This window comes from Larkinella humicola, assembly GCF_008727875.1.
In the GTDB taxonomy this organism is placed as follows: domain Bacteria; phylum Bacteroidota; class Bacteroidia; order Cytophagales; family Spirosomataceae; genus Larkinella; species Larkinella humicola.
In genome coordinates this window covers 1-57,671 of record NZ_VTWS01000008.1, presented here as the reverse complement: position 1 = coordinate 57,671, position 57,671 = coordinate 1, and the positions used below count along the sequence as shown (strand labels likewise).

The window sequence follows — 57,671 nt, the reverse complement described above, 5'->3', positions numbered from 1 at the left end:
CTGATGAAAAATAAATTTCTTTTATCCGGGGTGCTTTTTCTGGGTCTGATGGCAGGCTGTCAGGAAAGTGATTTGGACAAACTGAACCCGAACGGTGTTACCGTCGACACCTTCTATAAAAACGGCGCGGAACTGAGCAGCGCGGTCAATGCCGTGTATGCCATGGCGAAGGCCAATGCGCTCACCTCGCGGGAGTGGTTTTTCCTCCAGGACTTGCGCAGCGACGACGTGGCAGCCGGTGGTGGACAACTCGAAACGCCCCGCAACCAGTTGTTGCTCGGGAGCCACGATACCGGCAATTCCGTCATGGGAGCGGTTTGGCAGGGATTTTACCGGCTGATTCACCGGGCCAACGTCGTGCTGGATTTGTCGGAAAAAGTAGCCGACATCCCGGCGGCCGACAAAGCCCGGCTGCTGGCCGAAGCTCGCTTTCTGCGTGCCTGGTCGTATTTTGATCTCGTCACGATGTGGGGTGGTGTGCCGTTGTACAAATCCTACGTTACATCCGTAGAAGGCTCCCTGCCCCGGGCAACCGAAAAAGAGGTGTATGATTTTATCGTTGCCGACCTGAAAGCAGCCGCTGAAGCCCTGCCGGCCACCTATAACGCCGACAACCTGGGCCGGGCTACCAAAGGAGCCGCTCAGATGTTGCTGGCCCGGGTGTATCTGCAACAGGCTGATTATACGAACGCGAAGGTCGAACTTCAAAAAGTGATCACATCGGGTACCTACAGCCTGGTGGATGAGTATTCGGATAATTTTATCGAAGAAACGGAGTTCAATAAAGAGTCCATCTTTGAAATTAATTTCTTCCCGGCGGGGGGCAACTACAACTGGGATGGTGACGGAAACGGCGCAACGGCTGGCACGGAAACCGTTCGGACGCAGGAATATTCGGCCATCGGCTGGCGGAACGTGATTCCTTCCAACAGCCTGTTGAATGAGTTTGAGAAAACCGCCACCGGCACCGATCCGCGTTTTGCCAAGTCGTTTTACGTGACAGGCGATAAGTACAACCTGGATAAAAACGTGCTGACGGATGCGGCCCAAAACGGCAACTCGTCGGTGGTCGACGGCAAAACGATGAAGGTAAGCTGGCGCAAATTCTCGCTGATGTATAAAACCGATCAGACGTTTCTGACCGGCGGCATCAACCAGCGGATCATGCGCTATGCCGAAACCCTGCTGGCGATGGCCGAAGTCGAAAACGAAATCGGTTCCATCACGGAAGCTGTCAAATACCTGAATATGGTTCGGGCGCGCAAGAGTGTCGCCCTGCCGGCCTATCCGACGGCCGCCTATCCGGTGGGTACGAAAGATCAGGTTTTTGCGGCCATCATGCACGAACGACGCGTGGAGCTGAGTGGCGAACAAATCCGCAACCGCGACATTCTGCGCTGGCGGAAAGCGGGTAAACTGAAAACCGAGCCGTTTGCGTATTTCCAGAAAAACAAGCACGAGTTGTTGCCCATTCCGCAGCAGGAAGTGGACAATAATCCAAAAATTGAGCCGACTAACCAGAACCCGGGCTATTGATTTTCCCGGATTGACAAATGATGAAATAGGAAAGTAAGCGAGGGGCAACGGTAAATAACCGCTTGCTCCTCGCTTTATTCGCTTTCAGCCAGTCGTTATTGCCCGCGAAATCCATGCGTTTTTCCACTTTGCCATCCCGTATTTTTCTTCTCTTGATTGTTGGAGGTGCTGCCTGCCGGCAGTCGGAGCCAACGCTTTTTGAGCAGATGCCCGCCCGCCAAACCGGGATTGCCTTTGCCAACACCCTCGAACCCACCGATTCGCTGAACGCGTTTTCGTTCACCAATTTCTACAACGGCGGTGGCGTCGGCGTTGGCGATGTCGATAACGACGGCAAACCGGATGTGTTCTTCGGCGGCAATCAGGTCAGTTGCAGGCTGTATCTCAACCGCATCGATTCCACGACGCACGACTGGAAGTTCGAGGATGTCACCGAAGCCGCCGGGTTGACTACCAACCGCTGGTGCACCGGGATTTCCATGGCGGACGTCAATGACGATGGCTGGTTGGATATCTACGTCAGTGTGGCCAAACACCCGGCCATGCCCCACTCGGAAAACCTGCTGTTCATCAATCAGGGCGTTCAAAAAGGCAAGCCGGTTTTTAAGGAAATGGCCGCAGCCTATGGTCTGGCGGATGCCAACTTTACGACCCAAACCGCCTTTTTTGATTATGACCTCGACGGCGATCTCGATGCCTATCTGCTCAATACCGGTCCCGATCTGCAAAATCCGAACTACCTCCGCGCTACGATCAACGACGGTTCGTATCCCAGCACCGGTAAATTGTACCGCAACGACGGTGTTGGTCCGCAGGGCCACCCGGTTTTTAAGGATATTTCTCGGCAAGCCGGTATTATCTATGAAGGCCTGGGGTTGGGCCTGGCCATCAGCGATCTCAACAAAGATGGTTATCCCGACATTTACTGTTCGAATGACTTCATCAGCAGCGACATTCTGTATCTGAATACCGGAAAAACCGCCCCCCGGAATCCCATGTTTACCAATGTGATTCGACAGGCCACGGCGCACACGAGCCTGTATGGCATGGGCGTCGATGTGGCCGATTTTAACAACGACGGTTTACCCGATATTTTCCAGCTCGACATGTTGCCGGAAGAAAACGCGCGGCAGAAAAAGATGCTCGCCGGACAGGATTACGACCGCAAGGAACTGAGCATTTCGGAACCGTATCGCTACCAGATGCAGTACATGCGCAATTCGCTGCAACTGAATCTGGGGGTTCATAAAGGAACGGACGAGAAACATACGGTGCCGGTTTTCAGTGAAATCGGACTGCTGGCGGGGGTTGCCAAAACCGACTGGAGTTGGGCCGCGCTGCTGGCTGATTACGACAACGACGGTCGCAAGGACCTCTACATTACCAATGGCTACCGTCGGGATGTGACCGACCGCGATTTTATTCAGTTCACCGAGGAGTTTTCCGGTTTCGGTACGGCCGAATTTCAGAAGGACAAACGCGAGGAGTTGATCCGGAAAGTGCCGGAGGTGAAAGTGCCGAATTACGCCTACCAGAACGCCGGTGATCTGGCGTTTACGGACGTCTCGAAGGCCTGGGGGCTGGCCGATCTGTCGTATTCCAACGGCGCTGCTTATGCTGATCTGGACGGCGATGGCGATCTGGATCTGGTCGTCAACACCATCGATTCCGAAGCGCTGGTGTACCAAAACCGGGTGCAGCAGCAAAAACCGGCGCCGTATGTGTCCATCAAACTGGAGGGCCAGGCAGGAAACCGGCAGGGCATTGGTGCGAAAGTTACACTCTGGGCGGGCGGACAACAGCAATACGCCGAACTCTCGGTGGTGCGCGGGTTTCAGTCGTCGGTTGAGCCGCTTCTGTATTTTGGACTCGGAAAATCAACGGGAATCGATTCGTTGCTGGTGGAATGGCCGGGCGGTTTGTCCGAAAAGCAATATCGGATTCCGGCAAACCAACGCCTGACGCTTCGGTTCAGTCAGGCCGGAAAGAACGAACTCAAAGCGAATCCGGTAACCGCCAAACCGCTGTTTGCAAATGTGACGGACGAAATTCCGCTGGATTTTCAGCACCGCTCTTCGGGTTTTGTGGATTTTAAACAAACAGCAGCTTTGCACAAAATGCTGTCGCGTACCGGTTTTGCGCTGGCATCCGGCGACATCAACGGCGATGGTCTGGACGATTGCTTCGTGGGCGGAACCTACCGGGGCAGCGAAGCCTGTTTTCTGATCCGGACGATAACCGGTGGGTTTACCAAAAAACCGTTCCCGATTCACTCCAACCACGACGATACGGCTGCCCTGTTGTTCGACGCTGACGGCGATAGAGACCTGGATCTGTACGTGGTCGGCGGGGGAGCCGAACGGCCTGCGTCCGACCAATCTTTTTACCAGGACCGGCTGTACGTGAACGACGGAAAGGGTAATTTCAGCCCGGCTCCGGCGAAGGCTTTGCCGGACGTGTCGGGCAGCGGTTCCTGCGTGGTGGCGGCTGATTACGACCGTGACGGAGACCTCGATCTGTTCGTCGGAGGACGGCAGATTCCCGGTCAGTACCCGCTTCCGGCCCGGAGTTATCTGCTCCGCAACGACACCAAAAACGGTTCCGGCACGTTTACGGACGTCACCGCCCAGCTTTGCCCCGATTTACTGAAAGCCGGTTTGGTCTGCACCGCCCTCTGGACCGACACCAACAACGACCAGTGGCCCGACCTGCTAATAGCCGGCGAATGGATGCCTTTAACCCTCATAAAAAATGAATCCGGTAGGCAATTCACTCATTCACTCATTCACTCATCACCGCTCCGGCGGCCCGGTCATTGTACCGGTTGGTGGAATTCCCTCGCCCAGGGCGATTTCGACAACGACGGTGATCTGGACTACATCGCCGGCAATGAAGGGCTGAATACGCTCTACCGGGCGTCGGAGAAAGAGCCGATCAAGATGATCGCAAAAGATTTTAACAAAGACGGCACGTTCGATCCGCTGATGGGGTATTTTATCAAGGGCGTTCAATATCCGGCCATCCCCCGCGATGCGCTGAACCAGCAGGTGATTCAGTTCCGGCGTAAATACCAGCGGTATGCCGATTACGCAAAGGTGACATTTGACGAGCTACTGACCCGCGACGACCTCGACGGAGCCTATCAGGTTGAGGCCACGTACCTGGAAAGTGCCTACCTCGAAAATCGGGGCAATGGTGAATTTAAAGTAACGCCCTTGCCGCGCCTGGCGCAGCAGTCACCGGTTTTTGAAATTATTCCGCAGGATGTAAACCACGATGGCAAGATGGATGCGGTGTTGACCGGCAATTTTTATCCGAACGAAGTCAACATGGGGCGTCAGGATGCGTCGTTCGGGCTGGTGTTGCTGGGCGACGGTCGTGGCCATTTCAAACCGCTCATGCCCCGCGAAAGTGGCCTGTTCATTACCGGCGATGCCCGGAAGTCGCTGGTGGTTTCCGGCAAAGGGCTGGACCCAGTACTGGTCACGGCAGTGTATGGGCAGGGGCTGCAGTTCAACCGGTATGTGCCATAGGTCCACGGTTCATTTGGTTTCAGGAGATCCCTTTGATGGCATTCGATTGGTCATCCCGGAGGAATGACCAATCGAATTTGTGATTACATCGATCCTGCGTTGGTACCGGCTGCGTACCAAAGGGTGGCTACGGCTTTCTGGTATTTGGCCCGTAATTCTTCCAGTTTGATCTGTAAATCAATCAGTTTAGTTTCTCGGCTGTTGATCAGAAAGAGCGAACTTTCACCGATGTCGAACTTCTGCTGTTCGGCCCGCACCAGCGTTTGCTGGTTGGCAACCGTCTGTTGCTGAACGGAAATCAGACCTTCCAGCGTCTTCAGTTCGTTCCAGGCGGCCTGTACGTCGTTGGCAATATCGCGGCCGGTTTGCTGCCGTTCGAGGTTCAACTGCTGGCTTTTGATCTGCACCTGCCGAAGCTTGCCGCGCTCTTTGCGCAGGAAGAGCGGAAACGTCAAATCCAGACCAATTTTGTGGTTCTCGGGCCGAAACGCGTAGTAGCTGGGGCCATCGTATCCCAGCCCCGTCAAGGGCGTGCGGCTCAACAAACTGGCATTCAGCGTGATCTGGGGTTGCAGCAACGACCGCCGAAACCGTTCTTCCACCGCCAGTTGTTGTCCTTTGGCCGCCAGGCTCAGTAATTCCGGGTGTTGTTCGGCCGCCCGACTCAGCAGATTTTGCAGTTGGGCTTCGGTGGTTCGATCGAGCGGAGCGGTCTGCGGCACCACCGCCAGGGGCAGGTCAACCGGCTTGGGCGGGGTGTTCGCATCATCGCTGATCCACAGAAAAGCCGTCAGCCGCAAGCGGGCGTTCTGCCAGTCAACTTCCGCCTGTTGGAGTTGCACCAGCCGGTCCTGCACCGTAATCAGGGCTTCGGTAGTGTCGATGGGAGCCACATCGCCCAGGGCGGCCCGTTCCCGCATGGCCCGAAACCGGGTGTCGGCCAGTTGGTAGCCCTGCCGGATCAACTGAAACTGCTGGTAGGTCATATACCAGTCCCAGTAGGTTTTGGCCGCATCGAACAGCGTTTTGTTGATCAGTTTCAACCGATCGGCATCCGCCAGATTGACCGCCAACTGCGCCTGACGCAAGGCATTGCGCCGGGCGTCGATCAGCAAACCCTGCCCGATCGGGACGCTCAGACCTACGGCCGCCAGACCGGTTGAAGGCACCCGGTATTCCGGATTCAGGTACTCGCCCCGGTTGCGGTCATAGGTCATCTTAACGTCGATCCCGCCCGGCAAAACCGGAATCGCCAACCCGGATTGCCACTTGTCGTAATACAGATTATTGCCGAATTCCTTGCGGTCATAAGCCGAAAACAGCTTCGGGTCGAATGCGCCCTGTGCCTGGCGGATTTCCTGCCGGGCTTCCTCGTTCAGCAAAGCGGCCTGCCGGACAATCGGGTGGTACTGCGAAACGACCCGGTAGAAATCGGCCGCCGTAAAAACCGTCGTGTCCGGAGAGGGAGTCGGGGTTTGTCCGAATGTTTTGCCGGACACCGCGCCACCCAGCAAGAGCCCATAGAGTAGGATGAGACGCTTCATGCCTTCTTTTCCTCTTTAGGTTCTTCTTTCAAACTGGGCGGAAAACCGTTCAACTGCCGCCAGATCTCGTACCAGATCGGTACGTCGTCGAGCATGACCCAGCCATACACGCCGGAACCAACGCGCAACTGTTTGGGCCAGGGCTGGTCGCTGGGCCGGGCTTTGGGCCGCACCAGCAGGCGGTATTTCCCGTTGACACTGCTAACGGCATCGATAACGGCCACCTCGCCCCCGAACGTACCGACGGCCACTGTCGGCCAGCCCGAAAACTGAATGGCTGGCCAGCCATCGAACTGAATCCGGACTTCGCGCCCGCGCTGAATCAACGGCACGTCCATCGCCCGAACGTAGAGTTCGACGGCAATGGACGGGTTGGCGGGTTGCAGGGTAGCGATGGATTCGCCCTCCTTGATGGTCTCGCCAATTCCGAATTTCAACGACCGAACCACGTAGCCATCCTGCGGTGCACGAACGACGTATAACCCCCGCCGAACGTCTACGCTGCTGATTTTATTCCGGATTTTGGAAATCTCGCCGTCGGCTTCGGCCCGGTACGAAACCGCCGAACTGCGGTCCGAGAGGGCTTTGGCAATCTTCTCCTGGTAATCGGCCTGAATCGTGTTCAGGTCGAGCCGGGCGTTGACCAGTTCCTGCCGCGACACGTTCAGCTTGTTCTCCCAGGCAATCACCTTGGCGTAGTCCTGCTGCACTTTCAGTCGCCGGGATTCGAGGTCGGTGAGTGAAAACAGACCGTTTTTGTACCCCTTTTCATACCGCTCCAGCCGGTCGAGGGCAATCTGGTAATTCTTCCGTTCGGCGAGCAGGTCCGTGCTGTCGCTGGTCACTTTGAACGCGCTCTGACGAATCTTGTTTCGGGCCGACGCCAGTTTGACCTGTAACCCGGTTTTGAGGGCGGCAATCTGTCCGTCGAGGGCCGAGATTTTGGCATCGGTGGCTTCCAGGCTGCCTTGCTTGGCGTCGAGTTGTTCGTCGAGTCGCTGGGGCAGTCTGGGATCAAAATACTCGTCTTTGATTTCAGAGATCACCAGCATCGTATCGCCTTTTTTGACATACTGCCCCTCCTGAATTCGCCAGCGTTCGATCCGTCCGGCAATGGCGTTCTGGATGGTTTGCGGACGATCCTGGGGGGTCAGCGCCGTGACGGTTCCTTCGCCGTTGAGGTTCTGCTGCCACGGTAAAAACATAACACACAGGCCGATGAGTAACAGAGCCAGCATCCAGCGACCCAACCGCCGACCGCTGTCGGGTTGGGGGAGGGTTCGGAGGGTTTTGAGCGGGTAATGGGTGAACAGTGCCTCATCAACCCGCTGGTTGGATAGGTTAAGCATGAGTCGCTGGTTCGGTTTCGAGTGGTAAATCCGTTACGTTGGCAATTTTTTCGACGGCGGTCAGCATGTCGAAAACCGTGTCGATGCCCGAAATCAGTTTCTCCACCGATCCGGAAATCAGGACGATCACCAGTTCGGCCGCCACAAACTGGCCCAGCGTCATTTCCCGGCTGATCACCAGGGAGGTTCCCAGAATGAGCAAACCGCCGGTGATCAGCGTCCGGAAGGCGATGGCACTGTAAAAGAACCGTTTCAGAACGCTAAAGTGCGAATTGCGATTCGATACATAATTGGCGACCAGTTCGTCGATCCGGTCGATCGGCTCCGGGTCGTTCTGATGGCGGTAGCGGGGGAGATCATGGGCGAATTCTTCCAGGCAACTGACCACCTTGTATTTGTATTTGGATTCATCCAGGCTCGTCCGAATGCCGCGTGGCCCGTAGAGCCAGCTAACGCCCAAAATGACCAGCAGGGTAAAAAAACCAAATCCGAGAAAAACCGGGTGGTAGAACGAGAGCAGGATGAGCCCAAACAGAATTTGTACTGCGGCCGCCGTCAGGTCGATCAATAATTTGGGTAATCCCTTCTGAATCGTCAGGACGTCGAAAAACCGGTTCATCAACTCGGGGGGGTAATACGCCGAGAGTGCTTCGGGCTGAATCCGGGGGAGCCGGTAGGCAAACTCAAAAGCTGCTTTGGCAAAAATGCGTTGCTGCAGCACTTCCACCAGCGTCATTTGACCCACCACCAGCAACCCGGCTGCCAGCACGCCCACCACCACCAGCCCGATTAGGACGTAGACCGAACTGAACACCAGTCCGCTGGACACCAGGTTGAAAACCGCCTGAATACCGAGCGGCAGAGAGAGGCTGATCAAGCCCGTAATCAGGGCGTAGAGATAAATGTACCCAATGTCTTTTTTTTCGGTTCCGAGCAGCCGGAGAAGCCGTTGGGTGGGGGTTGGTGGGGGTTGTTGATACGAATGTATAGGTGCCATAAAATTGCTTTCTTAACTGATAGTAAAACTATCATTCTTGCAAACATAACTTTTATTCCTGAAAGTTTGTTTCTTTGTGTACGAATTTTCTATTGCACAGTAAATAGACGCGCTAAATGGAATACACCGTTGTGGTTCGGATGAACGGGAAGCTTTTTCTACGTGATCCGGAAAGCTCAGAACTGGGTCGCCGGATCGTTCGGCAGGGCATTCAGTTGATGGCCGAAATTGGATTTGAAGAGATGACGTTCCGAAAGCTTGCGGAGCGGATCAACACCAAAGAGGCCAGTATTTACCGGTATTTTGAAAATAAACACCGGTTGCTGGTGTATCTGGTGGCCTGGTACTGGCAGTGGCTGGAATACCAGGTGCTGTTCCAGACCAATAACCTGACCGATTCGCGGGAGAAACTGGAGCGTATACTAAAGCTGCTGCTGCTGAAAGACCTATCGGCCCTCAACGTATCGACGGAAGCGGACGACATGGATATTCCGGCTTTGCACAGCATCGTGATTCAGGAAGCGAGTAAAGCCTATCTGACGCACCACGTGACGGAAGACAACCGGGAGCAACTCTTCAAACCGTATAAAGACTTGTGCAGCCGCATCGCTGGCATCATTCTGGAATACCGCCCCGGCTATCCCTACGCCCGGTCGCGTGCCAGCTCCCTGATCGAAACCGCTCATTACCAGGCATTTTTTATGCAACACTTACCGTCACTGACCGATTTTGATCCCGAATCGCAGAACCCGGTCGGCGACAAAGATCCCTTGTTGACCTTTCTGCGTCACCTGCTGTTCTCGTCGCTGGACACGGCCCGGTTTTGAATGCCATCCGAATTAAATGCCGGGTAAAAGGTACAGAATCAGGAGGATAGCCCCAATGACGATGCTTAGAGTCAGCAGGAGCGAAAGCCGTTGAGAGGGGAAGAAAACGTTTTCGTTGAGTTGTTTTTCGACCGATCGGTACCGGAAGAAAGCCAGCAGGGCCAGGACGGCCCCCAGAGCCACCATCAACACGCCGATGACCGCCGAATAGCCTTTCGAGGGCAAAACCGTTCCTTCGCCGAGGGCGACGCTAAGCTGGCGGATGAAAAGGGCGAATTTGACAATGACAAACCCGAAGCCCATCAGGGCTACACTGGTTCGTATCCAGGCCAGAAAGGTTCGTTCGTTGGCCAGGTAATCGGCGGGCCCCGGCGTTTTGGCGGGAAGTTTATGGGGTTGTTCCATCGTGCTTCATATAACCGGACGGGTCTTTGAAAGGTTTGGTGCAGACGGTTTTCCGGTTTACCCGATTACCGTATCTACTGAATCGCCGTTCCCTCTTTGATGGTTTCCCGGGCGTTGAAAATGACTTGGTCGTTGTCGCGTAAATCGCCGAAAATTTCAATCATGTCGCCGGATTTCTGGCCCCGCCGAATCGCCACACGCTTGGCCCGGCCGTCCTCGACTTTGATGACGTATTGACCCTCCGTAGAGGCAACAACCGCCGATGTGGGAACCGCCAGCGCACCGGGCGTTCCGGTGGCCGACAGGCTGATGTCGGCAAACATGCCGGGCTGAAGCTGGCGGTTTGGGTTGTCTACATCGATTTCGACCGTTTCGGAGCGGAACTTTTGGTTCATCGTGCCCGACCGGCGGCTAATTTTCCCTTTGAAGACCTTGCCCGGCAGGGCACTGACGGTGAACGCCAACGCTTCGCTTTTCCGGAGCTGGCTGCTGTAGGTTTCGGGAACATCGAAAACCAGCCGCAGGCGGTTTTGCTGTTGCAGCACCAGCATGGGCCGGTCCTGCCGTGCCCCGGTTCCGACCAGCGCCCCGGGGTGAACGTTCCGCTCGGTGATGAACCCATCGAACGGAGCCGCAACGGTCAGGTAGGATTTGAGTTTGGCCATGGCGCGGTAATTGGCTTCTTCGCCCAGCAACGACGCACTGTCGGCATGCACCCGCGCCAGGGCGGTTTCGAGATCCAAAGCCGATACGGAGCCGGGGACCTTGTTACTGGCCAGTAACCGCCGGTAATGTTCGCGACTGGCCACCAGCATAGCCTGAGCTTTGAGCGAATTGGAACGGGTAGCCGCCAGCCGCTCTTCGGTTTCGGGTGCGTCGATCGTCATGAGCACCTGGCCCTTTCGTACCGCCGAACCCCGGTCGACCAGCACCCGATCCACAAAACCCGTCGCGCGGGGGTAGATGGTGACTTCCTGATAGGGGTGAAATTCGCCCGGCAGTTGCACGGTTTGCCCCACCGGTTGCCGCGACACGGCGCCAATGCGGTAGTTGGTTTCGGCCACCGGTTTGGTGGTCTTTTTCTTTTTCATAACCGTCTGCGCCGAGTCGGACGAGTTACAGCTACTCAGTGTGCAAAGGCCCAGCAGGACCAGCAAACGACTATATTCGGTGATTTTCATACGCTTAAGGATGAACGGGTTGGGGTTCAAAATCGAGAGTTTCAACAACCGGATGGTCGGCAGTCGTGTCGTCGGGCAGCAGGGATGGGTCAACGTAATTCGTATTTCGCTGCAACCAGACGTAGACCTGCGGCACGATGTACAGCGCGGCCAGGGTCGAGGCAATCAGTCCGCCAATGACGGCCCGGCCCAGTGGGGCTACCTGCTCCCCGGCCTCGCCCGTACCCATCGCCATGGGCACCATACCGGCCACCATCGCAAACGAGGTCATCAGAACCGGCCGGAGCCGCAGCCCCACACTATCGATGGCAGCCCGCGTCACGTTGCGGTATTCCCACCGCAACCGCTCCGCATTGGTGACAATCAGAATGGCGTTGGCGACGGAAATACCGGTCGACATAATGATCCCCATGTACGATTGCAAATTGAGCGTACTGCCCGTCAACAGCAGCAGCCCAATGGACCCCACGATGACGGCGGGGACGGTGCTGAGGACCACAAACGACAGCTTGAAGGATTGGTAGTTGGCGGCCAGCAACAGGAAGATGACCAGCACCGCAATGCCCAGCCCCAGTTGCAGGCTGTCGAGCGTTTCGGTCAGCAGCGACGACATCCCTTTCACTTCCGTGATGAGTCCGTTCGGGGTTTCGCCCAGTTTGGCAATGGTGGCTTCCACGGCCTGCGTGGCCGTGCCCAGATCGCGGTGGTGTACGTTGGCTGAAACCGTTACGAACCGGCGGGGGCCGATGCGGTCATATTCGCCGGGCAGGGTGTCCATGGAAAACGTGGCGACATCGCCCAGCACGGGTCGCGTTTGCCCCGCCACCAGCGGAATCGACTCCAACTGCGTCATGTTGCGCATGTCATATTCCGGAATCTGCACCTGCACCTGGTACGTGTAGGCTGACTGTTTATCGAGCCACTGGTTTTTTTCAGTATACCGGCTTGACGAAGTGGACGCGGTAATGGACCGGGCGGCTTGCTGGAGGTTCAATCCCATCATGGCCAGTTTCTGCCGGTCGAGCGTGATGTTGATGACCGGAAATTTCAGCGGCTGAAGAATGCGGACGTCGCGCAGGTACGAAACGTCGGCCAGGCTGTCGACCAACTGGTTGGCATACCCCGCAATCTGTTTCATGTTACGCCCGGCCACCATCACCTCAATGGGCGTGCTGGCGCCCCCGCTCATGAGTTTTTCGGTCAGATCGGCGGGTTCGAACGAGAGTGTGAGGTCGGGAAGCTGGTCCTGAACCGCCAGCCGGATGCGTTCTTTCAGGTCCTGCATGTTGGTATGAAACCCCTTGGTCAGTCCCACTTTAATAACCGCATCGTTGGTTCCGCTGGTATTCACGTAGAGGTTGGAGGTCGCGTAGTTGGTCGGTACAACCCCGACATAAGCCGACGAAACCGCCAGGTTTCCCCCCGACACCTCATCGACCAGCGCCAGAAGTTCGCTCACGCGTTCTTCAGTGCGTTCGAGCCGGGTGCCGTCGGGTGTTTTCATCCGGATGACCATCTGGCCGGAATTGGTCACAGGCAGCATGTCTTTCCCGATCAATACAAAACCGACGCCAGCCAGGGCCAGAATGCCGACGAAATACAACGTGAGAATGAGCCCGTTGCGTTGAAGAAGTCGCCCCGTCTGACCCACAAATCCGACGCGGACGCGCTCGAAAAAGCCGGGTTTTTTCGCTTCGTGATCCGCTTTGTGAACGTGGTCTTTCATGAGCCAGTTGGCCAATACCGGCACCAGACTCTGGGCCAGGAAATAGGAAACCGTCATGGCAAAACCAATCGATAGCGACAGGGGCAGGAACATGGCCCGGGGAACGCCCGTCATGATGAACGAGGGCGCAAAAACCGCCAGAATACACAGCAGGATCAGCAACAGCGGCAGGGCGACTTCCTTGCAGGCATCGAAAATTGCCTGCTTGCGGGGTTTGCCCATGTCCAGGTGCTGGTGAATATTCTCAATCGTCACCGTGGCCTGATCCACCAGCACCCCGATGGCCAGCGCCAGCCCCGACAATGTCATGATGTTGATCGTTTGTCCGGCCAGACTTAATCCCAATACGGCGGCAATGATGGAAACCGGAATCGTGATGATGACGATGACCGACGAGCGCCAGTCGCCCAGGAAGAGCAACACCATCAGACCCGTCAGAATGGCCCCAAGCCCTCCTTCAAACAGCAGACTTTCAACGGCATTGATTACAAATACCGACTGATCGAATTCGTAATTGACCTCAATATCGTCCGGGAGCAGACCGCGCATTTCGGGCAGTTTGGCTTTCAGCCGCGTAACCACGTCCCAGGTCGAGGCATCGGCGGTTTTAACAACCGGGATGTACGATGAGCGGTTGCCGTTGACGAGCGCATACCCGGCGGTGACGTCCGAACCGTCGAGCACGGTGGCAACGTCGCCCAGAAAGACGGTGCGGTGTCCCTGCGTAACGACCGGAATCCGGCTAAAGTCGGCCACCTGGTCTTCCAGCGAATTCAGCGTGGTGATGTAGGTGGTGTTGTCGATCCGGATATTGCCGGAGGGCGTCATGGCGTTGTTGGCGGCCAGCGCTTCCACCACTTCATCGGGCGAGAGGTTCAGGCTCCGGACTTTGTCGGGGTTCAGATTGATGACAATCGTGCGGGAGTTGGTTCCGATCGGGGGCGGAGCGGTCAGGCCCGGCACGGTGGAAAAGAGGGGCCGGATGCGCGTTACGGCCAGTTCGTGAATTTCCGCGAGCGAACGGGTTTTACTCGAAAACACCAGATCACCGATCGGCACCGACGACGCATCGTAGCGCACCACCTGCGGGGGCAGCGCGCCCGGCGGGAAAAATTTCATGGCCCGGTTTACCTGGATGGCCACTTCGGCGGCTGCCTGAGCCATGTCGGAACCTTCATAAAAAGCCAGCTTTACGATGGTGAGTCCCTGCACACTGCGGCTCTGAATTTCCCGAATACCGCCGATGTACAGAAACTGATCCTGCATCCGGGTGGCAAAGAACCCTTCCATTTGCGCCGGTGACATCCCCCCATAGGGTTCGATCACGTAAATGGTCGGGGAGTTCAGACGCGGGAAAATGTCGATGGGAATCCGCATGGCCGACAGGATCGAAAACATAACGACTCCGGTCACGAGTACCAAAACCGCAATCGGGCGTTTCAACGACGTTGCTAATAAAGACATACGCTGGAAATTTAGGGTGGGTTAACGCCGGAACAGCGAATAGAATTCCTCAAAATTGTCGGTCGCCTGGGCGCGTTGCAACCGGAGTTGAACGGCCTGAGCGCGGGTCTGCACGGCTTCTTTCTCCACCGCCGTGAGCAGCGTCAGGGCGTCGGTCAGGCTCAAAATGGTTTCCAATCCGTTGTTGTAGAGCGAAAACCGCTGGTTGTAGGCATCCTGGGCTGAGCGCAGCGTGTAGGGCAGTTGGGTCAGTTCGCTCTGAACGACGGCGAGCTGGGCGTCGGCAATTCCCACCGCACTCTGGAGTTGCAGCCTGGCCACGGCCAACTGATTGCGGGCTTCCTCAATCCGGAATTGCTGGAGCTTGATGCGGTGAGAAGCCCGTCGGAAATCCATCAGATTAACCGTTCCGGCGATGCCGAGCAGGTAGTTCGTTCGGCTATAAGCCAGCCCTTTCCCCACCGGGCCGTAGTTGTTTTCGACGTCCAGACTGGAGCCCCGCGCCCAGGTAGCCGCCAGCAGCGAGATTCGCGGAAGGGCTGATTTTCGGATCAGGTCGATCTCGGCGGTTTGCCGGGTGACGAGTCGTTCCTGAACCCGCAGGAGCGGATGCGTCGGTGGGGTGAGCGAGGTCGAAAGCGGAACCAGCAAAGGCCCGACCCGGAAGGCGGTATCGATTTTTACCTCTTCGGCCGGGCGACCCGTCAGCGTGGCCAGTTGAACCCGCGCGCGTTGCCGTTCTTCCTGCATCCGGAGGTAGGCCAGCCGGGCGCGGGAAAGCGCGACGTTGGCGAGAGAAGAGTCCAGGCCGGGCTTGACGCCGTTGCGAACCAGGTTGACGATGATCCGGCGCACGGTATCGACCCGGGCCAGGTTCTGCTCTTCGATGAGCAGATTCTGCTCCGTCCAGTATAAATCGAGGTAACTGCTAATCACCGTCTGGCGCAACCCGAACTGCTCGCGCTGGAGGTTCGCTTCGCTGACGGCGACATCGCTGCGAACGAGCTTGTCTTCCGCCGAAAACCGGCCAAAGTTGTAGATTTCCCAGTCGGCGGTCGCCAGCGCCACGTTGCCCGATGCAAGATCCGGGCGGTTTTCGGCCCGGCGTCCGCCCGAGGTCGGCACGATCAGGCCCAGCGAAAAATACGAACCGGACAACCCGTTGGCCGTTCCGATGTTGATCTGATCGTGCAGCCGGACATTGGGCAGTCGGTTGTCGCGGACGACCCGGACGTTGGCCCGGATGGCCTCCAGCGCCGACCGCTGAGCCGCCAGCGTGGGGTATTGGGCAAAGGAGGCTTCAACCGCTCCCTCCAGCGTTAGCGTCTGGGAATATAGATAAGGAGAGCTCCCCAGCAAAAAGACAAAGGCAAGCAGATGACGTTGAATCATAGTGCGTTTCAAAATAAGAATCCGGCTGTACGGGCCGCAGCCATTCCTTTTCAAAATAACCACCCCTTCCATTAAAGGCTGATTAGTGAGTTATTAGAATTTGGTTAGAGTCCGGGCCAATCCCCTGAATTGCTTACTTTGTTGCTACATTTATCCAAAAAAAAGAGGGAGACAGCCTATGAATGTCTTACTGGTGGAAGATGATGTTGAACTGGCGCAGTTCATCCAGAAAGGATTGCAGTCGGAAGGGATTTCGGTTTCAATGGCGTTCGATGGCGTTATTGGCCGCAGTCTGGTCAACGAACACCGGTTTGATGTGGTCGTGCTGGATGTGAACATTCCCGGCATGAACGGCTACGACCTGTGCCGGTATGTAAAGCAGAACTGGCCGGCCATTCCGGTTATTCTGCTGACGGCGCTGGGGAGTCTGGACAACAAAGTACTGGGCTTCGAATCCGGTGCCGACGATTACCTGACCAAACCGTTCGCTTTCAAAGAGCTCCTTTTTCGGCTGAAAGCCCTCGCCCGGCGGAATTCGCCCCGGCCACTGCTGCCCCAGCGGCTTCAACTTTTGGATCTGGAACTTGATACGCAGTCGCACCAGGTCTGGCGGGCGGGGCAGCGCATTAGCCTGACGGCGCGGGAATATGCCCTGCTGGAGTATCTGCTCGCCAATCAGGGGCGGGTGGTGAGTCGGGTGAGCATTCAGGAAAATGTCTGGGATGTGCATTTTAACACCAACACCAACGTTGTGGACGTGTACATCAACTACCTGCGCCGGAAAATTGATACCGTAGAACCGAAGCTTTTGCACACGGTCTTTGGAGTCGGGTATATGATCGGTGCCGAACCATGAGCATCAAGCAGAAGATAACTATTGCGTTTGGTCTGCTGGTGGCGGCTTTGCTCATTCTGTTCTCCGTGTTTATTTTTCAGGCCTACGAATCGTACCGGAGTTCGCTGATGAAGACCCGCTTGCAGCGCCGGGCACTGGCGGCTCAGACCTATTTTCAGAACCGCAGCGAATTTCAGCAATCGACCTACCTGACCTTACCCGAGCAGCACGAAACGCTTTTTGACGACCAAAACCAGCGAATTTATGCCTCGACCGGCCCCGACGATTATCCGCCACCGTCCGAACTGCTTGAGGAGGCCCGTCGTGACGAAGTGTATTTTACCTACCTGAGTCCGGAATGGGAAGCTCCGAAGGAGGGTGTTGCTCTCTCGTTCCGGCATCAAAACCAGGTTTATGTGGCTGTTGTGACGGCCTATGACCTGAGTGGGCGACAGACCAGCCGGAATCTGGTGGCCATCCTGATCGGTGGCAATTTCCTTTCGCTGGTGGTCATTGTGCTGGCCGGTTTTTTGTTTGCCAGCCGGGCCATGTACCCGTTTGACCAGCTCATTCGCCAGATCAACACGGCTACCGTCAATGATTTCTCGTTTCGGCTGATTCACGAACCCCAGCCCGACGAAGCCAGTTACCTGGCCGGCTCGTTCAATGACCTGTTGAGCCAGTTGCAGCAACTGGCGCTGAGCCACGAGCATTTTATCGGCTATGCCTCCCACGAAATCCGGACGCCCCTGACGGTGGTCAAGGGCATGTTGGAAACGAGTCTGGCCTACGATCAGTCGCTGGAAGCCACCCACCAAAGCATCGAGAAAGCCCTGTTTCGGTTGGATGGCGCCATCGACCTGGCCAACTCCCTGCTGCGTTTGACCGAAGTGGAAGGGCTGAATCCGTCGCGGTTGCTGGAAGACATCAATCTGGTCGACACCATTTTAGATACTGTCACCTATTTCCAGGAAAAATACCCCGAACAGGCCATTGAACTCCAACTGACCGACATTTTTACGGAGAGCAGTTCGATCATCAAGGTGGTCGGTAACAACAGTCTGCTGCGAACCGCCCTGATCAACATCATCGACAACGCCTGTAAATATTCCAGCCACCAGCCGGTGCAGGTTCAGGTGACCTACCAGCCTTCGTGGGTCGTTATCGATGTCTTCGATCAGGGCATCGGCATTCCCGAAGCGCAGTTGTCCGATGTGTTTCTACCCATGATGCGGGCCGGAAACGTAGGTGGTATTCAGGGATTTGGCCTCGGCTTAACGCTGGCGGAAAAGATCATCAGCCTCCACCAGGGCGTTCTCCAGATTCAATCCGTACCTCATCAGGGAACCACGGTTTCTGTCCGTTTGCCCGCGCTGCCGTTTTAAAACCGGACTTTCCTTTATTTCTCAACAATTGCCCGGATCATCTCCCTGATTTTCAAACTCGTGGTGGCGCTTTGCCGGGTTGTGGTGCGCGTGAAAATAATCCCGGTTACGTTGTTTTTGGAATCCTGCCAGGGGTGCGCGCCAAACAGGCCGGGGCTGCTGGTTTCCAGAGCCTTCCCGGACGCGTCCACCACATCCCGCCAGTTTCCGATGCCGTAGCGAACGCCGGTCGTCGGATGGGGCGAATACGGGTTGGTGGGGTAGGGCGTACCCTGAATCGTAGCACCAGCGGTTTGGTCGCTGAGCATCTCCGTGATGGCTTGCTCGCTCAAAACCCGCTTGCCTTTAAACACCCCCTTCTGGTTGATCATTTCCAGAAAATTCAGGTAATCGCGGGCGGAGGTTCGGGCACCACCGGCGATCAGCGGGTTTTTCAGGCTGGTCAGCAGATACGTCGCCTGCATCCCGCACGGAACCGCCACTTTCTCATTGAACAGCTTCTGCCAGGATTGGCCGGATACCAGTTCGGCGATGCGTCCGGCAACGTGCATGCTCGCACTGCCGTAATTGAAAGCTTTGCCGGGCGGGTTGGTCAGTTTGGTGTAAACGGCAATAGAATCGACGGCTTGGGCCAGGGTCAGGTCGCGCCGGTATTCAAACTTCTCGGGGGAGTCGCCCGGAAAACCGGCGGTGTGCGAAAACAACTGCCGGATGGTGATGTTACCCTTGCCGTATTTGGTAAAAATGGGCAGGAATTTGCCGACGGTGTCGGTCAACGCCAGCTTCTTTTCATCAACCAGCGCCATGATCACCGCGCCCGACAGCCATTTGGACGCCGAGGCAATCAGCCGGTTTGTACCCGTGGTCAGGTTCACTTCTTTCTGGTAAATCACCCGCCCGTTTTGAGAAACCAGCACCAGCACGCTATCCTGATAGACGCCGAGGTTCTCCTCCAGGTAGTTGTCTACCGCCGAAAAATCGTAGGTTTTGGGTGGGGTTTCGGGCGCAACGGAATTGTTGCAACACAGAAAGGCAAGCAAAAATGCACTCAGCAGAAAGACGGTTTTCATGGTTTCGTTTTGATTGGATGAATGGACCAGAACTGTGATGCCCTGGTTGAACGAAACAAAGAAACCGCTTGCCGGACTGGTCAACCCAAAAAACGAAGCAAACCGTCCGGATTGCCGGGTGATTCGGTCAATCCGGGCGGTCAATGAAATGCGCTATTCTCAAAAAAACTTTTTTATTCCCATCGGTTGCGCAGGGATAAGGGAATAACACGGTTTTCCGGAAAACCGCCCCTGTCGCCGACCTGGATTATTTATTGGAAATCGCCGGGGTATTCAGGGCCTTGATTTCATCATCGAGCACGTCCTTCATGATGCTCAGGATATCGGCCGCGAGGAGTTTTTCACCGTCGTCGATAAAGCGGCTGTACGATTCGTACAGGATGTGGCATCTTCGCTCGAACCGGGTCGATGGCGTCATCGAGAAGAGGGTGGTCTGGCTTTTGAATTGACCCGCGATGACGGTTTCTCTCGTTTTACTGAATAAGTTAGTCATACACACAACTATTTTTTAAGGTACATCTCACTTTTTTACAATAAAATACAATCAACAGATATGTTTGTGCAAGTATACTAAAAGTCAAAACAAAACCCGACTCGATTGGCCGGGCTGTATGTTAATTCTGTCCTACCCATGCGGGTATGGAAAAAAAATAGCAAATATCAGGCCAGTTGGCGCAGAATTCGGCAAATGAGGAATTGATTTTTTACCAGAAAAAAGTCCAGCTCAGCCGGGCAAACAAGGGCGTTCCGGGGGTGAAGTGAATTTCGTTGACCGGGGTGGTCTCGCCACGCAGGCGGCTTTCGGTGGCAAACTGGGTTTCTTTCCAGCGGGTATTCAGAAGGTTTTGCACCGACAAGCCAAGCTGGTAGCGGGGACGCGTATAATTGACCTGTAAATCCGTCACAAAATACGATTGGGCCACAATGGAATTGGTTTCGTCGGCTGGCCGGTTTCCCAGGTACCGATACCGCAACGAGCCACTCCATCGCCCCGCATTTTGGAGCGTCAGGCCACCGGTCGACGTAAACGTCGGCGCCAGCGGCAGGTAATTCTGGTCCCGACCGGATGGGTCGGATTCGACGCCGATGGCGCGGGGTTTGGCGGTATTCAGATCCAGGTCGGCGTACAGGTGGTGGGTCAACTGGTAGCGGACCGACAGATCGACCCCGTATCGGCGTGACTTTCCGCTCGGTTCCACCACGCCTTCGTCCCCAACATACACGAACTCCTGTTGCAGCCACAAATACCAGCCTGCCGCGTTGACGAGCAAACGGGGGAACGGTTTGAAAATGACCCCTAAATCAGAACCGTAGGCGGGCGGCAGAATGTCCCGTCCGTTCCGGAGAACCACCACACGGGTGTCGTTGGAGTGAAAGCCTTTTCCGGTGTTGAGATAGACCTGAAACCGGGGATTCACCGTGTAATACAGATTGAGTTTGGGCGAAATCAGGGCCGCATCCGCCCGTTTCAAACCGTCCGCTGGCCGCAGCAAATCGTCGTACTGGCTCCGGAAATAATCGAGCCGAATCCCGGCATTGAGCGAAAAATGGTCGGAAAATTGAATGAGTTCATCCACGTAAGCGCTGGCATTCCGTTCATTGATGTTGCCAAATTGCCGCCGTTCGAGGGTCTCGGTCCGGTTTCGGGTGTGCGACAGTTCGGTGTGGTGCGTCAGATCCTGGCGGTATTGCAGGCCCGCCGTGGACACAAACCGGGTATTTCCGGCAAAATCCGTTCGTGAAACACTGCCGTTGTAGCCAAACAGATTCCGGTGTTCTTTCTGCCGGATCTGGTCGCCGTTGAGCGAATCGTCCCGGAAAAAAGTGAAGTTGGAATACAGCTCGAACTGGTAGTTGCTGTAGAAGACCTGGTTTTTGATGGTGTACTGGTTGGGCGTCACCGTCACCAGCTCGGCATTGACGTTGGTGCGGCTCGTTTCGCCCCTTTCGGTCGGGTCGACGGAGCCGAAAAAACCGACTAAGCCCGACGCCACGGCCCGGTTGGGAATCTGGCCGGAGTGGTTCCATTTGCTCCAGAACGTCGATCCCGTCAGCGTCAGGTTGGTCTGGGCCGACAGGTGGCCGTGGTATTTGCCTACGACATTCAGGCGCTTGAAGTTTTGCGGATGATCGAAGTAGGAATCGGAATACGAATATTCTGACGCCAGATAGGCGGATTGATTTTTGGTACGCCCCTTTTCCCCCAGTAAATCCAAACCAGCCACGACCCGGTACGTATTGAACTGCCCGGCTTCCAGCTTGGCAAAACTCTTGTCCAATGTCGTGCGTGTTCGAAAATCGGCCCAGCCCGCCGTCGTAAAATTGCCTTTTTCTGCGTTGTAGGGGCCTTTTCTGAAATCGACGCCTTCGATCAGCTCCGGAATGACGAAGTGCAAATCCGCGTAGCCCTGTCCATGGGCGTGCGAAACCAGGTTGACCGGCATTCCATCCACCGTCAGGCGAATGTCGGTGCCGTGGTCAATATCGAATCCCCGCAAAAAAATCTGTTCGGCTTTTCCGCCCCCCGCGTGTTGCCCGATGAACAAACCCGGCACCATCCGGAGAATTTCCTGCGAGTTGGTGATGGGCCGCATCTTGATATCGAGGCTGCTGATCAGTTGCTGGTCATGCGCCTGCTGCGCTGAAACGACGATCTCCCGCAACTCAATGGACGACCGGCTCAAAACCGTATTCAGCGTGATCGTTTCATCGTCTTTGATGGTTACGTTGAGAACCAGCGATTTAAAGCCGATGTGTGAAAGCTCGATTTTATAGGGAGCTGCTACCAGCCCCACGAAACGGTATTGCCCCAATTCATTGGTCACCGTGCCTTTGCCCAAACCGGTGAGTTGCACGACCACCCCACGCAGGGGCAGATTGGTGGTCTGGTCGAGGACGGTACCGGAAATATCGCCGAGGTGGGCAAACGCCTGAAGGCTGATGAAGGTCAGGATAAGGGCGTAAAGCGTTCGTTTCATAAAACCGGGTTAGTCGTCAGATCGCATTCATTCGGGATTAAAGTGCGAAGGTAGGATTTATTTTCCGGGCCTGCGCAACCAGCCGGTTTCCCATTTCAACGTGTCCCAGTGCCACTTCGATGGCAGCGGCCTGTTGCAGCCGTTCGGGGTCTTTGCTTCCGGTTTTCAGCGCAACCTGCATGTGCTCCTGCGCTTTTTTCAGGTCATTCTGATTGAAATAGACCCACGCCAGCGCGTGATTGACGTCGATGTTCTCCGGCCGTTTCCGGTATTCCTTCAACCCGTAAACCCGGGCCGAATCCAGTTGTCCGGATTTGGTGTAGAGTTTGCAACGTTCGAGGTCGACGGCGTGGCCGGAACGGGCGTCTTCGTCGAGCATCGTGGCCACTTCGGCAAACTTTTTCTTCGCTTTTTCCTGCTCACCCTGCAGGGCATAAATCCCGGCCATTTCTTCGTGGAACGAAAACTCGGGCATAATCCCGGCGGCTTTTTCGAGTGTCGTTAACGCTTGGTCGTATTCTTTGCGGGATTTCTGGATTCGGGCTTTTCCGGCCAGGGCGAAGGCATAACTGGGCCGCAGGGCTAAAATGCCGTCGTATTGCTGCTCGGCGTCGGCCAGCCGCCCGGTGGTTTCGTAGAGGTGGCCCAGGATATTTTTGCTCCAGCAATAGGGTTCGGAACCGGGTAAACCCGCCTGAACGGCCAGCTTCATAGCTTCAATCGAAGCGGGGTAATTGCCGTAGATTTCGCGCAGGTACGACGCCCGTGAATACGATTCCAGCGACGGTTTCAGTTGCTGCATTTTGTCCGACATCGCCACGGCTTCGTCGTAATGCCCCAGCTCAACGTTGGCATCCACCAGCACACCATACACGTAGGCGTTGTCGGGGTTGATCTGCCGGGCTTTTTCGGCCAGTTCGCGGGCTTCGGCAAACTGGTGCTGCGACATTTTGACGGACGACTTAAAGGTTGTAGCCTCAAAGTTTTTTGGGTCCATCGCCAGGACGCCATCCAGAATGGTCAAAACCGCCGGGTAATAATACGGGTGTTCACCGGTGATGCGGGCTTCGGACAGGTAAATGACGGCCAACTGCAAACGCGGTTTGATATCGCCGGGTGTTTTTTTGATCTTTTTCTGAAGCTCGTCCACTTTTTCTTTGGTACGTGGCCATTCGACAGCGGTGGCCAGCTCGCCCCGGCGTTCGAACAGGGGCGGTATTTCCAGGGTCGAACCGGGCGAAGCCGCCGTTTCGGTACCCGCTTTTTTGCGTTCGGTACAACTGATCTGCACCAGCAGGAGGAGGGAGAGAAAACTCGTGATGCCTGTCGAAACGAGTGGTCGGAAAAGAAGAATAGGTGTTGCCATGAATCGAAACCGCCCATGCGGAGGAATGAGGAATCGTTTATTTTGGTTGGAAAAAGCCGGGAATTGAGGAATAAACTCACCCAATTCCCGACCTGATCCGCACCAGTTTATTGCCGAAGCACTTTAATAATCTGGCGATCCGTGGGCGTTTTCACTTCCAGGAAATAGACCCCGGTTTGTTGCCCCAGCCGCAGGGTCCGGCGTTCGACCGAGCCCGCTGCGGGTACCGCGTGTTCGCCAAACTGTTGCCCCTGGCTGTTGATCACTGAGAAATGCAGCGACTGGCCGGTAGCACCGGTTACTTCCACCGTCACCTCGGTTTTGGAGGAGGGGTTGCCCAGAACGCGAACGGATAGTGGCTCCGATTCTGCCGAGATGCGGGCTGGCGCGCAGTGCGTGCGGAAGTTGAAGGTATAACTCACCTCCGAAGCCGCATCCCCGACATACCGGCCCATGAGGATAATCGTGCTGTTGTTGGGATCGTTTCGCACGCCAAACTCAATCTGCCGGTTGATGCTGGTGCCGTAAACGCCGTTGACGACTCCCGCAGCCCGGTATTCGACCGTCCGGCCTGGGTCGCCCCCGATGCGTCCGAAGGTGATGTCGCCGGTGGTACAGTTGTAATTCTGTACGGTTACGGCCAGCTTCTGATTCGGCTCATAGCTACTGCCGATGAAGCCGCGCCAGGGGTCCTGCACAAACGGGAAGGCACTTTTGAAGGTCGTATCGTTTTTGGTAACCCCCGCGTTGAAACCCAGCACTCTGCCCAGTTGCGGAGTCACCGGACTGCCACCTGGCACGAAGTCGTCGTACCACAGGCCAATGGCGGCCAGCACCACACCACCGACGGCCTGCAGTTCAATCGTCGTCACGTCATCCTCCAGCCGCCGTCCGTTGGGAAAACCGTCCATGTTGGGAATGAACTGGAGGGTGGGATTGGTGTACATCGGATCGGTCAGCCCCAGCACGGCGGCTCCCACCAGCCCCAGGGTGCTGAATTTGGCGTGGTTGCGGGGCGTTGCCGGAACGGCCATGTTGAGCCGGAGCATATCGCCCAGCGTGGGCAGGAAGTTGTGAATGAAGGGTTTTCCGGCCGCCAGCGGATTGCCGCCTTTGCCCGTGGCGAGTTGATACGGTCGCAGGTTCGGCACGCCGGTGTAGAAAATGGGCAGCAGATCGACGGCGCGGGGGCTGGCGTTGTTGGGCAGCAGGATGGTGCCGAAGATGGCATCGTCGAGGGCCGTGCCGGTTAGCGCGGAGCTGCCTTTCAGACTGAATAAACCCGGTCTGCCATTGCGGAAATCAAACGCTCCGAGCGAATTAGCCTGAATCCGGAGGTCTTTCAACGACCCGACCGCTCCGCCAAACTTGGAATCGTCCATGTAGAGCGCCAGTTCAGGATTGGTAAAGTTGGCGGCAAACTGCAGATCGTTGTTGCCGTAGGGCGTCATCGCGTTCCATTTGTCCTTCATGCCAATTGGAATGACGGCTTCGTTGGTCAGCGGCATGCCCAGGCGCGAAACCTGCACCCAGCCGCCGTCGTAGCCTACATCGCCCCCCGAATTCAAACTTTTGATTTGCCGGCGGCTGGCCGATGCCCACACGCCGATGACGAAATCCGGGTCAAGAATGGTAGATGCCTGTTCGACGCTTTTGCCGTCTTTTTGCAACAGGTTGACCGGTATTTTCAGGGCGATGCTGTGGACGTTGTACCGGGCAAGACCGTCTTTGGGCGGATTGATTTTGTTGCCTTCAGGCCGGAAGTTGCCAACGTCGAAAGCCCCCGCCAAATCGACGAAGAAGGGGTCGTCGGCGGGGCCGCAAAACACTTTTTCGCCCGACGATGCCGTGGTAATCGCCTGTTCGATCAGCGTGTTATACGAGCTGGCTCCCAGGCCAACACCCCCCTCGATGGAACGGGGCCCGATGTTGGCCGGTGGCACCACGCCATTGGCGACGATAGTGACCCAGGTTGTCCCGCCGTTGGTGCTTTTTTCGCAGCGGTAGACGGTTTTCAGGTTTTGCTGACCCAGCCGGATGTTGAAAAACGTGGTCGCATCCTGGTTGCTGTTCGTAAACGTAAACCGGTACGTAATGTCGTCGGCAGCCGTGGTTGTTTTGTTCTTGATGTGAATCTCATACCGGATGTTGGGGCCAAAATTGTAATAGTTCGGTCCGCCTTCCGGCAATTCAAACGGAATGTAATTGGCGATGATCGTGATGGTGTTCGGATCATCGGGACTCTTGAACGCGTAGACGTCCGTGTTGTCGGCCAGCGGATCGCTCGAGATCAGGGGAGCTTCCCGGTGGCTGGAGGCAAAACTGCCGATGGTCAGCAGCAGCAGGAGACAACTCAGGATAGAACGCCTGAGTTGTCTCAAAAGCATAGGAGAGATGGCCATAGTGAATATGGTTGAAAGTGAAAAAAATAGGAAACGTTAACGAGCAGGTTGTCGATAGAATGAGATGAATGCAACAGCCGCTTTCTGTTTTCTTCAGAAAAACGTCCCGCCGGTTTACCGGTTTTTATACTCTCGTTGCTGGGGATGCATGAATTGATTTTACACGGAGGCACGGACATCCGCATAAAAACGCGCGTATTTTCGTAATCGGCACTGACAAATACACTGAACTTTTGGAAAGAAAACCTCTGCGCTGGTACCGGGCTGTTCCGGTTCTGTCGCTTCAGAGGACACGGCACAAACTCAATCTGGCAAATATACTTTTTTTCATAATTAATTTCATTTTTATCAGGTTAGGATTCAATTAATTTATCGGACCATTTTTGTGTTCATGAAAACCGTCCGAAGGGCCGCTTAAACGCCGGATTTCGGCACCAGAGCGGAACGTATGATCGGGTTGTAGTATGAAAAGAATGAGGTACTTACCGGAGAAAAACTGGGAAGTAAGCTGTTGAGCAAACAGATATACGGTATGAAATTAAAAACGGATTTATCGGATCAAAAAAATCCGGAAGCGACCCCCGATGGCTGGTTTCGGAGGCAAAACAACGCGCGGGTAAGAGAGGTAGAAGGGGCTAGTAACTCAGGGCGGCAATGAGCATGGTTCGAACGAAAACAATCAGAAAGGCCAGAATCGAGATGCCGAAGCCAAACATAAAGATGTTGTAGGCAATCCACAACCGGCGGTATTTTTTAGCGAGTACGCGCCCGAGGTAATAAATGTCGCGGGTCATGGTGCCGTACAAATACCGGCTGTCTTTCATTAGTTCGCTCATTCCCCATTCAAAGTCTTCCAGGCTCATGCGGTGAAAATTGCCGAAAAAGAGCAGGTTGCCTTTCTTTTTTTTGATGTCTTCCCGCTTGAACGTGCCTTTGGTCACGTTGGGGCGGGTGGCCAGAATGGCGAAGACGATGGTCAGCAACGAAGTGGTCAGAATCAGCACCATCGGCACCAGCAGCGTCGGGTTTTCGTCAATCTGAAGGGCCAGCACCGAAACGATAACGGAAACCATGATCGAGTTGACCGAAATCAGAATGTTGGCTTTGCTGTCGGCCATGTCGCTCAGGTAGACGTGGTTGGTCGAGGTGGTGCGAAACATGGTTTCAATGCCCCGCACCGGCTGGTTGTCTTTCACGTTCGTAGCGTTAACGGACCGGTTCCGGGTAGTTGAGGTGCAGGCGAATGGCTTTCAGCCGGGCAACACCCTGCAACGGTTCGAGATCGAGGTATTCGATTTCGGGTGTCAGCTTCTTTTGTTCCTGCAAAGCCGTGATAAAGGGCAGGTAATCCGCCACTTCCCGACGGTTGGAATATACCAGCGCAATCGTATTGGGCTGCGTCAGCCGTTCCTCGGTTCCGGCAATATACGCCTTGTCGATCCGCTTTTTCAATACTTCATACCGGATGCTGTAGGAGCCTTCCACGTCGAACCGGTGTTCATCCTGCCGGAAACTGATGTCTACCGGCTGCGAATGGGCCAGAATCAGTTGGGTGGTTTGCAACGCCAGGGGCAAGCGGGGCAACAGCAGGTGCGTCAGGGAAGCCAGTTCCACCATCGACTTCAGTTGCCACGCATACAGATGCCGCAGAAAACCTGGTTCGAAGGGCGTTTGGGGCGCAATGGACTGACCGACGTAGATCGTATACTCCATTCCGTCGGTCCGATAGCGCTCGAAATAATGCGGATAAATGGTCTGAAGCTGTTTTTCCTCTTTTTCGATGAACGTATTGACGGCCGTATTGAGCCATTCGACGCTTCGTTCGTAGACCTGCAACGCCTGATTGAATTGCCCGTTGGTGGCATTCGTGCGCTTGAAATACCGCTGGACCGGCGTATCCAGTTGCGGATAATGGAGCCGCAGGTGTTGCAAATACGGATTGACTTCCAGCGCCAGGAAGTCCGAAATCCCCAGTTCGTCTTCCGGATTCAGCCCGGCTGTGAGTTTGTTTTGCCAGGAATACGCCGTGGCCATGAGCTGATTCGGCAGCGCCAGTTCGTCCGGCAACTCGGCCTGACCCAGCAGCGTCTGAATGGTGTCCAACTGGTCGGCGAAATCCTGGCGCACGGCCTTGTAGCGTTCGTTCGACGAATTGCGGATGTCGATCGCGCCGTACAACGGGTACACCTGCGGAAACCGTACCTGCGTAGCCTCACTGTTGAACGACTCCTTGTTGTCGAGCCGCAGGTATTCCCAGGCCACCTCATTAAACTTCCATTCAACGGCGGGTTGCAGGGGCGTAAACTTGGTTTTGATCAGTCGTTCCAGATTTTGTTTGAACTGATGCAGTTGATACCGCAGCAATTCCTGCACGAGCGGAATCACCCGCTGAATTCTCTCCAGAACGTTGTCTCCGAACGCCGTCGAATGCGGGCTGGCCATTTCCAGCACGCCCAGCATTTCACTTCCGTTCACGACCGGGTAAAAAGCGAAACTGCGAATTCCTTTTTTGGTCAAAAGCTGTTGCTCGTTGCCGGGCAGCCCTTTCAGATCCGGAAACAGGAGTGGGGCCGGATTCAGGATCAGGTTGTGAATGATGGCCTGCGTGGCCGGATCGTAGCCGTCGATGACCGTGCTCGAATGCCGGAAGAAAACACTCCGCGCGCTTACCTCCGGTTGATGGACGTAAAAACCGTTCACCTGCGAAAACGGAACGATGCTGATCTGGAGGTCGGTCTGGCCAACCAGATTGCGCAGGGCGGTTTCGAAACGACGGTAAATGACCGGTTCGGCGTCTGAATGCAAATGGGTGAAAACCGCCTGCAATTGCTGAACGGTTTCGGCCTCCGTGATGTCTTCTACCACAAAAAAAGCAAAGCCTTCGGACGTAAATTCACCAAGCGGCAACTGCTCCTCAGGCTCCGGCAAGGGGCCGGTTCCGTTGGCAAAATCAACCCAGGACGGTTGTAGTTCGGGCAGGGAACGGTTCAGATGCGGCTCGATGAACGTGTTGTTGATGTCGATCCGAAAATACCGGGTGAGTCCGTTTTTGTGTTTTTGAAACCGAAAGCTGGGATTCGCATTTTTGACGGGCGGTATCTTATAGCACTTTTCAAGAACGAGCTGGTACAGAAAACGGAGTTTGTCTTCCGCGCAAATGTCCTTGGGCAGTTCCGACAACAAATCCGGAAATTGTTCGATCAGGTGCGTAAACCGGGCCGACTGGTACAGAATCTTCATCGGTACGGGCAAACCAAAGGTGTAGGCAACGTTCTGACCGGTGGCAGACAACGGCATCACCGCCAGCGACGCCAACTGAAAAAGGCTCGCTAACCGGTCCGGCCCGATAATCTCTTCGAGCGGTGTTTCGTCCGCCGTGGGGACGTTTTCAAACTGCTCCAGCAGGTGGTCGTAGAGACCAGACAGAGCGGCATTGGTGGCATTTTTTTCCTGTTGCGCTTTTAGAAAAGCAACGAAGGGCTGAAACGACAACTTGACTTCGAACGGAAAAGAGACCGATGGGGAAACAGAAAGGGTCGTTTCCATGATTTTATATAATTTTCAGCAAATAGCACGCTTAACGCTTGAGTTCGGATGGACACCAAGGGCAAAAGCAAGGTGGATGTTTTTGTTTATTGAACAACGAAGCCAATCCGTGAGTTGCGTCGTGGCAGTATTAATTCTCAATACAGTACCGGCTTTTTGACGGTTCTGGGATAATACCCTTGAGCGTGGTAAAGGTACATGGTTCGGACACGCACGTTTCGGTAATACACCGGCCAGACCTCCTGCCGCAACACCGGCCCCAACTGCGCCCGGGCTTCTGGCGACAGGGGATCTTCGCTCACATACACGATGTTCTGCCGCTGCGAAGCGGGGGGCGGTGGCCAAAAATCAAACTGGTTCATGCGTCGGTTTGCATTGGGCAGGCAGTACGTATCCGGATGCCCGTCGACGTAAAACGCCAGCTCGGACGCCGTGTGATAACTGTCGCTCACAATCGCAAAATGACCCGGCGGCAGATCCTTGACGAAGTCATCGACGGTTTGTCCGATCTGCCGCCAACCTGCCAGCCGGTACAGGGGATCGGCTTTGACCGGTAAAACCGGGCGTCCGGCAACGGCATCGAGCCAGCCGGGTTGCAGAATCAGCAGGAGGGTAGCCACCGACAGCCCCACGGGCCAGGCCACCCGGGGCGTTTCCGACCACCGGCGGTAGCGCCGGTGCAACAGGTACGAAACCACCAGCGGCCAGGCCACCAGCGTCGCCGAGGGCCAGTTGACTTCCACGCGTTTGTGAACTGACAGAACCGCAAATCCCGCCAGAATCAGCGCCGGAGCCAGCCACAACGGTAAAAGCCGGGCGTGGTCGACCATCGGAAGTTTCCAGGGGCGGGCCAGCAACAGACCGGCGACGATAAAAATTGAACCGTAGGCTAGTTGACCACCCACAAATTCCAGCAGTTGACCGAGAGCGTTGCGATGAAGGAACGAAGACCCCGAACCGCCTGCCAGCGTAAAAATATGCCGGAACGTCACCCAGTCGTGCTGGTAATTCCAGATCAGGGAAGGCAGCAAGCCCACCAAAACCGGTAATGCGAATGCGAGCAACCGACGGGTAATCAGGGCAAAATCCCGGCCACTACCCGCCAGCACCACGAAGCCGAAAAGCACCATCGTCGGTTTGGCAAGCATTCCGAAAACCACGAAGGCGGCCGTTCGCCAGCCGTCGCCGGGCTGACCCGTATCGGCGTAGCGCAGAAAATACCGCAAGGCACCGGCCCAGGCCAGCATCAGCAACGAATCCGTCGTGAAAAACAGTGTTGCGGTTACCAAAAACGGACTGACGTTCAGCAACATCACGCCCAGCACCGCGACCCGGTGGCTGCGAAACTGTTCGACCCCCAGTCGGAAAACGAAATACGAAATTCCCAGTCCGCACAAAACCGCATTCAGCCGGACCACCGGGGCCGAAATCCCGAACAGCCCCGAACTGAGGGAGTTGACGAAGGCGATCAGGGGCGGTTTGGAGTAATAGGCCCAGTCCAGGTGCCGCGACCAGAGCCAGTATTGGGCTTCTTCCGTAAACAGATCGGGACCGAAATAGACATAGACGCCTTTCACCAGCGTAATGATCCCCATCAGACTCCAGAATCGGGTAATGCCGAGCGAGCGGCTGTAGAGCGCGTGAAAGGGATTGGAATTAAAAACGGGCGCCGTTGACATGGCTATCGACTTGACGGTGTGGTACTTTACTTTTCTTCCAGCAACGACGTATGTTCTGCCTGAAACCAGTTCACCATGCGCTGCAAGCCTTCCTCGAGTGAAACACGCGGCTGGTAGCCCAGCAGATGCGCGGCTTTGGTCAGATCGGCAGCGGTTTGGCTGACGTCGCCGGGCTGCTCGGGCCGGTAATCGAGCCGGGCTTTACGGCCGGTATATTGTTCGAGTTTCCGGACCAGATCGATCAGGGCAACGGGGCGGGCACCGCCCAGGTTGATGATTTCAAATCCGTTGACCCGTTCGATGGCCCGGACAATACCCGCTACGATGTCGTTCACGTAGGTGTAGTCGCGCAGGCTTTGTCCGTTGCCGAAAAGCTGAATCCGTTCGCCGTCGAACAACCGCTGGATGAAACGGGAAATGGCCATGTCGGGCCGCTGGTTGGGGCCATAGACCGTAAAAAACCGCAGACAATAGGCATTCAGGCCGAAAAGCTGGTGGTAATTCTGAAGAAGCATCTCGCCGGTTCGCTTGGAAATGGCATAGGGAGAAGCCAGTTCTTCGATCCGGTCCGTTTCCCGAAACGGGATTTCGTTGCGCTCCCCATAAACCGACGACGAGGAGGCAAACACCATTTTGTTAACCTTGAAATCCCGCATCGTTTGCAGCAGCGTTACCGTACCGGTTACGTTGGTGTCAAAATAGGAAGCCGGTTGCTGCAGCGATGGGCGCACTCCGGCCAGTCCGGCCAGATGCACCACCACGTCGACGGCGTAGGTACCGAACAACAAATGCAGAAAACTGGACTCCCGAATATCGCCTTCAAAGAGGTAATAGCCTGGTCGGTTTTCGAAAGGGGCCACGTTCCGGCGTTTCAGAGCCGGGTCGTAGTTGGAACCAAAGTTGTCGACCGCCAGGACAATGTGCCCTTCATCGAGCAGTTTTCTAGTGAGATGGGTTCCAATAAAACCCGCTCCACCGGTTAAGAGAATGTTCATAGGTTTTCATCGCCGACAGGCAGACGACGGTAAGGTCTATACGTAAATCAGAAGGGTGTGGTCAAGCCGGGTCTAGTCAAATTGCGTTTCCTGAGCCAGGTACTCTTTCAATTGACCAACGGTTTCGAGCTTCCACCATTCCTGGTCCGGAATGCGAATGCCGAAATTGATTTCGACCTGCAGCAACAGGTCGGTAATGTCCAGCGAATCAAGCCCCAGATCTTTACTAAAGTTGGTGTGATCCGTCAGCGCGGTTTGGTTAATACCCATGCCGACGAGCAGGTCGTGCAGGCGGTTGTCAATTTGTTCAGCGATCATAATAAAAGTAGTTGATGTTAGTATGGCTTTTTGCTTTCTGCCCCTAATCCCCTAAAGGACGGTCGGCCGCTGCCGGACTTTTGAATCTGGATTAAGCTGTGTTCAAGTCCGGCAGCGGCCGACCGTCCTTTAGGGGATTAGGGGCAGAAAGCGAAAGTCCTAATCAGTTTATGGTTAGTAAACAGCGGTTTCGGCCACCTCTTTGGTCGCTTTGGTTTTGCTGAAGCGGTTTGAAAACCACTCCTGCGTCCGGTCGACGAGGTAATAGACCATCGGAACCAGAAAAACCGTCAGGATCATTGAGCTGGTCAGCCCACCGATCAACACCCAGGCCAGGGAGTTTTTCCACTCCGAACCGGCACCGCTGGCGATCGCAATCGGAATCATCCCGATCACCATGGCGATGGTCGTCATCAGAATCGGGCGCAGCCGTTCTTCACCCGCGTGCAGAATCGCCTGCCGGTACGGAACGCCCTGGGCCTTCTGCTGATTGGCAAAGTCGACGATCAGAATGGCGTTCTTCACCACCAGACCGATCAGCATCAGCATCCCCAGCAGGGCGAAAATCCCGATGTCTGACGAACTCAGGGCCAGGGCCAGCAAGGCACCCACCACCGCAACCGGAACCGACGTCAACACCACCAGCGGGTAGATGAAGCTGTCGTAGAGCAGCACCATGATGAAATACACCAGCATCAAACCGGCCAGCATCGCGATTCCGAGCGAACCAAAGCCTTCGCTCTGGTTTTTGGCGTCTCCACCCCAACTGAGCGTTACGCCAGCGGGTAGCGGGTTTTTGGCCAGCTCGGCCTGAATCGTAGCGGTCAGCGTTCCCGAACCAATGCCTAACACGTTGGCCGTTACGGTCACGGACGACCGGCGGTTTTTGCGTTCCAGGAGCGAAGGGCCGTTGCTCAGGCTCACGTTGGCGAATTCTGCCAACCGAACCGTACGACCCGCCTGTGGACTGACAAAATTGATGTTCTTGACGTCGTCCGGGTTTTTCCGGTCAAAGGCGTCGAGCATGATGCGGATGTCGTAGTCTTCACCACCGTCGCGGAATTTGGAGTCGTCGTTCCCGGCAAAGGCATTCTGCAGCGTGGCTCCAACGGTTTGAATGTTCAGGCCTAGTTTCGCCATTTTCTCGCGGTCGATTTCCACGCGCACCTCCGGGTTTCCCGATTCGATGGACACGTTGACGTCGTTGGCACCGGGGGTTTTCCGGATGCGGTTTCCCAGGTCATTGGCCGAAGCCAGCAGTTGGTCCATGTTATCGCCACTGAGGAAAATCTCGATGGGAGCCGTACCGGAATTGACTATACCGACCACCGAAGATTTGAACTCGATAGCGGGAAAACGCTGCTCCAGTTCTTTCCGCAGCGAAATCATGTAGGCTTCCGTGGGCTGGTGACCAGGCCGTTCGCTGGCTTCGGCCAGTTCAATCGTCAATTCACTCCGGTTGGTTTCGCCCTGTCCGGTGCTGTTCAAACCGGTACTGGCCCCGGCTACGTTTGTGAAAATGCTGCGGACTTCCGGTTTTTTACGCAGGTAATCCTCAATCTGGCGGGTGGTCAGGTTGTTGTGTTGCAGCGACGCGCTTTTGTCGACTTTCATCGTCAGCAGGAATTTCCCCTGATCGCCCTCCGCCACAAACTGCGAACCGATAATCCCCAGACTCATCACCCAGCCGGTGAACACGAAGAGTGCTACCAGAATGCCGGTGAAAGCCAGCTTGTGGGTCAATACCCATTTCAGGCTGCCGTGGTACCAGTTGGTCAGACCCGTCAGTCCGCGTTCAAACCAGAGCAGAAACGCCTGGAACGGATTTTTTGGGTTCAGATGCTCCAGTTTCGCCATCCGGGATGTCATCCAGGGCGTCAGCGTGAAACTGGCGATCAGACTGGTCATGGTGGCAAAAGCGACCGTCAGCGAGAATTGACGCAGCAGGTCGGCGATGACCGAATCCACGAACGTAATCGGCACGAACACCACCACAATCACCAGCGTAATGGCAACGGCAGCAAACCCGATTTCCTTCATGCCATCGAGCGTCGCCTGCCAGCGGTCTTTGCCCATTTCCAGGTGTCGCTGGATGTTTTCCAAAACCACAATCGAGTCATCGACCAGAATCCCGATTACCAGCGACAGGGCCAGCAACGTCATCAAATTGAGCGAATAGCCCATCACGAACATGAAGAGGAAAGCCGACACCAATGAGGCCGGAACCGATACCATGACGATGAAGGCATTCCGGAAACTGTGCAGGAAGAGCAGCATCACGACAGCCACCAAACCAACGGCCAGAATCAAATCGTGCGTCACGGCTTCCACGGATTCGAGCGTAAACACGCTGCTGTCGTAGGCAATCGCAAACTGCACTTTGTCTTTGGCGTTGTCTTTTTCGATCTGCGCCAGTTTTTCCTGCATCAATCGGCTGATTTCGACCGCGTTGGCGTCGGATTGTTTCTTGACGAACAACCCGATTCCGTTCTGTCCGTTGTAGCGGCTGATGCTGGAGGTTTCGGTCAAACCGTCGGTTACATTGGCGACGTCACCCACCCGAATCGGGCTGCCGTCTTTCGGCGTCACAACCACCAGTTTCCGGATGTCGTCCAGCGAATTGAATTTGCCCGCCAGCCGCAGCGTCATGTTTTCCGAGGTGCTTTTAACCTTTCCCGTCGGGAAGTCGAGGTTGGCCTGGTTAATAGCCTGCGTGACCTGAAGCAGCGATAAACCGTAGTAGTTCAGCTTGTCGTCGTCGACGTTAACGCGGATTTCCCGTTTTTCGCCCCCCACCATCGTAATTTCAGCCACCCCTTTGATCTGCTGCATCACCGGCAGGTACTTGTCTTCCATCTGTTGGTAGAATACTTCGTTTGGCAGGGAAGAGGTCGCCAGTAATTGCATGATGGGCTGATCGCTGGGTGAGATTTTCGACAGCGACGGGGTTTCTACATCCTCGGGCAAGTCGCTCACCATTTTGTTGATGGCCCGCTGGGCATCTTCCAGCGCCTTATCGACATCGGTACCCGGTTTAAAACCGACGATAATAACGGAGGCATTCTCGAACGAATTGGCCTTTATGTCGTCGAGGTTGTCGAGTCCGGAAATGGCGTCTTCCAGCTTTTTACTGACTTCCGTTTCGACTTCCGATGGAGCCGCTCCGGGATAAACCGTGGTGATGGTGATGGTGGGTACCGAAAATTCCGGCAACAACTCATAACTCAACATCTGGTAGGAAAATATGCCGCCGATGGTCAATATCGCGAAGAGCACGATAATCATCGAGGGGCGCTTGATGATGGTTTCGAAGAAGTTCATAGACTTTTTTATTGAGTGATTGAGTCAATGAGTGATTGAGTGAAGAGCTGATACGTGGTGTCACTCAATCGCTCAATCACTAATTCACGCAATAATTTCATTGTGCATTGACTAAGGTGCCGTTCTGGAGGTTGATCTGACCGCTGGTGACCACCTGATCGCCCGCTTTCAGACCCTTCGTGATTTCGTAATACTGGTTGGTCGTGGCACCGATTTCCACCGGTTTCAACACCGCTTTGCCATTTTCAACCACGTAGACCTGCGGAGCTTTGGCGGAACCCATGATGGCCTGACGGGGAATGGCCAGCGTCTGCGTTTTCAGTTTGTTCTGGTTGGCAATGGAACCGTACATACCGGCTTTCAGCGGATTGGCACCGGAGTTGTTCACCGTAATCTGAACCGGGTAGTTGTGGGCGGCATCGCCTTCAGCACCGATCATCGTCACGCGTCCCGTAAACCGGACGTTGGGATACACCTCGGTTTCAATCGGCAGCGACTGCCCAACGCGGAACTGGTTGATGGCTTTTTCCGGTACATCGACCACCAGTTTCAGCGAAGAAATGTCGGTGATCTTGGCAATCGGCGAACCGACGGAAACGACCGACCCTTTTTCAACCATTTTCTGGGTTACGATGCCCGAGAAAGGAGCGGTGACGGTCGTGTTGGCAATCTGCTTTTTGAGTTGCTTGATCTGTGCTTCGGTGGCCCGGATGTTCAATTGAGCACGTTCGAGGTTGATGGCCGGGGTGGCGTCGCCTTTCACCAGCGCGTCATACCGCCGAACGTCGTTCTGGTAGCCTTCCAGGGTCACTTGCAGGGCTTCGATCTGGTAATGAAGCTGTTCGTCGTCCAGTTTGGCAATCAGGCGGTTTGTGCCAACCAGTTGGCCTTCTTCAATCGGCAACTGGGTGATTTGGCCACCGGCCTGGGGCCGGATTTCGACTTCGCGGTTGGGCAAAAACGAGCCCAGGAACAGGGTTTCTTCCGACAGGTTGCGGAGTTCGGCTACGGCCGTCCGCACACCCACTTTCAGGTCGGCGTCGGGTTTATAGACTTTGGCTTCTACTTTTTCTTTGTTGTCGAGGAGTGTCCAGGCGGTCAGACCGAGGGTGCCAATGAGAACCAGTACAATGATGATGCGTTTCATGGTGTTAACAGCTTGTGTGTGTTATGGATTGACAATGAGGTTTCCGGTTGCTTTTTTCCAGTCGAGTTCGGCCGACCGAAAGGCGACCAGGGTGCTGAGGTAGGTGTTCTGGGCGTTGCGTAGCTCGTCTTCCGTCTGGATGACTTCGCTGATGCCGACCGTGCCCTCCTTAAATTGAAGTTGCGTTTGGGTGTAGATTTTTTCGGCGAGCGTTACCTGAGCGCGGTTGGTGGTGAGATTCCGTTGTTCCACCAGCAGTTTGTTTTGGGCGTTGGTCACGTCCATCGTAATCGACTCGCGGGTTTGCTGGAGTTGGGTTTCGAGTTTCTGGTTGTCGAGTTTTTTCTGGATCACTCTGGATTTGCGGGCCAACCCGTCGAACACGTTCCAGTTCAGTTGCAGACCCACCCAATACCCCGGCACATTTTTGAGGTAGGAATTATCTCCGCCGATGGCATACACCGTACTGTTGGCAACGCCATAGGCCGAAACCGTGGGTAAAAAACCGGCTTTGATGTTTTGGAGATCCAGGGCGTTGAGGGCTTTCTGACGGTCGAGGAGCAGCAGATCCGTGCGGTTGATGGCGGGGGCTTCGAAAGCCACCGTCGGCGTTGTTTCATCGATCTGGGTCAGCACCGCCAGCGGCTCGTTTTGTGGGGTTCCGGTCAGGTATTTCAGCAGGTTCAGCAGTTGGTTGTAGGTCGCCTGCAACGATTCGATCTGCGTTTCCGATGCGGTTTTGCTCAATCGCAGCCGGTCGACATCCACACCTTTCGCCAGTTGATTCTGCCGCTGGAGATCCGTGATCTGGATCATCTTGTCGGACGAAACGATGTTCCGGCGCAGAAAAGCCATTTGCTGGGCCGTCGTTTGCAGGTTGTAATAGGTGGCGGCCACGTTATACGCGACGTCTTCTTTCACCTGCCGGGTTTGTAGTGCCGACACTTCGCGGCTGGTTTTGGCGGCTTTCAAGCCAATCATGACCGACGGGTTATACAACGCCTGGGAAGCCTGCACCGAAGTGGAAAGATTGTACGGAAGACCGAAGGCCAGGGTTTGGTACGAACCCTCGGGGCCACCGAAGGCCGATGCGGGAACGACCTGTCCCGGGATTTTCAGATACCGCTTGTAGTCACCGGTTAGGTTGACGGAGGGTCTTGCCCCGGCTTTTACTTCGGCAATGCGGGCTTCCGTTTTGGTTTCGTCAAACTGGGCCGACTGCACGCTGAGGTTGCTGGTGAGGGCCTTGTCGATCAGTTGTTGGAGTGTAAGGTCCTGAGCCTGAGTGAGTGTGCTGGTGAGGGCGAGTATCAGGCCGAGATACCATGGTGTGCGTTTCATGTCAAAAAGTGTAAGTAAAGCGGATGAGTGGACTAAAAACTGGATTTTCGGATGATTAAATTGTTTGATTTAATCAATTGATTAAATGAGGTGCAAAAAAATATCAGGTAACGGGTTCAGGCTTAAAAAGATACTCGCAAATCATGTCTTTGACGTATTCCATGTGGCGGGTGGCGAAGGCATTAAAACCGGCCTCGTCCAGTCCCTGGGCCAGCATCGTCATCGGTTTGGACACAAACAGAAACTGGATGTTGGCAATGATCATGGTCAGAATGTGATGCGAATCGATCGGGGTGATGATTCCCTGCGCAATGGCATCTTCAATTTGCTGGTGGAAAATCGATTCCGGAACCTGTTTGGCCATCCCGATCGTTCCATACAGCCGTTCCGGATTCAGGCGCAGCTCATTCATGATGAAGATGGTCAGGTTCGGATTTTGCATCATCATCTGAAACTGGTGATCCATCAGTTTCGATATTTTATCGCGCAGACTGATGGGCTGGTTGATCAGTTCGAGCATGCCCTTGAACAGCAGCGTGCACACGTCATTGAAAATCGACTGGAACAGCTTCTCTTTGCTGCGGAAATAATAATTCATCAGCGCACTGTTGATGCCGGCTGCACTGGCAATATCCCGCGTCGTCGTACCATCAAAGCCCTTTTCAAGAAACACCGTTTTGGCTGCTTCCTTGATGCGTTCTTCGGTTGTGTCAGTGAGACATTTCATGGTATTGGTAGAATGACGGGTCAAAGGTAAAGTCCCGAAACAGGATAAGCAAACATTTTAATCAAAAAATTTAATCATCTGATTAAATCGCTGAAAAAAAATTACGAACTCAGTTCGGGTTTGAAAAGATACTCACAGATCATGTCCTTGACGTATTCCATGTGGCGGGTGGCGAAGGCATTAAAACCGGCCTCGTCCAATCCTTGCGCCAGCATCGTCATCGGTTTGGACACAAATAAAAACTGGATGTTGGCAATGATCATGGTCATGATGTGGTGCGAATCGATCGGGGTAATGATCCCCTGTGCAATGGCATCTTCAATCTGCTGGTGAAAAATCGACTCCGGTAGCTTTTTGGCCATGCCGACGGTGGCATACAGCCGTTCCGGATTCCGGTGCAGTTCATTCATGATGAAGATGGTCAGATTCGGATTCTGCATCATCATCTGAAACTGGTGATCCATTAGTTTCGATATTTTATCCCGTAGACTGATGGGCCGATTGACCAGATCGAGCATGCCCTCGAACATCAGCGTGCACATGTCGTTAAAAATGGACTGAAACAACTTTTCCTTGCTGCGGAAATAATAGTTCATCAACGCGCTGTTGATCCCAGCCGCTTTGGCAATATCCCGCGTCGTCGTACCATCAAAGCCCTTTTCAAGAAAGACTGTTTTGGCCGCTTCCTTGATGCGTTCTTCGGTTGATTCTGAGATGCACTTCATTGTCCTGTTGATTAGTGGTTCAAAAGTAGACTCTGTAAAACTAACAAACAAATGTGTTAATCAAAAAGTTTAATCAATTGATTAAAAATGGAGTGGTTGTATGAAAACGGACTGATGAGAAGCTATTTCGGGTGCTGTAAAAGTAGAAACAGGGCCATCAAGCCTTACAGAAGCTGAATTCGGATCGTTTTGGACGGTTTTAAGCACAAGTGCCAATTTTCGGCAGAGCGGTTCGTAAAAGCAACTATGGAATATCGCAAACTGGGTAAAACTGATCTACCCGTCTCGCTTCTGAGTTTTGGGGCGTCGCCGTTGGGCAATGTTTTTGATGAAACAAACGAGGAGGAAGGATTTCGGGCCGTTCACGCGGCCATTGACTGCGGCATTAATTTTTTCGATGTTGCCCCGTTCTACGGCGACACCCTGGCCGAAACCCGGCTGGGGAAAGCCCTGAAAACGAAACGGAATTCGGTTTTTCTGGCCACAAAATGCGGTCGCTATGGAAATGGCGTGTTCGATTTTTCGTATGCCCGCATTCTGCGCAGCATCGACGAATCGCTGGAACGGCTGCAAACGGATTACGTCGATTTGCTGACGGTTCATGACATTGAGTTTGGCGACCACGAGCAGGTGATCCGGGAAGCGTTTCCGGCGGTTCAGAAAATAAAGGAAAGCGGCAAAGCCCGCTACATCGGTTTTTCGGGTTTGCCGGTTCGGTATCTGGCCAAAGTCGCCCGCGAGGTCGAGGTCGATACCGTCTTGTCGTGGGGCCATTATACGCTGCTCGCCGACGAAATCAACGACGAACTGGTGCCGCTTTCGCAGGAAAAGGGGTTTGGTTTGCTGAACGCGGCCCCGCTCATGCAGCGGATTCTGTCGGATGCACCGATTCCAGCCTGGCAAAGTTCTCCGCAAGCCGTGAAAGATTTGCAGCCGAAACTCCTGGCCCTTTGCCGGGAATACGGGCTGGCGCTGAGCGATGTAGCCCTGAAATACGCGGTCAGCCATCCGGTGATTGCCACGACCATCGTCGGCATGTCGGAGCAGCGACAACTGGAACAGAACATCCGGGCACTCGGGTTGACGATTCCCGATGAACTCCTTCACAAGATCGAAACGCTGGTGGCCCCGGTTAAAAACCAGCTCTGGTTTGAAGGAAAACCGGAAAACAACCTTCCGAAACCCATTTTTCAACATGACTAATCAACGCGCCCTGGTGCTGGTGGAACCCGGAAAAACCGAAGTTCGGACCATTGAAATACCGGATTTTGGACCGGAAGACGTTCTTTTACAGGTCAATATGGTCGGTTTTTGCGGGGGAGACCTGAACGGTTTTCGCGGGTTGTTTGAATTGCAGGAATACCCGAATGTCCTGGGCCATGAAGTGGGGGCCACCATTCTGGAAACCGGCAACCAGGTTCCCGACGCATTCAAACCGGGCATGAACGTGACGCTCAATCCGTATCTGAATTGTGGGCACTGCGTTTCGTGCCGGAAAGGCCGGCCGAATGCCTGCCAGGATAACAAGACGATGGGCGTCCGTCGTCCGGGGGCCATGACCCGCTTTATCAGCATGCCCTATCAGAAGCTGCATTCGTCTTCGAGCTTGTCGGTCAGGGAACTGGCGTTGGTGGAGCCGCTGACGGTCGGTTTTCATGCGGCCGCGCGGGGGCGGGTTTCGGCGGGTGAGAAAGTCGCCGTGATCGGTTGCGGCATCGTCGGAATGGGCGCCATTGCGTCTTCCGTGCATCGGGGCGCCGAAGTGATTGCCATCGACATCGACGATTCCAAAATGCAGATTGCAAAACTGGCCGGTGCGGCCCACGCGATCAACACCACGAAGGTCGATTTGCACGAAGCGTTGCTGGAAATCACGGACGGCGATGGGCCCGACGTGATCATCGAGGCCGTGGGCAATGCGATGACGTATCGTGCGGCCGTGGACGAAGTGGCCTACACCGGGCGAGTCGTGTACATCGGCTACGCCAAAAAACCGGTCGATTACAACACCGGAACGTTTGTTCGCAAAGAAATTGAGATTCTGGGTTCGCGCAATTGCCTTGGCGATTTTCCGGATGTGATCGAATACCTGGAAGCGGGTAAATTTCCGGTCGATGCCGTCATCAGCCGGGTGGTGTCGCTGGACGAAGCCGGTGCTGCCCTGGCCGACTGGTCGGAAAATCCGGGTCCAATTACGAAAATTATGGTTGATTTTGATAACAGTGTGAATTGATGAAATCCTGCGTCACCATTGCCCTGGTTCCGTCGATCCAAACCGGCCCCTGGATTTACTGGCACGATTTATCGACCAGCATGGCCAAAGCCGCAGATCTGGGATTTGATGCCGTCGAACTGTTCACACCTTCGGCGGATGCCGTCAGCATCGACCGGCTGATGGCCCTGAGCAATCAGTTTGGGCTGGACATTGCCGCCGTCGGCACCGGAGCCGGGAAAGTGCTGCACGGCCTGACATTGACCGACCCCGATCCGGCGGTTCGATCCCGGGCCGTCGCGTTTATTTCGGACATGATAACCTTTGGTGCCCGCTTTGGCGCCCCGGCCATTATCGGATCGATGCAGGGCAACGCGGTTCCGGGTGTTGAAAAAGAACAGGCACTGGACTGGCTGGCCGAAGGGGTGAACATCCTGGGAAAACGGGCGGAGGAGCAAGGCGTCAACTTGATTTACGAACCGCTGAACCGCTACGAAACCAACCTGATCAACCGGCTGGAAGACGGCGTTACCTTCCTGAAATCCCTGGAAGCCCGGCACGTGGTGCTGCTGGCTGATCTCTTCCACATGAACATCGAAGAAGTGTCGCTGGCCGATAGCATCCGGTCGGCTGGTTCGTACACCGGCCACGTCCATTTTGCCGACAGCAACCGCCGGCCGATCGGATGTGGCCATACGGCCCTGACCGATGTCGCAGCGGCTCTAAAAGAAATGGATTATCAGGGGTATATTTCCGCTGAAGCGTTTCCGTGGCCTGATCCCGATGAAGCCGCCAAGCAAACGATTGCAGCGTTTAAGCAGTATTTCGGCTAGTGGATCGCTGGGGAGCCCCGGGTACCATCCGCTGAGCCCCGGATTACATCCGGGGTTATCCACAGATCAGCCCTTCGGGCTTGTAGGCGGAAGAATGAGTATTTTTGAACGAATTCTATCGATAACGGTATAAACAAAGCCCAAAGGGCTGATCTGTGGATAACCCCGGATGAAATCCGGGGTTGCCCGATCCAGCATCCAGGACAGCCCAATCTAAAAACCATGCAACGATTCTGCCTCGCCCTCGACCTGAAAGATGACCCCGAATTGATCGCCGAATACGAACAGTGGCACGCCAAAGGCAGCGGCTGGGCGGAAGTTCGGGCGAATGACCTCGCATCCGGCATTCTGGACCTGCAAATTTACCGCACCGGAAACCGCATGGTCATGATTCTGGAAACCGATGACGATTTTACCTTCGAAAAGAAAGCCGCGCTGGATGCGGTCAACCCGCACGTTCAACGGTGGGAGGAGCTGATGTGGAAATTTCAGGAGCCGCTGCCCTGGGCCCAGGAAGGCCAGAAGTGGATTTTAATGGATCAGATTTTTCAGTTTGAGAAATAATTAAACCGTTTACCGCGTCCTTTTATTCAGGCAAATTTTTCGAAAGGTGAAAAATTTGCCTGAATGATATCCTGTAATTAAGGATGCCTACTTCATTTGACTTCTGTCATCAAATTCTGCTTCATCGAATCCCGGTTTTCCCCGAACCATCGCATTGCATTCCTTCCCATTCTGAAAAATAATCACACCATTTTGGTAGGGTTTTATTTGCTCTCTTCTACGCTGTAAAATATTTGTAGAGGATAAGTGTCTGTTATACAGGTTTTTATATCATGATGGCTCTAGTATAAGCCACACGGATACCTTTTTGCCAACAGATTAGCAACACTAACTAATCAACGCATGGCCACGCTTCTTTTGCTCGTCGGTACCGCACTCCTGAGCTTTGTTATTTTTTACAAAACCATCGAATGGTTTGAAAAAATCTAATCGTACCCCATGATCACGCTTGTTTTTATCGTCGCTCTGCTGGTTTTCGCGTACATGCTGTACGTGCTGATGAAACCGGAAAAATTTTAACCCCATACAACCATGTCAACAGAATGGATCGGTGTAGTGGTCATGTACGGACTGACGGTCCTGCTGGCCATTCCGCTCGGCAAGTATCTTGCTAACGTATTTAAAGGCGAACCCAATGCGTTCGATTTTATGGCTCCGCTGGAGCGTTTGATTTACCGGTTGGGTGGCATCAACCCCCATCGGGACATGAACTGGAAGGAAAATCTGGTGGCCCTGCTGACCATCAACGCCGTCTGGCTGGTGTACGCTTTTGTGTTGCTGCTGAACCAGGGCAGTCTGCCACTCAATCCCGACGGCAACCCCTCGCAAACTCCGGATCTGGCCTTTAACACCGCCATTAGTTTCCTGGTGAACTGCGACTTGCAACACTATTCGGGGGAGTCGGGCGCGACGTATCTGACGCAGTTGGGTGTGATGATGTTCCTGATGTTTGTTTCGGCGGCCACCGGAATAGCCGCAGCGGTTCTGCTGTTTCGTTCGTTCATGCCCCAAAGCGTCGAAACCGTCGGCAACTTTTACGTCCTCTTTACGAAAGCCATCACCCGGTTATTGTTGCCGGGATCGCTGGTTGTCGCCCTGATTCTGGCGTTCAACGGCACCCCGGCTTCGTTCGACGGAAAAGACACCATCGTTACCTTGCAGGGCGATACCGTAAATGTTTCGCGGGGGCCGGCCGCCGGTTTTATTGCCATCAAACACCTGGGAACCAACGGGGGTGGTTATTTCGGCGCCAACTCGGCGCACCCACTGGAAAACCCCAACTACCTGACCAATATGGTCGAAATGATCGCGCAGGTGCTGATTCCGATTGCGATGATTTTTGCAATGGGGTTCTACATCAACCGCCGGAAATTTGCCTGGGTCGTCTACAGCGTCATGACGATCGGGATGCTCGGTCTGCTGATTCCCACGATCAGTTCGGAACTGGGCGGCAACCCGGCCATTGCCCGGATGGGCATCTCGCAACTGACGGGCGCGATGGAAGGCAAGGACGTCCGGTTTGGCGCGCTGGCGTCAGGCTACTGGAGCATCGTGACCACGATCATTTCCACCGGTTCAGTCAATTCGATGCACGACAGTTCGATGGCGCTTTCGGGGGCGATGCAACTGCTGGGCATGATGGTGAACGCGTTTTATGGCGGGGTGGGAGCGGGTTTGCTCAACTTCTACTACTTCCTGATCATTGCCGTTTTCGTGTCGGGACTAATGGTGGGCCGGACGCCCGAATTGTTTGGCCGGAAGGTCGAAGCGCGGGAGATCAAGATTGCCTCCATCGTGGCCCTGATGAGCGCGCTGCTGGTGAAAGGCGGAACAGCATTGGGAGCCTGGATTTTTATGAAGTATGGCGCGGCTGAATGGGCCGTTCAGCCCTCGGCCTGGCTCAACAACCCTGGCTTTCACGGTTTTTCGGAGATTCTCTACGAATTCACGTCGGCCAATGCCAACAACGGTTCGGGCTTCGAAGGGCTGGGCGACAACAACTTTTTCTGGAATTATTCAACGGGAATTGTGCTGTTGCTGGGGCGGTTTTTACCGATCATCGGTCCCGTCGCGATTGCCGGTTTGCTGGCGAAGAAGAAGTACGTCCCCGAATCGTCGGGAACCTTGCCGGTCGATACGGCTACGTTTGGTCTGATGATTTTCGCGGTTATTTTCATCATCACCGCACTGTCGTTCTTCCCGGCCTTGGCGCTGGGGCCGCTGGCGGAATATTTTTCACTGCGGTGATGCATCGATGCTGGCCATGATGAATTGCAAAACATCGGCAAATGCAATGGCTGGAAAAGCTTCGGGAGCTTCATCGGAACCTAGATGGCGATGAAAAGGATGGGTTTCAAATTCCGGAAAATGAGGAGTGTTGTCCCAACGAATAATGGTCTGATTGTCGACAGTCATCCACTGATAACCGTATTTAAATTTGTCCTCCTTGCGCGATTCGTAAGCGACAAGACGGGAATTATCGACGAAAACAATCTGACATCATCGTTCGACAGATTTGGTTCCAGGGCTATTCTCTACAGTATGCTGATAATTAATAATAATGGATTGGAACCGTTCAATGACTTCAATCATGGATGAATCTGCTGGAGATAGTCGGTATAATCAGTAACAAAGTCAATAGAATCATCCCAATCATTGTCATCATCCTCTTTCTCAATGATACCGAATTTGGATAAAACCGGATCCGATTGATCAACAACGCGACGGCGGAATTCACTGAAGTTCATTCCGTACTTCTGTTCATAAACGTCGATCCGGCTTTGGTAATAGGCGATTTTTTGTTGCAGCAAATTTCGGATTTCAATACGAACAAAGTCTTCCGTGCTCCGATAACCAAAAGCATGAACGACTTTTTCCAGAACAGACTGATTCGACGATGCAACCATAACACAAGACATTTTTTTCAAAGATAACATTATGGCACAGCCAAAACAATCCTCCCTCTTCCAGCGCGAGCTCGTTGGAAAAGCCATTCGGGAGTCGTTTATCAAGTTAAATCCGGCGGTTCTGATCAAGAACCCGGTCATGTTTACGGTCGAAATCGGCACGCTGATCATGGTGCTGGTCACGGCATACATTGCCTTGTCGGGCGATACGTCGCAGGGGACACTGGGTTACAATCTGGTTATCACCCTGATTCTGCTGATCACCGTCCTGTTCGCCAACTTCGCCGAAGCCATTGCTGAAGCGCGGGGGAAAGCGCAGGCCGAATCGCTGCGGAAAACCCGGCAGGAAACCCCCGCCAAAGTGATCCGGGCCGTGGGGAATAAGCAGGTCAATGAAGTCCAGACCATTCCGTCGTCACAACTCGTGAGAGGGGATGTGTTCGTCTGCGAAACCGGCGATATTATTCCCTCCGACGGCGAGATCATCGAAGGCCTGGCTACCATCGACGAGTCGGCCATCACGGGCGAATCGGCGCCGGTGATTCGTGAAGCGGGGGGCGATAAATCCTCCGTCACGGGCGGTACCAAAGTGCTGTCGGACCGGATTAAAGTGCAGGTGACCACCCAACCCGGCGAATCGTTTCTGGACAAAATGATTGCATTGGTGGAAGGAGCCAGTCGCCAGAAAACGCCGAATGAAATTGCGCTGACGATTCTGCTGGCCGGTTTTACGCTGATTTTCATCATCGTCTGCGTGGCCCTGAAACCGTTTGCCGACTACGCCAACACACCCATCACGATTGCGGCTCTGATTTCGCTGTTTGTCTGTCTGATTCCGACAACGATCGGCGGTTTGCTGTCGGCCATCGGCATTGCCGGGATGGACCGGGCGCTGCGGGCTAACGTGATTGCCAAGTCGGGCCGGGCCGTCGAAACGGCGGGCGACATCGATACGCTGCTGCTGGATAAAACCGGAACGATCACCATTGGAAACCGGAAAGCCACCCACTTTTACCCCGCGCCGGGCGTCTCCAAAACCGATATGATCCGGTCCAGCGCGCTGAGTTCGCTGGCCGATGAAACGCCGGAAGGCAAGTCGATTGTGGAACTGGCCGGAACCGATGTCACACGAAATCTGAGTACGACCGGCGCAACGCTAATCAAGTTTACCGCCGAAACCCGTTCGTCGGGAATCGACCTGCCCGACCGCAGCAACGGCCTGGTTCGGATTCGCAAAGGCGCGACGGATTCCATTCGGACGATGGTCAAACGCGCGGGTCATGCGTTCCCGGAAGAAACTGAAGAACAGGCCAAAAAGATTGCCGCAAACGGCGGAACACCCCTGGTGGTCTCCCAAAACGATAGCGTCATGGGCGTCATCGAGTTGCAGGATATCATCAAACCCGGTATTGCCGAACGCTTCGACCGGTTGCGGAAAATGGGGGTCAAAACCGTCATGGTGACGGGTGATAACCCATTGACGGCCAAGTTTATCGCCGAAAAAGCCGGGGTCGATGATTACATCGCCGAGGCCAAACCGGAAGATAAAATGAACTACATCCGCAATGAGCAAACCGGCGGTAAGCTGGTGGCCATGATGGGTGACGGCACCAACGACGCTCCGGCCCTGGCCCAGGCCGATGTAGGCGTGGCCATGAACAGCGGAACCCAAGCCGCCAAAGAAGCCGGGAACATGGTCGATCTGGACAACGACCCGACGAAGCTGATCGAGGTTGTGGAGATTGGCAAACAGCTCCTGATCACCCGCGGAACGCTGACAACCTTTTCGATTGCCAACGACGTCGCCAAGTATTTCGCCATCGTTCCGGCCTTGTTTACGGTTTCGATACCGGCCCTGCAAAGCCTGAACATCATGCGGTTGCACAGCGCGGAGTCGGCCATTCTGTCGGCGGTTATTTTCAACGCCATCATCATTCCGATGCTGATTCCGCTCGCGCTGCGGGGCGTCGAATACAAACCGATTGGGGCCAGTGCGCTGCTCCGCCGGAATCTGTTCATCTACGGTTTTGGCGGACTTGTCGCGCCGTTTATCGGCATCAAAGCTTTGGATTTAGTCGTCGGTTTATTCGTCTAATCAAACACAAAAATGAAAACTCATCTCGTCCCGGCCCTTCGACTGACCCTCGTTATGCTGGTTTTGTTAGCGGTCATTTATCCTCTGTTAGTAGCCGGTATTTCCCGCTTAACACCCGGCGGTGGCCAGGGTGAAACCGTTGTCGTCAACGGAAAAGTGGTCGGATATTCCCGGATTGGTCAGTCGTTTACGGAAGACCGGTATTTCAACAGCCGCCCGTCGGCAGTGGACTACAACGCGGCCGGGTCGGCGGGTTCCAACAAAGGCCCGAGCAACCCGGATTACCTGAAAACCGTTCAGGCGCGGATCGATACGTTTCTGGTTCACAACCCCGGCGTTCAGAAAGCGGATATTCCCGCCGAATTGGTGACGGCTTCCGGCTCCGGTCTCGATCCGGATCTGTCACCCGAAGGAGCCAAAATTCAGGTGGCCCGGATTGCCAAAGTGCGCGGAATTGCCGTCGAGAAATTGAATCAACTGGTTGATAGCCACACCGAAGGGCCGCTCCTGGGACTTTTTGGCCCGGCTAAAGTGAATGTGTTGCGGTTGAACATCGCGCTGAATGCTCTCAAGTAAACAGGAACAAAGTGAGTACAACAAAAGGGCGGCTCCATCAAAAAGTCGCGTCAGCCATGAAAAAGTTGTTAGTAACGACCACAGTTTTAACGATGGTCCTTTGCAGTGGACCGTCATTCGCCAACGTGAAGTTGATCCAACCGGCAGATACGACGGCAAAACCGGTTTCAGCATTGACTTTTTCCGGGTACGCAGAACTGTATTACGTTCAGGATCTGGACCAACCCAGGGCGCAGGAACGACCCGGTTTTCTGTACAATCACAAGCGAAACCGGGAGGTCAATGTGAACCTGGCGTTCCTCAAGGCGGCTTATGCGAATGAGCGGGTTCGTGCCAATCTGGCCATTCAGGTCGGGACGTATGCCCAGTATAATTATGCCGCCGAACAGCCGCTGCTCCGCACTATTTACGAAGCCAACGCGGGAGTAAAAGTGAGTAAAAACCGCGATTTGTGGCTTGATGCCGGTGTTTTTTCATCGCACATCGGTTTTGAAAGTGCTGTTTCCAGGGATTGCTGGACGCTGACACGCAGTCTGTTGGCCGAAAATTCGCCGTATTACCTGGCCGGAGCCAAGCTGACGTATAACACGCCGAACGGAAAATGGACCCTGCTGGGATCGGGGCTCAACGGCTGGCAGCGGATCAATCGCTTACCGGGCTTTACCAAACCGGCTTTCAGTACGCAGGTACAGTTTAAGCCGAGTTCAAAAGTAACCCTGAACTGGAGCACATTTCTGGGCGCCGACCGGCCGGATTCACTGAAGCAGACCCGGTTTTTCAATAACGTCTACGCCAGCATCAACCCAGCCGGCAAGTTCGGACTTACGCTCGGTTTCGATATCGGAGCTGATCGAAAACCGCTGATTCGCCAGGGGCAACGGGCGGGATCGGGCCGTTTCATCTGGTATTCGCCGGTGATCATTGCCCGGTATGCCACCAGTTCGCGGAGTTATGTGGCCGGGCGGGTTGAGTATTACGACGATAAAGATGGCGTGATCATCACTACCGGAACCGCCAACGGGTTTCAAACCTGGGGCTATTCCGTCAATTATGACTACCAGATTCTGCCAAATGCCGTCTGGCGGATCGAATACCGGGGGTTTACCAGTCAGGATCCGATTTTTGCCGAAACCGCATCCGGCCCGGCCAAACGAACCAACAACGCGCTGACAACCTCACTGGCAATTAGTTTTTAATTAGAAGGGAGAGGTCAGACAAGAGCGTAAAGACATACGTTTATAGCGAGCTAATGGCGTCTTTTTTCTCTTGTCTCAACTCTTTACTCTCAGAAAACAATGGAAAACGACCGCGACCAATCCGCCGAACACTTTCTCCGGCTTATTCAGAAGTCGAGACGGGGGAAATTCAAGATTTACATCGGGATGAGTGCGGGCGTGGGCAAAACCTACCGCATGTTGCAGGAAGCGCACGCGTTGCTGCGCGGAGGAATCGACGTGAAGATCGGGTACGTGGAAACACACAACCGGGCCGAAACCCAGGCACTGATCGCGGGCTTGCCGATGATTCCGCGACGGAAGGTGTTTTACAAAGGCCGCGAGCTCGAAGAAATGGATCTGCAAACGATTCTGAACGGACACCCGGAACTGGTCATCGTGGACGAACTGGCGCACACCAACATTCCCGGTTCGAAAAACGAAAAGCGGTGGCAGGATGTGCTCGACATTCTCGACGCGGGCATCAACGTGGTCAGTGCCGTCAATATTCAGCACATCGAAAGTCTGTATGACGAGGTGCACGACATCACCGGAATCGAGGTCGCCGAGCGGGTTCCCGACCGGGTGTTGCAGGCTGCCGACGAGGTGGTCAACATCGATTTGCCAGCCGACGAACTGATTATGCGCCTGAAAGAAGGGAAAATCTACGATCCGGCCAAGGTGGAAACTGCCCTGCGAAACTTCTTTCAGGCCGAAAAAATCCTGCAACTCCGCGAACTGGCGCTCAAGGAAGTGGTGACGGCGGTGGAACGGAAAGTGGAAACCACACTGCCGGTTACGACCCAATTCCGGCATGAGCGACTGATGGCGTCCATCAGCAGTAACCATCTGGTGGCCCGGCGGCTGATCCGCAAAACCGCCCGGCTGGCAGCTTATTACCAGGCCCGCTGGTTTGTGCTTTATGTGCAAACGCCCGCCGAAGATCCCAACCGAATCAAGCTGGATGTGCAACGGCATTTGATCAATAATTTAAAACTGGCGACGGAACTGGGGGCCGAGGTGATCCGGGTAAAAAACACGAGTATCTTTAATGCGCTGGTCGAGGAGTGCGAAAAGCGCAAGATTACGACGGTCTGCATCGGCAAACCGCATTTCAACCTGCTTCAGGTGATTCTGCGGACCAATGCATTCAATCGGTTGCTCACTATGTTATCGGAATCGGATATTGATTTAGTCATTCTGTCATGACGATTAAACTAAAACTATCGCTGGCGCTGGCCTTCCTGTTTGCCGTTACGCTGTTGCTGGGCGGGCTGGGAATCTATTATTTGAATCAGCTTGCGGATGATGCCAGGGCCATTCTGAAGGATAATTATACCTCCTTACAGTTTGTGGGAAGCATGCAGAAGGCGTTGCTGACGCGGAATTCCGACCCCAATTCAATCCGGACATTCGAAACATCGCTGCGTCGGCAGGAAGCAAATCTGACGGAAGAAGGTGAAAAGGAACTGGTGGAGGCCGTTCGCGTGGATTTCGACCGCCTGAGGTCGGGAAACCGCCCGGATTCCCTGACGGCGGCCCGGATTCAGCAAAACCTGCTTCAACTGGGTGCCATCAACCAGCAGGCCATGTTTCGCAAAAACAACGTGGCCGAACAAACCGCCAAAGATGCCCTGATCTGGCTGGTGGTGATGGGAACCTTCTGTTTCGTGATTCTCTTTTCGTTTATCATCAATTTCCCCGGCTACATTGCCAATCCGCTGCGGGAACTGACCCGGGGGATTCAGCAGGTTGCCAGCCGAAATTTCGAAGAACGACTGCATTTTAAATCCAACGACGAATTTGGTGATCTGGCGCGGGCGTTTAACTCGATGGCGCACAAACTCGATGAATATGAGCACACTAAACTGGCCGATGTGCTGTTTGAAAAGAAACGCATCGATACGCTGATTCAATTGATGGACAACGGGATTGTGGGGCTGGACGAGAAAAAGACAATCCGGTTTGTGAACCCCGTTGCCTGCCGGTTGCTGGGCGTTGAGGAAGCCGATCTGGTCGGGAAATACGCGCCGGATGCGGCCCTGACCAACGATTTGCTGCGGACGTTGCTCCAGCATCTGGTGGAACCGGCCATGGAGACTCAGGGTGCGGGTGGTTTGCTGAAAATTTTCGACGACGGAAAAGAAAGCTATTTTAACCGCCAGACGCACGTGGTCACGCTGACGCGCACCGGCGAAAATCAGCCCGTTGCGGCCGGTTGGGTAATTGTGCTGGAAAATATAACCGCCTACCAGGAACGGGACCTGGCCAAAACCAATTTCATCGCAACGGTTTCCCACGAGTTGAAAACGCCGATTTCGGCCATCAAAATGAGTTTGAAGCTGCTGGACGATCAGCGGGTGGGAGCGTTGAACGAAGAACAGAAACAACTGGTCGATCACGTCCGGAACGATGCCGACCGACTGCTGAACATTACGGGAGAATTGCTGAATATGGCGCAGGTGGAATCGGGTCAGATTCAACTGACCATTAAGGCCGTAAAGCCGGTTGATCTGGTTCAGTATGCCACCAGTGCGCTGGAAGTTGCCGCCAGCCAGCGACGGATTCGGTTTGTAGTTTCCGGTTTGTCGGATTTGCCCGCGATCAAAGCCGATCCCGACAAGGCAACCTGGGTGCTGGTCAATCTGTTGTCGAATGCCATCCGGCACAGCCCGGAAGACAATGTGGTTCGTATTTCGGCCCAACAGCTTGGCAATCAGGTCGAATTTGTCGTTCGGGATTACGGCCCCGGTTTGCGTCCTGAACACCGGGCGCGGGTATTCGACCGGTATTTCCGGGCGCCCGGCCAGAACGGCCAGGTCAGCGGAACCGGGTTGGGCCTGGCCATCTCCAAAGAGTTTATTCAAACGATGGGGGGGGAAATCGGGTTGAAAGAGGACATTGAGCCGGGCGCGGCTTTTTATTTCCAGCTCGCGGTGGCATAAAGTCCGTAGGTACGTTCGTCTCAATGGTGTATTTTTGTGTATCTATTCCAAAAGGCCCCTATGTTCTGGTACGAAGACGAAGTTCATCAACTCGAAAAAAAGGTTCGGTCCACCGCAGAAGTCACCAACCGCACGGTTTTTTACGGCAGTTCGTCCATCCGGCTGTGGAAAACGCTGGCCCATGATTTTCCCGAAAAACAGGTTCTGAACGTCGGATTCGGCGGTTCGACGCTGGCAGCCTGCAGTTGGTTTTTTGAACGGCTGCTGGTACCCGCCCAACCCCGGGCCGTCGTGTTTTATGCCGGCGACAACGACCTGGGCGATGGGCGTCATCCGGAAGAAGTGTATCTGTTTTTCTGTGCACTGACCAGTAAAATGGAGCAATACATGCCGGAAACACCCTTTACCTTTGTGGCCATCAAGCCCAGCCCGGCCCGCTGGCACATTATCGACCGCATCCGGTTTGCCAATGAGTTGATTCGAAAAAAAATCGAAAGCATGCCCGGTTATCATTTTGTGGATGTCTATACCCCGATGCTCGACGCAGGGGGGCGTCCGCGCTGGGAACTGTTCGAAAACGACGGTTTGCACCTCAGCCGGGAAGGGTACGCGTTATGGCAGCAGATTTTGTTGCTGAATTCCGAGATTTTTTAACAAATTCTTTAACTGAAATTTTGTTGGATAACTGAAAAAGGATGCATCTTGCTTTCCGAATTGAGGGCACGTTATGCATCGCGAATACCACAAATGGTTTAGCCACCGACTAAACCGGGACATGGAACTGTTGGTCTTCGGCCATGCCGGAGCCAGAGTGCTGGTGTTTCCAACCCGCCGGGGACGGTTTTTCGATTTTGAAGACTTCGGTTTGGTAAACGCACTAACCGACAAGCTGGAAAGCGGTAATCTCCAGCTTTTTTGTGTTGACAGCATCGATGCCGAGAGTTTATACAGCAAATGGATACCCCCGCACGAGCGCGTTCACCGGCATTTGCAATATGAAAAATACATCCTGGAGGAAGTACTGCCCTTCACGCGGTCGAAAAATTCGCAACCGTTCATGATTGCGCTCGGCTGCAGTTTTGGGGCCTATCATGCCATGAACATTGCGTTGCGACATCCTGCCTGGTTCGGAAAAGTGGTGGCGCTGAGTGGCCGGTACGATTTGTCGTCGCCGGTCGAGTGCTTTCGCGGGTTGTTCGATACCTATTACGACGAAACCATTTACTTCAATACGCCCACGCATTTTCTGCCCAACCTTCACGACGAAGGCACGCTGGCGTTGCTGCGCCGGATGCATTTCCTGATCGCGATTGGTCAGGAAGACCCCTTCCTTGATAACAACCGGGCCTTAAGTTTTTCGTTGGGCGAAAAGCAAATTCCGCACGATTTGTATGTCTGGGAAGGCCGGGCGCACCGGGCCGAATACTGGCAGCAAATGGTGAAAGTGTATTTATAGCAAAACCGGCAACTGGCCCTCGATTTGCGCCCGGCGGGGTTCATACTGGGCGGGGAGTTTGAGGTGCGTACCCAATTCGTTCAGCGGTTCGTCCACCGTAAAACCGGGGTTGTCGGTTGCAATTTCAAACAGCACACCGCCCGGTTCGCGGAAATAAATGGAATGAAAATAGTTCCGGTCGATCTGTTCGGTAACCTGCAAGCCTTTGGCGGCAATTTTTTCCTGAAAGTGTTTCTCAACGGTTTCGTCTTTGACCCGAAAAGCGACGTGGTGAATGGTGCCCCCCGCCACATGCCCGCGTTTTTCCCCCGGCACTTCCACCAGATCCACCAGATTGGCATTTTCGACGGCACTGGTGGCAAACCGGTAGCGATTGACGTGTTGATCGATGAGCTGATAACCAAATACATCGGTTAAGACATCGGCAGTGCCCTTGATGTTTTCCAGCGTCAGCGTCACGTTGTGAAATCCTTTGGTAGCAACGGCTGCGGCAACGTCGTTCGTCTCCCAGGGCGTGCGGTCATCGGCGGTTTTGGAAACGATCAGTTCGAGTTTCAGGCCGTCGGGGTCGAGAAACGGTAGGTAGGTTTCGCCGAATCGCTGCGTTGGTTTGTTATAAAGTACGTTGTGGTCCACGAAGCGTTTTTGCCAGAATTCCAGGCTGCCTTCTGGAACGGAATAGCCGATTTCAGTCGCCATGCCCGTGCCTCTGCGACCCGGTGCCGTTGCTCCCCACGGAAAGAACGTCAGGATGGTCCCCGGCGAACCCCCTTCGTCGCCAAAGTAGAAATGGTAGGTGTTCGGATCGTCGAAGTTGACGGTTTTCTTGATAAACCGGAGTCCGAGGATTTTCGTATAAAAGTTGAAATTCCGCTGGGCATTTCCGGCGATGGCCGTGATGTGGTGCAGGCCTAAGAGTTGATCTTCCATGTGAATAGAGTCTTGAAAAGCACGAGCCGGGAAGTTAGGAAAAACTCGTTTGCCTGACACCTGCGTTGATACCTTTATTTCACTTTTTCGACGGCATCTCCGAATAGGCGGGCACTCGTAACGGGAGGGGCTTTGTCGTTTTGCCTTTAAATCCATCGGTTGCTATTAAAACTCGCATCAGTGTATAACCTTTGGTTGTACCGGAAGTTTCCCGCGCAACGCGATGATGAATTTCTGGTCTTTGTACCGCTGAACAGTACGCCCCAAGACAACAAAAACAATGAACGACAAATTTGATCCCTGGATTTTGCGGATGGCAGTCATGATGTTCCTCAATGTAGGCCTGTTTATCAGCACGCCCTCACTGGCCCAGACCGACAACGTGGAAACCCTGATCCGGCGCGAAATGCAGGAACGCCGGATTCCCGGCCTTCAGGTGGCGGTGGTTCAGCGGGGTAAGCTCGTTCTGCTCAAATCGTACGGGATCAGCAATCTCCAGTATGCAACACCGGTGACCAACCAGAGCGTTTTTTCGATCAATTCCTGCACGAAAGCCTTCACCGGTGTGGCCATCATGCAGTTGGTGGAAGAGGGAAAAGTGGACCTGGCGGCTCCGGTGTCGCGCTACCTCACCGACCTTCCGGAAAGCTGGCAAGCCGTCACGATCCGGCAACTGCTGACGCACGTTTCCGGTTTGCCAGACATTCTCCGGGTCATCGACTCCGCGCCGATGGGCCGGGTGATGGACGAAGAAACCGCCTGGACGAAAACGAAGGCGATGCCCATGGATTTCCCGACGGGGACGCAATTTCTGTATAACCAGACAAACTACGCGTTACTGGGGAAGATCATCGATCAATTCCGGGGAAAGCCGTTCGCCGAGGTTTTCCGGGAGCGGCAGTTTCAGGTGGCGGGAATGCCCAGCACCGGTTTTGGCGATTCCCGCGACGTGATTCCCCACAAAACACAGTCGTACGGCTATGTGACCCGAATGGACGGGCAGGCTTTTCCGCAGGGCAAAGTCACCAATTCGTACGAAATTTTTCCGGCCTTTCGCCGAACGGCTTCGGGCATGAACAGCACGGCGGAGGATCTGGCCCATTGGGTCATGGCGCTGCAACAGGGTAAGCTCTTTCAAACCAAAACCGCCCTCGCAACCCTCTGGACGCCGGGAAACTACAACGACGGGATGCCGACGCAGTGGGCGATGGGCTGGGTGGCCAAACCGCGACCCCGGCACAGTGCCATGATTACCACCGGTGGGGGGCGCTCGGCCTTGTTTGTGTATCCCGAAGACGATCTGAGCGTCATCGTTTTAACCAATCTGGCCGGTTCTTCTCCGGAAGAGTTTATCGATGAACTGGCCGGCTTTTACAACCCGGAAATCCCGAAATCCGATCCCATTACCACGCTCCACATGCAGTTGCGGAAACGCGGTTTTGACCAGGTCAGTGCGGTATTTCAGGAAGAAAAGACGAAGAATGCCGCCTTTCAGCCGACCGAAACCGACCTGAACGACTGGGCGTATCGGATGATGGGCCGGGGGCAGCTAAACGAAGCCCTCGCTATTTTTAAACTCAATGTCGCCCTGTTTCCAGAAAGCTGGAATGTGTATGACAGCTACGGCGAAGCGCTGTTCAGGAATGGGCAAAAGGATGAAGCCATTGCGATGTACCGGAAATCAATTGAACTGAATACCGACAACAAGGGGGGCAAACAGATGCTGGAGCGGATTTTGAAAACGCCGTAAGCAATCAGCTTGAGCCGTTGAATAATAGTGTTCAACTCGGCATGGGAAAGCAGGTGCGGGTTGAAATTAATTAAATTGATACCGTCAATTGGTGCAGTGGCAGCCCTTGAGGGCTGCCACTTTTTTGTAAAAGCCTTCCCTCGTTCGCTCCTTTTTTCGAAATACTAACGCGATCGATGGGCTTATTGGCCGCATAGCGGACTGCTGTTTCCGGGCCGCCGGTACTTAATCAGCTCATAGTCCTATTAACGCAAACTTTGAGATTATTGACCCCGGAGGGGTTCTATGTTAATAGCAAATGGGTATTCTGAGCACTCCAGGCGTGCTGGAGGTACGCAACTCAGCCTATATTGCGTACCTCCGGCACGCCTGGAGTGCTCAGAATACCCATTTGCTATTAA

Annotated in this window: 44 protein-coding genes; 19 read left to right on the top strand and 25 right to left on the bottom strand. The window is 54.6% G+C overall.

The window, feature by feature from the left end; genetic code table 11:
* Positions 1–3: 3 nt before the first annotated feature.
* Entirely contained in the window at positions 4–1,536 is a 1,533-nt protein-coding gene (locus F0P93_RS25740) for a RagB/SusD family nutrient uptake outer membrane protein (RefSeq protein ID WP_150880606.1), read from the top strand.
* 113 nt (positions 1,537–1,649) lie between these two features.
* Positions 1,650–5,069: a VCBS repeat-containing protein gene (locus F0P93_RS25735; RefSeq protein WP_150880605.1), complete on the top strand. Its 3,420-nt coding sequence runs from the start codon at positions 1,650–1,652 to the stop codon at positions 5,067–5,069.
* An 83-nt stretch (positions 5,070–5,152) separates the two neighbouring features.
* Here the strand turns inward: F0P93_RS25735 and F0P93_RS25730 are convergent, their stop codons facing one another.
* The 3 genes from F0P93_RS25730 to F0P93_RS25720 are packed head-to-tail and all read right to left on the bottom strand — an operon-like array spanning position 5,153 to position 8,959.
* The gene (locus F0P93_RS25730) at positions 5,153–6,613 is read right to left on the bottom strand and encodes a TolC family protein (protein ID WP_150880604.1); all 1,461 of its coding nucleotides are present in this window, start codon (positions 6,611–6,613) and stop codon (positions 5,153–5,155) included.
* Entirely contained in the window at positions 6,610–7,962 is a 1,353-nt protein-coding gene (locus tag F0P93_RS25725) for an HlyD family secretion protein (RefSeq protein WP_150880603.1), read from the bottom strand. The genes F0P93_RS25730 and F0P93_RS25725 overlap by 4 nt, the downstream gene beginning before the upstream one ends.
* Positions 7,955–8,959 carry an ABC transporter transmembrane domain-containing protein gene (locus tag F0P93_RS25720; protein ID WP_150880602.1) on the bottom strand — a complete coding sequence of 335 codons (1,005 nt, stop codon included), beginning with the start codon at positions 8,957–8,959 and terminating at the stop codon, positions 7,955–7,957. The genes F0P93_RS25725 and F0P93_RS25720 overlap by 8 nt, the downstream gene beginning before the upstream one ends.
* A gap of 116 nt (positions 8,960–9,075) precedes the next feature.
* Between F0P93_RS25720 and F0P93_RS25715 the strand changes: the two genes are divergently transcribed.
* Positions 9,076–9,786, top strand: coding sequence for a TetR/AcrR family transcriptional regulator (locus F0P93_RS25715; protein WP_150880601.1), 711 nt, complete (start codon positions 9,076–9,078; stop codon positions 9,784–9,786).
* Positions 9,787–9,798: 12 nt separating this feature from the next.
* Here F0P93_RS25715 and F0P93_RS25710 read toward each other — a convergent pair whose 3' ends face one another.
* From F0P93_RS25710 to F0P93_RS25695, 4 genes are all read right to left on the bottom strand, one after another.
* Complete coding sequence (locus F0P93_RS25710; RefSeq protein WP_150880600.1) at positions 9,799–10,191, bottom strand: YidH family protein; 393 nt, start codon at positions 10,189–10,191, stop codon at positions 9,799–9,801.
* A gap of 74 nt (positions 10,192–10,265) precedes the next feature.
* Complete coding sequence (locus F0P93_RS25705) at positions 10,266–11,372, bottom strand: efflux RND transporter periplasmic adaptor subunit (RefSeq protein ID WP_150880599.1); 1,107 nt, start codon at positions 11,370–11,372, stop codon at positions 10,266–10,268.
* A 4-nt stretch (positions 11,373–11,376) separates the two neighbouring features.
* On the bottom strand, positions 11,377–14,562 hold the full coding sequence (locus F0P93_RS25700) for an efflux RND transporter permease subunit (RefSeq protein ID WP_150880598.1): 3,186 nt from the start codon (positions 14,560–14,562) through the stop codon (positions 11,377–11,379).
* 21 nt (positions 14,563–14,583) lie between these two features.
* On the bottom strand, positions 14,584–15,954 hold the full coding sequence (locus F0P93_RS25695; protein WP_191908919.1) for a TolC family protein: 1,371 nt from the start codon (positions 15,952–15,954) through the stop codon (positions 14,584–14,586).
* Positions 15,955–16,132: 178 nt separating this feature from the next.
* Between F0P93_RS25695 and F0P93_RS25690 the strand changes: the two genes are divergently transcribed.
* Both F0P93_RS25690 and F0P93_RS25685 read left to right on the top strand, forming a co-directional pair.
* The gene (locus tag F0P93_RS25690) at positions 16,133–16,810 is read left to right on the top strand and encodes a response regulator transcription factor (protein WP_150880596.1); all 678 of its coding nucleotides are present in this window, start codon (positions 16,133–16,135) and stop codon (positions 16,808–16,810) included.
* Positions 16,807–18,174: a sensor histidine kinase gene (locus F0P93_RS25685; RefSeq protein WP_150880595.1), complete on the top strand. Its 1,368-nt coding sequence runs from the start codon at positions 16,807–16,809 to the stop codon at positions 18,172–18,174. Before F0P93_RS25690 ends, F0P93_RS25685 begins: the two co-directional genes overlap by 4 nt.
* Before the next feature lie 14 nt (positions 18,175–18,188).
* Here the strand turns inward: F0P93_RS25685 and F0P93_RS25680 are convergent, their stop codons facing one another.
* From F0P93_RS25680 to F0P93_RS25610, 15 genes are all read right to left on the bottom strand, one after another.
* Entirely contained in the window at positions 18,189–19,244 is a 1,056-nt protein-coding gene (locus tag F0P93_RS25680) for a serine hydrolase domain-containing protein (protein WP_150880594.1), read from the bottom strand.
* A gap of 247 nt (positions 19,245–19,491) precedes the next feature.
* Entirely contained in the window at positions 19,492–19,737 is a 246-nt protein-coding gene (locus F0P93_RS25675) for a hypothetical protein (protein ID WP_150880593.1), read from the bottom strand.
* A 211-nt stretch (positions 19,738–19,948) separates the two neighbouring features.
* Positions 19,949–22,222: a TonB-dependent receptor gene (locus F0P93_RS25670; protein ID WP_150880592.1), complete on the bottom strand. Its 2,274-nt coding sequence runs from the start codon at positions 22,220–22,222 to the stop codon at positions 19,949–19,951.
* 37 nt (positions 22,223–22,259) lie between these two features.
* Positions 22,260–23,588 carry a tetratricopeptide repeat protein gene (locus F0P93_RS25665; protein ID WP_150880591.1) on the bottom strand — a complete coding sequence of 443 codons (1,329 nt, stop codon included), beginning with the start codon at positions 23,586–23,588 and terminating at the stop codon, positions 22,260–22,262.
* 107 nt (positions 23,589–23,695) lie between these two features.
* Complete coding sequence (locus tag F0P93_RS25660) at positions 23,696–25,990, bottom strand: DUF4331 domain-containing protein (protein WP_225309644.1); 2,295 nt, start codon at positions 25,988–25,990, stop codon at positions 23,696–23,698.
* 635 nt (positions 25,991–26,625) lie between these two features.
* Positions 26,626–27,186: a Pycsar system effector family protein gene (locus F0P93_RS25655; protein ID WP_310588019.1), complete on the bottom strand. Its 561-nt coding sequence runs from the start codon at positions 27,184–27,186 to the stop codon at positions 26,626–26,628.
* A gap of 10 nt (positions 27,187–27,196) precedes the next feature.
* Entirely contained in the window at positions 27,197–29,536 is a 2,340-nt protein-coding gene (locus tag F0P93_RS25650; RefSeq protein ID WP_150880590.1) for a GAF domain-containing protein, read from the bottom strand.
* A 137-nt stretch (positions 29,537–29,673) separates the two neighbouring features.
* Positions 29,674–31,215, bottom strand: a complete 1,542-nt coding sequence (locus tag F0P93_RS25645; RefSeq protein WP_150880589.1) for an ArnT family glycosyltransferase — start codon at positions 31,213–31,215, stop codon at positions 29,674–29,676.
* A gap of 26 nt (positions 31,216–31,241) precedes the next feature.
* The gene (locus tag F0P93_RS25640) at positions 31,242–32,210 is read right to left on the bottom strand and encodes a GDP-mannose 4,6-dehydratase (protein WP_150880588.1); all 969 of its coding nucleotides are present in this window, start codon (positions 32,208–32,210) and stop codon (positions 31,242–31,244) included.
* Between the two features lie 72 nt (positions 32,211–32,282).
* The gene (locus F0P93_RS25635; RefSeq protein ID WP_150880587.1) at positions 32,283–32,528 is read right to left on the bottom strand and encodes an acyl carrier protein; all 246 of its coding nucleotides are present in this window, start codon (positions 32,526–32,528) and stop codon (positions 32,283–32,285) included.
* Positions 32,529–32,702: 174 nt separating this feature from the next.
* Entirely contained in the window at positions 32,703–35,849 is a 3,147-nt protein-coding gene (locus F0P93_RS25630; protein WP_150880586.1) for an efflux RND transporter permease subunit, read from the bottom strand.
* A gap of 97 nt (positions 35,850–35,946) precedes the next feature.
* Positions 35,947–36,996, bottom strand: coding sequence for an efflux RND transporter periplasmic adaptor subunit (locus F0P93_RS25625; RefSeq protein ID WP_150880585.1), 1,050 nt, complete (start codon positions 36,994–36,996; stop codon positions 35,947–35,949).
* A gap of 21 nt (positions 36,997–37,017) precedes the next feature.
* Complete coding sequence (locus tag F0P93_RS25620) at positions 37,018–38,337, bottom strand: TolC family protein (RefSeq protein ID WP_150880584.1); 1,320 nt, start codon at positions 38,335–38,337, stop codon at positions 37,018–37,020.
* A 103-nt stretch (positions 38,338–38,440) separates the two neighbouring features.
* Positions 38,441–39,064, bottom strand: a complete 624-nt coding sequence (locus F0P93_RS25615; RefSeq protein ID WP_150880583.1) for a TetR/AcrR family transcriptional regulator — start codon at positions 39,062–39,064, stop codon at positions 38,441–38,443.
* Positions 39,065–39,165: 101 nt separating this feature from the next.
* Entirely contained in the window at positions 39,166–39,789 is a 624-nt protein-coding gene (locus F0P93_RS25610; protein WP_138991416.1) for a TetR/AcrR family transcriptional regulator, read from the bottom strand.
* A 246-nt stretch (positions 39,790–40,035) separates the two neighbouring features.
* Here F0P93_RS25610 and F0P93_RS25605 point away from each other — a divergent pair, with 246 nt between their 5' ends.
* From F0P93_RS25605 to kdpA, 6 genes are all read left to right on the top strand, one after another.
* Positions 40,036–40,992, top strand: coding sequence for an aldo/keto reductase (locus F0P93_RS25605; protein ID WP_150880582.1), 957 nt, complete (start codon positions 40,036–40,038; stop codon positions 40,990–40,992).
* Positions 40,985–42,022, top strand: a complete 1,038-nt coding sequence (locus F0P93_RS25600; RefSeq protein WP_150880581.1) for a zinc-binding alcohol dehydrogenase family protein — start codon at positions 40,985–40,987, stop codon at positions 42,020–42,022. The genes F0P93_RS25605 and F0P93_RS25600 overlap by 8 nt, the downstream gene beginning before the upstream one ends.
* The gene (locus tag F0P93_RS25595) at positions 42,022–42,834 is read left to right on the top strand and encodes a sugar phosphate isomerase/epimerase family protein (RefSeq protein ID WP_150880580.1); all 813 of its coding nucleotides are present in this window, start codon (positions 42,022–42,024) and stop codon (positions 42,832–42,834) included. The genes F0P93_RS25600 and F0P93_RS25595 overlap by 1 nt, the downstream gene beginning before the upstream one ends.
* 222 nt (positions 42,835–43,056) lie before the next feature.
* Positions 43,057–43,398, top strand: coding sequence for an L-rhamnose mutarotase (locus F0P93_RS25590; RefSeq protein WP_150880579.1), 342 nt, complete (start codon positions 43,057–43,059; stop codon positions 43,396–43,398).
* Positions 43,399–43,836: 438 nt separating this feature from the next.
* Positions 43,837–43,917: a potassium-transporting ATPase subunit F gene (locus tag F0P93_RS32055; RefSeq protein WP_150880822.1), complete on the top strand. Its 81-nt coding sequence runs from the start codon at positions 43,837–43,839 to the stop codon at positions 43,915–43,917.
* A gap of 12 nt (positions 43,918–43,929) precedes the next feature.
* Positions 43,930–45,645, top strand: coding sequence for a potassium-transporting ATPase subunit KdpA (gene kdpA, locus F0P93_RS25580; protein WP_150880578.1), 1,716 nt, complete (start codon positions 43,930–43,932; stop codon positions 45,643–45,645).
* On the opposite strand, the gene F0P93_RS25575 is transcribed toward kdpA, so the two are convergent.
* Both F0P93_RS25575 and F0P93_RS25570 read right to left on the bottom strand, forming a co-directional pair.
* On the bottom strand, positions 45,634–45,891 hold the full coding sequence (locus tag F0P93_RS25575) for a toxin-antitoxin system TumE family protein (protein ID WP_225309660.1): 258 nt from the start codon (positions 45,889–45,891) through the stop codon (positions 45,634–45,636). The two genes, kdpA and F0P93_RS25575, sit on opposite strands and share 12 nt — an antisense overlap.
* Positions 45,892–45,986: 95 nt before the next feature.
* Positions 45,987–46,334, bottom strand: a complete 348-nt coding sequence (locus F0P93_RS25570; protein WP_225309643.1) for a hypothetical protein — start codon at positions 46,332–46,334, stop codon at positions 45,987–45,989.
* Position 46,335: 1 nt separating this feature from the next.
* Here F0P93_RS25570 and kdpB point away from each other — a divergent pair, with 1 nt between their 5' ends.
* The 7 genes from kdpB (at position 46,336) to F0P93_RS25535 (ending at position 54,590) form a co-directional block, all read left to right on the top strand.
* Positions 46,336–48,399: a potassium-transporting ATPase subunit KdpB gene (gene kdpB, locus F0P93_RS25565; RefSeq protein ID WP_150880576.1), complete on the top strand. Its 2,064-nt coding sequence runs from the start codon at positions 46,336–46,338 to the stop codon at positions 48,397–48,399.
* Between the two features lie 12 nt (positions 48,400–48,411).
* On the top strand, positions 48,412–48,975 hold the full coding sequence (locus F0P93_RS25560; RefSeq protein WP_150880575.1) for a K(+)-transporting ATPase subunit C: 564 nt from the start codon (positions 48,412–48,414) through the stop codon (positions 48,973–48,975).
* Between the two features lie 56 nt (positions 48,976–49,031).
* On the top strand, positions 49,032–50,171 hold the full coding sequence (locus F0P93_RS25555) for a porin (protein WP_150880574.1): 1,140 nt from the start codon (positions 49,032–49,034) through the stop codon (positions 50,169–50,171).
* A 99-nt stretch (positions 50,172–50,270) separates the two neighbouring features.
* Entirely contained in the window at positions 50,271–51,398 is a 1,128-nt protein-coding gene (locus F0P93_RS25550; protein WP_150880573.1) for a sensor protein KdpD, read from the top strand.
* On the top strand, positions 51,395–53,134 hold the full coding sequence (locus F0P93_RS25545; RefSeq protein WP_150880572.1) for a sensor histidine kinase: 1,740 nt from the start codon (positions 51,395–51,397) through the stop codon (positions 53,132–53,134). The genes F0P93_RS25550 and F0P93_RS25545 overlap by 4 nt, the downstream gene beginning before the upstream one ends.
* Positions 53,135–53,194: 60 nt before the next feature.
* Entirely contained in the window at positions 53,195–53,788 is a 594-nt protein-coding gene (locus F0P93_RS25540) for an SGNH/GDSL hydrolase family protein (RefSeq protein ID WP_150880571.1), read from the top strand.
* A gap of 121 nt (positions 53,789–53,909) precedes the next feature.
* Positions 53,910–54,590, top strand: coding sequence for an esterase family protein (locus tag F0P93_RS25535; protein ID WP_310588018.1), 681 nt, complete (start codon positions 53,910–53,912; stop codon positions 54,588–54,590).
* Here F0P93_RS25535 and F0P93_RS25530 read toward each other — a convergent pair.
* A complete protein-coding gene (locus F0P93_RS25530) occupies positions 54,585–55,520 on the bottom strand; it encodes a ring-cleaving dioxygenase (RefSeq protein ID WP_150880569.1) in 936 nt (311 codons plus the stop codon). The two genes, F0P93_RS25535 and F0P93_RS25530, sit on opposite strands and share 6 nt — an antisense overlap.
* Before the next feature lie 280 nt (positions 55,521–55,800).
* Between F0P93_RS25530 and F0P93_RS25525 the strand changes: the two genes are divergently transcribed.
* Positions 55,801–57,270 (top strand): serine hydrolase domain-containing protein, encoded by a 1,470-nt coding sequence (locus tag F0P93_RS25525; protein ID WP_225309642.1) that lies wholly within the window; start codon positions 55,801–55,803, stop codon positions 57,268–57,270.
* The last annotated feature ends 401 nt before the right edge of the window (positions 57,271–57,671 follow it).

What these genes read in the sequence shown, in the direction of transcription:
- F0P93_RS25650 (WP_150880590.1), bottom strand. Translation starts at nt 29,536, where the DNA reads ATGGAAACGACCCTTTCTGTTTCCCCATCGGTCTCTTTTCCGTTCGAA.
- F0P93_RS25730 (WP_150880604.1), bottom strand. Translation starts at nt 6,613, where the DNA reads ATGAAGCGTCTCATCCTACTCTATGGGCTCTTGCTGGGTGGCGCGGTG.
- F0P93_RS25560 (WP_150880575.1), top strand. Translation starts at nt 48,412, where the DNA reads ATGAAAACTCATCTCGTCCCGGCCCTTCGACTGACCCTCGTTATGCTG.
- F0P93_RS25620 (WP_150880584.1), bottom strand. Translation starts at nt 38,337, where the DNA reads ATGAAACGCACACCATGGTATCTCGGCCTGATACTCGCCCTCACCAGC.
- F0P93_RS25595 (WP_150880580.1), top strand. Translation starts at nt 42,022, where the DNA reads ATGAAATCCTGCGTCACCATTGCCCTGGTTCCGTCGATCCAAACCGGC.
- F0P93_RS25640 (WP_150880588.1), bottom strand. Translation starts at nt 32,210, where the DNA reads ATGAACATTCTCTTAACCGGTGGAGCGGGTTTTATTGGAACCCATCTC.
- F0P93_RS25635 (WP_150880587.1), bottom strand. Translation starts at nt 32,528, where the DNA reads ATGATCGCTGAACAAATTGACAACCGCCTGCACGACCTGCTCGTCGGC.
- F0P93_RS25705 (WP_150880599.1), bottom strand. Translation starts at nt 11,372, where the DNA reads ATGAAAATCACCGAATATAGTCGTTTGCTGGTCCTGCTGGGCCTTTGC.
- F0P93_RS25570 (WP_225309643.1), bottom strand. Translation starts at nt 46,334, where the DNA reads ATGTTATCTTTGAAAAAAATGTCTTGTGTTATGGTTGCATCGTCGAAT.
- F0P93_RS25665 (WP_150880591.1), bottom strand. Translation starts at nt 23,588, where the DNA reads ATGGCAACACCTATTCTTCTTTTCCGACCACTCGTTTCGACAGGCATC.
- kdpA (WP_150880578.1), top strand. Translation starts at nt 43,930, where the DNA reads ATGTCAACAGAATGGATCGGTGTAGTGGTCATGTACGGACTGACGGTC.
- F0P93_RS25720 (WP_150880602.1), bottom strand. Translation starts at nt 8,959, where the DNA reads ATGGCACCTATACATTCGTATCAACAACCCCCACCAACCCCCACCCAA.
- F0P93_RS25740 (WP_150880606.1), top strand. Translation starts at nt 4, where the DNA reads ATGAAAAATAAATTTCTTTTATCCGGGGTGCTTTTTCTGGGTCTGATG.
- F0P93_RS25630 (WP_150880586.1), bottom strand. Translation starts at nt 35,849, where the DNA reads ATGAACTTCTTCGAAACCATCATCAAGCGCCCCTCGATGATTATCGTG.
- F0P93_RS25550 (WP_150880573.1), top strand. Translation starts at nt 50,271, where the DNA reads ATGGAAAACGACCGCGACCAATCCGCCGAACACTTTCTCCGGCTTATT.
- F0P93_RS25590 (WP_150880579.1), top strand. Translation starts at nt 43,057, where the DNA reads ATGCAACGATTCTGCCTCGCCCTCGACCTGAAAGATGACCCCGAATTG.
- F0P93_RS25600 (WP_150880581.1), top strand. Translation starts at nt 40,985, where the DNA reads ATGACTAATCAACGCGCCCTGGTGCTGGTGGAACCCGGAAAAACCGAA.
- F0P93_RS25660 (WP_225309644.1), bottom strand. Translation starts at nt 25,990, where the DNA reads ATGGCCATCTCTCCTATGCTTTTGAGACAACTCAGGCGTTCTATCCTG.
- F0P93_RS25535 (WP_310588018.1), top strand. Translation starts at nt 53,910, where the DNA reads ATGGAACTGTTGGTCTTCGGCCATGCCGGAGCCAGAGTGCTGGTGTTT.
- F0P93_RS25545 (WP_150880572.1), top strand. Translation starts at nt 51,395, where the DNA reads ATGACGATTAAACTAAAACTATCGCTGGCGCTGGCCTTCCTGTTTGCC.
- F0P93_RS25645 (WP_150880589.1), bottom strand. Translation starts at nt 31,215, where the DNA reads ATGTCAACGGCGCCCGTTTTTAATTCCAATCCCTTTCACGCGCTCTAC.
- F0P93_RS25685 (WP_150880595.1), top strand. Translation starts at nt 16,807, where the DNA reads ATGAGCATCAAGCAGAAGATAACTATTGCGTTTGGTCTGCTGGTGGCG.
- F0P93_RS25695 (WP_191908919.1), bottom strand. Translation starts at nt 15,954, where the DNA reads ATGATTCAACGTCATCTGCTTGCCTTTGTCTTTTTGCTGGGGAGCTCT.
- F0P93_RS25715 (WP_150880601.1), top strand. Translation starts at nt 9,076, where the DNA reads ATGGAATACACCGTTGTGGTTCGGATGAACGGGAAGCTTTTTCTACGT.
- F0P93_RS25605 (WP_150880582.1), top strand. Translation starts at nt 40,036, where the DNA reads ATGGAATATCGCAAACTGGGTAAAACTGATCTACCCGTCTCGCTTCTG.
- F0P93_RS25540 (WP_150880571.1), top strand. Translation starts at nt 53,195, where the DNA reads ATGTTCTGGTACGAAGACGAAGTTCATCAACTCGAAAAAAAGGTTCGG.
- F0P93_RS25670 (WP_150880592.1), bottom strand. Translation starts at nt 22,222, where the DNA reads ATGAAACGAACGCTTTACGCCCTTATCCTGACCTTCATCAGCCTTCAG.
- F0P93_RS25610 (WP_138991416.1), bottom strand. Translation starts at nt 39,789, where the DNA reads ATGAAGTGCATCTCAGAATCAACCGAAGAACGCATCAAGGAAGCGGCC.
- F0P93_RS25690 (WP_150880596.1), top strand. Translation starts at nt 16,133, where the DNA reads ATGAATGTCTTACTGGTGGAAGATGATGTTGAACTGGCGCAGTTCATC.
- kdpB (WP_150880576.1), top strand. Translation starts at nt 46,336, where the DNA reads ATGGCACAGCCAAAACAATCCTCCCTCTTCCAGCGCGAGCTCGTTGGA.
- F0P93_RS32055 (WP_150880822.1), top strand. Translation starts at nt 43,837, where the DNA reads ATGATCACGCTTGTTTTTATCGTCGCTCTGCTGGTTTTCGCGTACATG.
- F0P93_RS25615 (WP_150880583.1), bottom strand. Translation starts at nt 39,064, where the DNA reads ATGAAATGTCTCACTGACACAACCGAAGAACGCATCAAGGAAGCAGCC.
- F0P93_RS25710 (WP_150880600.1), bottom strand. Translation starts at nt 10,191, where the DNA reads ATGGAACAACCCCATAAACTTCCCGCCAAAACGCCGGGGCCCGCCGAT.
- F0P93_RS25525 (WP_225309642.1), top strand. Translation starts at nt 55,801, where the DNA reads ATGAACGACAAATTTGATCCCTGGATTTTGCGGATGGCAGTCATGATG.
- F0P93_RS25700 (WP_150880598.1), bottom strand. Translation starts at nt 14,562, where the DNA reads ATGTCTTTATTAGCAACGTCGTTGAAACGCCCGATTGCGGTTTTGGTA.
- F0P93_RS25555 (WP_150880574.1), top strand. Translation starts at nt 49,032, where the DNA reads ATGAAAAAGTTGTTAGTAACGACCACAGTTTTAACGATGGTCCTTTGC.
- F0P93_RS25675 (WP_150880593.1), bottom strand. Translation starts at nt 19,737, where the DNA reads ATGACTAACTTATTCAGTAAAACGAGAGAAACCGTCATCGCGGGTCAA.
- F0P93_RS25530 (WP_150880569.1), bottom strand. Translation starts at nt 55,520, where the DNA reads ATGGAAGATCAACTCTTAGGCCTGCACCACATCACGGCCATCGCCGGA.
- F0P93_RS25625 (WP_150880585.1), bottom strand. Translation starts at nt 36,996, where the DNA reads ATGAAACGCATCATCATTGTACTGGTTCTCATTGGCACCCTCGGTCTG.
- F0P93_RS25725 (WP_150880603.1), bottom strand. Translation starts at nt 7,962, where the DNA reads ATGCTTAACCTATCCAACCAGCGGGTTGATGAGGCACTGTTCACCCAT.
- F0P93_RS25735 (WP_150880605.1), top strand. Translation starts at nt 1,650, where the DNA reads ATGCGTTTTTCCACTTTGCCATCCCGTATTTTTCTTCTCTTGATTGTT.
- F0P93_RS25680 (WP_150880594.1), bottom strand. Translation starts at nt 19,244, where the DNA reads ATGAAAACCGTCTTTCTGCTGAGTGCATTTTTGCTTGCCTTTCTGTGT.